Annotated in this window: 58 protein-coding genes (2 of these 58 running past the window's edge); 43 read left to right on the forward strand and 15 right to left on the reverse strand. The window is 66.8% G+C overall.

Translation table 11 applies throughout. From position 1 onward, the window contains the following. The 5 genes in view from PMI12_RS01325 to PMI12_RS01345 are tightly spaced (at most 55 nt apart) and all read left to right on the forward strand, a layout consistent with a single transcriptional unit that may run on beyond the window. Positions 1-2,795: the 3' portion of a 2-oxoglutarate dehydrogenase E1 component gene (locus PMI12_RS01325; RefSeq protein ID WP_007828239.1), read on the forward strand. Its footprint begins 82 nt before the window's first position; the window shows 2,795 of its 2,877 coding nt (coding positions 83-2,877); the start codon falls outside the window, past its left edge; the stop codon is at positions 2,793-2,795. Positions 2,796-2,850: 55 nt separating this feature from the next. Then, positions 2,851-4,110: a 2-oxoglutarate dehydrogenase complex dihydrolipoyllysine-residue succinyltransferase gene (odhB, locus tag PMI12_RS01330; protein WP_007828240.1), complete on the forward strand. Its 1,260-nt coding sequence runs from the start codon at positions 2,851-2,853 to the stop codon at positions 4,108-4,110. An 18-nt stretch (positions 4,111-4,128) separates the two neighbouring features. Next, the gene (gene lpdA, locus PMI12_RS01335; RefSeq protein ID WP_007828241.1) at positions 4,129-5,559 is read left to right on the forward strand and encodes a dihydrolipoyl dehydrogenase; all 1,431 of its coding nucleotides are present in this window, start codon (positions 4,129-4,131) and stop codon (positions 5,557-5,559) included. A gap of 13 nt (positions 5,560-5,572) precedes the next feature. After that, the gene (gene zapE, locus PMI12_RS01340) at positions 5,573-6,673 is read left to right on the forward strand and encodes a cell division protein ZapE (RefSeq protein ID WP_007828243.1); all 1,101 of its coding nucleotides are present in this window, start codon (positions 5,573-5,575) and stop codon (positions 6,671-6,673) included. Beyond that, the gene (locus tag PMI12_RS01345) at positions 6,670-7,323 is read left to right on the forward strand and encodes a hypothetical protein (RefSeq protein WP_007828245.1); all 654 of its coding nucleotides are present in this window, start codon (positions 6,670-6,672) and stop codon (positions 7,321-7,323) included. Before zapE ends, PMI12_RS01345 begins: the two co-directional genes overlap by 4 nt. A gap of 26 nt (positions 7,324-7,349) precedes the next feature. Here PMI12_RS01345 and PMI12_RS01350 read toward each other — a convergent pair whose 3' ends face one another. Continuing rightward, positions 7,350-8,123 (reverse strand): PP2C family protein-serine/threonine phosphatase, encoded by a 774-nt coding sequence (locus PMI12_RS01350; protein WP_007828247.1) that lies wholly within the window; start codon positions 8,121-8,123, stop codon positions 7,350-7,352. Positions 8,124-8,229: 106 nt separating this feature from the next. On the opposite strand from PMI12_RS01350, the gene PMI12_RS01355 reads away from it, so the two are divergent. After that, positions 8,230-8,433, forward strand: coding sequence for a YdcH family protein (locus tag PMI12_RS01355; RefSeq protein WP_007828249.1), 204 nt, complete (start codon positions 8,230-8,232; stop codon positions 8,431-8,433). Further along, the gene (locus PMI12_RS01360; protein WP_007828250.1) at positions 8,430-10,508 is read left to right on the forward strand and encodes an ATP-dependent DNA helicase; all 2,079 of its coding nucleotides are present in this window, start codon (positions 8,430-8,432) and stop codon (positions 10,506-10,508) included. Before PMI12_RS01355 ends, PMI12_RS01360 begins: the two co-directional genes overlap by 4 nt. 7 nt (positions 10,509-10,515) lie before the next feature. Here the strand turns inward: PMI12_RS01360 and PMI12_RS01365 are convergent, their stop codons facing one another. After that, positions 10,516-11,322: an outer membrane protein assembly factor BamD gene (locus PMI12_RS01365; protein ID WP_007828252.1), complete on the reverse strand. Its 807-nt coding sequence runs from the start codon at positions 11,320-11,322 to the stop codon at positions 10,516-10,518. A 50-nt stretch (positions 11,323-11,372) separates the two neighbouring features. Between PMI12_RS01365 and PMI12_RS01370 the strand changes: the two genes are divergently transcribed. The 20 genes from PMI12_RS01370 (at position 11,373) to PMI12_RS01465 (ending at position 31,877) form a co-directional block, all read left to right on the forward strand. Next, a complete protein-coding gene (locus tag PMI12_RS01370; protein ID WP_007828258.1) occupies positions 11,373-12,371 on the forward strand; it encodes an RluA family pseudouridine synthase in 999 nt (332 codons plus the stop codon). A 128-nt stretch (positions 12,372-12,499) separates the two neighbouring features. Continuing rightward, complete coding sequence (gene scpB, locus PMI12_RS01375) at positions 12,500-13,348, forward strand: SMC-Scp complex subunit ScpB (protein ID WP_007828273.1); 849 nt, start codon at positions 12,500-12,502, stop codon at positions 13,346-13,348. Beyond that, on the forward strand, positions 13,345-15,153 hold the full coding sequence (locus tag PMI12_RS01380; RefSeq protein ID WP_007828275.1) for a pseudouridine synthase: 1,809 nt from the start codon (positions 13,345-13,347) through the stop codon (positions 15,151-15,153). The genes scpB and PMI12_RS01380 overlap by 4 nt, the downstream gene beginning before the upstream one ends. Positions 15,154-15,306: 153 nt before the next feature. Next, positions 15,307-15,732 (forward strand): nucleoside-diphosphate kinase, encoded by a 426-nt coding sequence (ndk, locus tag PMI12_RS01385; protein WP_007828277.1) that lies wholly within the window; start codon positions 15,307-15,309, stop codon positions 15,730-15,732. A gap of 21 nt (positions 15,733-15,753) precedes the next feature. Further along, positions 15,754-16,902, forward strand: coding sequence for a 23S rRNA (adenine(2503)-C(2))-methyltransferase RlmN (gene rlmN, locus PMI12_RS01390; protein ID WP_007828279.1), 1,149 nt, complete (start codon positions 15,754-15,756; stop codon positions 16,900-16,902). A 4-nt stretch (positions 16,903-16,906) separates the two neighbouring features. Further along, complete coding sequence (gene pilW, locus PMI12_RS01395; protein ID WP_007828280.1) at positions 16,907-17,761, forward strand: type IV pilus biogenesis/stability protein PilW; 855 nt, start codon at positions 16,907-16,909, stop codon at positions 17,759-17,761. After that, on the forward strand, positions 17,754-18,719 hold the full coding sequence (locus tag PMI12_RS01400) for a RodZ domain-containing protein (RefSeq protein WP_007828281.1): 966 nt from the start codon (positions 17,754-17,756) through the stop codon (positions 18,717-18,719). The genes pilW and PMI12_RS01400 overlap by 8 nt, the downstream gene beginning before the upstream one ends. Then, positions 18,716-19,996 carry a flavodoxin-dependent (E)-4-hydroxy-3-methylbut-2-enyl-diphosphate synthase gene (ispG, locus tag PMI12_RS01405; RefSeq protein ID WP_007828283.1) on the forward strand — a complete coding sequence of 427 codons (1,281 nt, stop codon included), beginning with the start codon at positions 18,716-18,718 and terminating at the stop codon, positions 19,994-19,996. Before PMI12_RS01400 ends, ispG begins: the two co-directional genes overlap by 4 nt. A gap of 15 nt (positions 19,997-20,011) precedes the next feature. Continuing rightward, positions 20,012-21,322, forward strand: a complete 1,311-nt coding sequence (gene hisS / locus PMI12_RS01410) for a histidine--tRNA ligase (RefSeq protein ID WP_007828285.1) — start codon at positions 20,012-20,014, stop codon at positions 21,320-21,322. A gap of 6 nt (positions 21,323-21,328) precedes the next feature. Then, a complete protein-coding gene (locus tag PMI12_RS01415; protein WP_007828287.1) occupies positions 21,329-22,021 on the forward strand; it encodes a YfgM family protein in 693 nt (230 codons plus the stop codon). A gap of 6 nt (positions 22,022-22,027) precedes the next feature. Further along, complete coding sequence (gene bamB, locus PMI12_RS01420) at positions 22,028-23,170, forward strand: outer membrane protein assembly factor BamB (RefSeq protein ID WP_007828289.1); 1,143 nt, start codon at positions 22,028-22,030, stop codon at positions 23,168-23,170. Positions 23,171-23,236: 66 nt separating this feature from the next. Continuing rightward, on the forward strand, positions 23,237-24,580 hold the full coding sequence (gene der / locus PMI12_RS01425; protein WP_007828291.1) for a ribosome biogenesis GTPase Der: 1,344 nt from the start codon (positions 23,237-23,239) through the stop codon (positions 24,578-24,580). Positions 24,581-24,743: 163 nt separating this feature from the next. Continuing rightward, positions 24,744-24,989 (forward strand): RNA chaperone Hfq, encoded by a 246-nt coding sequence (gene hfq, locus PMI12_RS01430; protein WP_007828293.1) that lies wholly within the window; start codon positions 24,744-24,746, stop codon positions 24,987-24,989. Positions 24,990-25,045: 56 nt separating this feature from the next. After that, positions 25,046-26,215: a GTPase HflX gene (hflX, locus tag PMI12_RS01435; RefSeq protein WP_007828294.1), complete on the forward strand. Its 1,170-nt coding sequence runs from the start codon at positions 25,046-25,048 to the stop codon at positions 26,213-26,215. 74 nt (positions 26,216-26,289) lie between these two features. Further along, positions 26,290-27,648, forward strand: a complete 1,359-nt coding sequence (hflK, locus tag PMI12_RS01440) for an FtsH protease activity modulator HflK (protein ID WP_007828295.1) — start codon at positions 26,290-26,292, stop codon at positions 27,646-27,648. A 17-nt stretch (positions 27,649-27,665) separates the two neighbouring features. Beyond that, a complete protein-coding gene (gene hflC, locus PMI12_RS01445; protein WP_007828296.1) occupies positions 27,666-28,565 on the forward strand; it encodes a protease modulator HflC in 900 nt (299 codons plus the stop codon). Between the two features lie 22 nt (positions 28,566-28,587). Further along, a complete protein-coding gene (locus PMI12_RS01450) occupies positions 28,588-28,776 on the forward strand; it encodes a DUF2065 domain-containing protein (RefSeq protein ID WP_042672606.1) in 189 nt (62 codons plus the stop codon). Between the two features lie 44 nt (positions 28,777-28,820). Continuing rightward, a complete protein-coding gene (locus tag PMI12_RS01455; RefSeq protein ID WP_007828297.1) occupies positions 28,821-29,981 on the forward strand; it encodes an ATP phosphoribosyltransferase regulatory subunit in 1,161 nt (386 codons plus the stop codon). A gap of 23 nt (positions 29,982-30,004) precedes the next feature. Then, the gene (locus PMI12_RS01460; protein WP_007828298.1) at positions 30,005-31,336 is read left to right on the forward strand and encodes an adenylosuccinate synthase; all 1,332 of its coding nucleotides are present in this window, start codon (positions 30,005-30,007) and stop codon (positions 31,334-31,336) included. Positions 31,337-31,352: 16 nt separating this feature from the next. Continuing rightward, on the forward strand, positions 31,353-31,877 hold the full coding sequence (locus PMI12_RS01465; protein WP_007828299.1) for a phosphoribosyltransferase: 525 nt from the start codon (positions 31,353-31,355) through the stop codon (positions 31,875-31,877). 4 nt (positions 31,878-31,881) lie between these two features. On the opposite strand, the gene PMI12_RS01470 is transcribed toward PMI12_RS01465, so the two are convergent. Next, positions 31,882-32,331 (reverse strand): VOC family protein, encoded by a 450-nt coding sequence (locus PMI12_RS01470; RefSeq protein ID WP_007828305.1) that lies wholly within the window; start codon positions 32,329-32,331, stop codon positions 31,882-31,884. A gap of 97 nt (positions 32,332-32,428) precedes the next feature. Next, on the reverse strand, positions 32,429-32,815 hold the full coding sequence (locus tag PMI12_RS29295; RefSeq protein WP_007828306.1) for a helix-turn-helix domain-containing protein: 387 nt from the start codon (positions 32,813-32,815) through the stop codon (positions 32,429-32,431). A gap of 179 nt (positions 32,816-32,994) precedes the next feature. On the opposite strand from PMI12_RS29295, the gene PMI12_RS29300 reads away from it, so the two are divergent. The 3 genes from PMI12_RS29300 (at position 32,995) to PMI12_RS01485 (ending at position 34,891) form a co-directional block, all read left to right on the forward strand. Further along, on the forward strand, positions 32,995-33,300 hold the full coding sequence (locus PMI12_RS29300; RefSeq protein ID WP_237726031.1) for a hypothetical protein: 306 nt from the start codon (positions 32,995-32,997) through the stop codon (positions 33,298-33,300). Between the two features lie 79 nt (positions 33,301-33,379). Next, positions 33,380-34,573, forward strand: a complete 1,194-nt coding sequence (locus PMI12_RS01480) for a PLP-dependent transferase (protein WP_007828307.1) — start codon at positions 33,380-33,382, stop codon at positions 34,571-34,573. Positions 34,574-34,687: 114 nt separating this feature from the next. Beyond that, positions 34,688-34,891, forward strand: coding sequence for a hypothetical protein (locus PMI12_RS01485; protein WP_007828308.1), 204 nt, complete (start codon positions 34,688-34,690; stop codon positions 34,889-34,891). A 65-nt stretch (positions 34,892-34,956) separates the two neighbouring features. Here the strand turns inward: PMI12_RS01485 and PMI12_RS01490 are convergent, their stop codons facing one another. Further along, positions 34,957-35,589, reverse strand: a complete 633-nt coding sequence (locus PMI12_RS01490; protein ID WP_007828309.1) for an arylesterase — start codon at positions 35,587-35,589, stop codon at positions 34,957-34,959. 36 nt (positions 35,590-35,625) lie between these two features. Between PMI12_RS01490 and PMI12_RS01495 the strand changes: the two genes are divergently transcribed. The 4 genes from PMI12_RS01495 to rlmB are packed head-to-tail and all read left to right on the forward strand — an operon-like array spanning position 35,626 to position 38,660. Continuing rightward, positions 35,626-36,336 carry an ABC transporter ATP-binding protein gene (locus PMI12_RS01495; RefSeq protein WP_007828312.1) on the forward strand — a complete coding sequence of 237 codons (711 nt, stop codon included), beginning with the start codon at positions 35,626-35,628 and terminating at the stop codon, positions 36,334-36,336. Between the two features lie 51 nt (positions 36,337-36,387). After that, positions 36,388-36,882, forward strand: a complete 495-nt coding sequence (locus tag PMI12_RS01500) for a hypothetical protein (RefSeq protein ID WP_007828314.1) — start codon at positions 36,388-36,390, stop codon at positions 36,880-36,882. Between the two features lie 4 nt (positions 36,883-36,886). Beyond that, a complete protein-coding gene (locus tag PMI12_RS01505) occupies positions 36,887-37,870 on the forward strand; it encodes a phage holin family protein (protein ID WP_007828316.1) in 984 nt (327 codons plus the stop codon). Between the two features lie 43 nt (positions 37,871-37,913). Then, complete coding sequence (gene rlmB / locus PMI12_RS01510) at positions 37,914-38,660, forward strand: 23S rRNA (guanosine(2251)-2'-O)-methyltransferase RlmB (RefSeq protein ID WP_007828317.1); 747 nt, start codon at positions 37,914-37,916, stop codon at positions 38,658-38,660. Positions 38,661-38,672: 12 nt separating this feature from the next. Here rlmB and PMI12_RS01515 read toward each other — a convergent pair whose 3' ends face one another. The 3 genes from PMI12_RS01515 to PMI12_RS01525 all read right to left on the reverse strand — a co-directional run bounded on the left by PMI12_RS01515 (position 38,673) and on the right by PMI12_RS01525 (position 40,861). Continuing rightward, positions 38,673-39,884 (reverse strand): NAD(P)/FAD-dependent oxidoreductase, encoded by a 1,212-nt coding sequence (locus PMI12_RS01515; protein ID WP_042672634.1) that lies wholly within the window; start codon positions 39,882-39,884, stop codon positions 38,673-38,675. A 95-nt stretch (positions 39,885-39,979) separates the two neighbouring features. Continuing rightward, positions 39,980-40,150 carry a hypothetical protein gene (locus PMI12_RS29150; RefSeq protein ID WP_007828319.1) on the reverse strand — a complete coding sequence of 57 codons (171 nt, stop codon included), beginning with the start codon at positions 40,148-40,150 and terminating at the stop codon, positions 39,980-39,982. Between the two features lie 123 nt (positions 40,151-40,273). Next, entirely contained in the window at positions 40,274-40,861 is a 588-nt protein-coding gene (locus PMI12_RS01525) for a helix-turn-helix domain-containing protein (RefSeq protein ID WP_007828320.1), read from the reverse strand. Positions 40,862-40,910: 49 nt separating this feature from the next. Here PMI12_RS01525 and PMI12_RS01530 point away from each other — a divergent pair, with 49 nt between their 5' ends. Beyond that, positions 40,911-41,432, forward strand: coding sequence for a GNAT family N-acetyltransferase (locus PMI12_RS01530; protein WP_007828321.1), 522 nt, complete (start codon positions 40,911-40,913; stop codon positions 41,430-41,432). On the opposite strand, the gene PMI12_RS01535 is transcribed toward PMI12_RS01530, so the two are convergent. From PMI12_RS01535 to PMI12_RS01550, 4 genes are read right to left on the reverse strand one after another with little or no spacing between them, the layout of a single operon-like run. Beyond that, positions 41,429-41,905, reverse strand: a complete 477-nt coding sequence (locus PMI12_RS01535) for a DUF3237 domain-containing protein (RefSeq protein WP_007828322.1) — start codon at positions 41,903-41,905, stop codon at positions 41,429-41,431. The two genes, PMI12_RS01530 and PMI12_RS01535, sit on opposite strands and share 4 nt — an antisense overlap. A gap of 13 nt (positions 41,906-41,918) precedes the next feature. Next, positions 41,919-42,890, reverse strand: coding sequence for an aldo/keto reductase (locus PMI12_RS01540; protein ID WP_007828326.1), 972 nt, complete (start codon positions 42,888-42,890; stop codon positions 41,919-41,921). Between the two features lie 48 nt (positions 42,891-42,938). Beyond that, a complete protein-coding gene (locus PMI12_RS01545) occupies positions 42,939-43,538 on the reverse strand; it encodes a chromate transporter (RefSeq protein ID WP_042672610.1) in 600 nt (199 codons plus the stop codon). Beyond that, entirely contained in the window at positions 43,535-44,104 is a 570-nt protein-coding gene (locus PMI12_RS01550) for a chromate transporter (protein ID WP_007828328.1), read from the reverse strand. Before PMI12_RS01550 ends, PMI12_RS01545 begins: the two co-directional genes overlap by 4 nt. A gap of 85 nt (positions 44,105-44,189) precedes the next feature. On the opposite strand from PMI12_RS01550, the gene PMI12_RS01555 reads away from it, so the two are divergent. Then, positions 44,190-45,113: a YihY/virulence factor BrkB family protein gene (locus PMI12_RS01555; protein ID WP_007828329.1), complete on the forward strand. Its 924-nt coding sequence runs from the start codon at positions 44,190-44,192 to the stop codon at positions 45,111-45,113. A gap of 3 nt (positions 45,114-45,116) precedes the next feature. On the opposite strand, the gene PMI12_RS01560 is transcribed toward PMI12_RS01555, so the two are convergent. Further along, positions 45,117-45,668, reverse strand: coding sequence for a DUF924 family protein (locus PMI12_RS01560; protein WP_042672612.1), 552 nt, complete (start codon positions 45,666-45,668; stop codon positions 45,117-45,119). A gap of 117 nt (positions 45,669-45,785) precedes the next feature. On the opposite strand from PMI12_RS01560, the gene PMI12_RS01565 reads away from it, so the two are divergent. The 4 genes from PMI12_RS01565 (at position 45,786) to PMI12_RS01580 (ending at position 49,160) form a co-directional block, all read left to right on the forward strand. After that, positions 45,786-46,235 carry a CHRD domain-containing protein gene (locus PMI12_RS01565; RefSeq protein WP_007828331.1) on the forward strand — a complete coding sequence of 150 codons (450 nt, stop codon included), beginning with the start codon at positions 45,786-45,788 and terminating at the stop codon, positions 46,233-46,235. 138 nt (positions 46,236-46,373) lie between these two features. Further along, positions 46,374-47,504 (forward strand): patatin-like phospholipase family protein, encoded by a 1,131-nt coding sequence (locus PMI12_RS01570; RefSeq protein ID WP_007828332.1) that lies wholly within the window; start codon positions 46,374-46,376, stop codon positions 47,502-47,504. Positions 47,505-47,581: 77 nt separating this feature from the next. Beyond that, a complete protein-coding gene (locus tag PMI12_RS01575; RefSeq protein ID WP_007828333.1) occupies positions 47,582-48,331 on the forward strand; it encodes an acetoacetate decarboxylase in 750 nt (249 codons plus the stop codon). A gap of 46 nt (positions 48,332-48,377) precedes the next feature. After that, entirely contained in the window at positions 48,378-49,160 is a 783-nt protein-coding gene (locus tag PMI12_RS01580; RefSeq protein ID WP_007828334.1) for a 3-hydroxybutyrate dehydrogenase, read from the forward strand. A gap of 105 nt (positions 49,161-49,265) precedes the next feature. Here PMI12_RS01580 and PMI12_RS01585 read toward each other — a convergent pair whose 3' ends face one another. Continuing rightward, positions 49,266-50,216: a bifunctional helix-turn-helix transcriptional regulator/GNAT family N-acetyltransferase gene (locus PMI12_RS01585; RefSeq protein ID WP_157632095.1), complete on the reverse strand. Its 951-nt coding sequence runs from the start codon at positions 50,214-50,216 to the stop codon at positions 49,266-49,268. Positions 50,217-50,363: 147 nt separating this feature from the next. On the opposite strand from PMI12_RS01585, the gene PMI12_RS01590 reads away from it, so the two are divergent. Both PMI12_RS01590 and PMI12_RS01595 read left to right on the forward strand, forming a co-directional pair. After that, entirely contained in the window at positions 50,364-52,766 is a 2,403-nt protein-coding gene (locus PMI12_RS01590; RefSeq protein WP_007828337.1) for a YgiQ family radical SAM protein, read from the forward strand. A gap of 64 nt (positions 52,767-52,830) precedes the next feature. Beyond that, a complete protein-coding gene (locus tag PMI12_RS01595; protein ID WP_042672637.1) occupies positions 52,831-53,733 on the forward strand; it encodes a hypothetical protein in 903 nt (300 codons plus the stop codon). A gap of 1 nt (position 53,734) precedes the next feature. Here the strand turns inward: PMI12_RS01595 and PMI12_RS01600 are convergent, their stop codons facing one another. Further along, the gene (locus PMI12_RS01600; RefSeq protein ID WP_007828341.1) at positions 53,735-54,616 is read right to left on the reverse strand and encodes a CoA transferase; all 882 of its coding nucleotides are present in this window, start codon (positions 54,614-54,616) and stop codon (positions 53,735-53,737) included. Positions 54,617-54,765: 149 nt separating this feature from the next. Here PMI12_RS01600 and PMI12_RS01605 point away from each other — a divergent pair, with 149 nt between their 5' ends. Continuing rightward, positions 54,766-54,921 carry the 5' portion of an SDR family oxidoreductase gene (locus PMI12_RS01605; RefSeq protein ID WP_007828343.1) on the forward strand. Its footprint extends 747 nt past the window's final position, so 156 of the gene's 903 nt are visible here — the first part of the coding sequence; the start codon lies at positions 54,766-54,768; the stop codon falls past the right edge of the window.

A 54,921-nucleotide genomic window follows, 5' to 3' on the forward strand; every position in this document is an offset into this window, starting at 1 on the left:
AAGAGATGTACGAGAACTACCTCGCCAACCCCGGCAGCGTGCCCGACAACTGGCGTTCGTATTTCGACGCGTTGCAGAACGTTCCCGCCGCCGATGGCACCAACACCCGCGACGTTCCGCACCTGCCGGTCATCAATGCTTTCGCCGAACGTGCGAAGCAGGGCACGACCAAGGTCGTGCAGGCCAGCGGCGCTGATTCCGAGCTCGGCCGCAAGCGCACCTCGGTCCAGCAACTGATCGCCGCCTACCGCAACGTCGGCGCCCGCTGGGCCGACCTCGACCCGCTCAAGCGCGCCGAGCGTCCCTCGATCCCGGAACTCGAACCCTCGTTCTACGGCTTCACCGACGCAGACCTCGAGACGGTGTTCAACACCAGCAACACCTTCTTCGGCAAGGAGACCATGTCGCTGCGCGACCTGCTCAACGCCTTGCGCGAAACGTACTGCGGCACGATGGGCGCCGAGTACATGTACACCACCGACCAGAACCACAAGCGCTGGTGGCAGCAGCGGCTCGAGAGCGCCCGCACCAACCCCAAGCTGAGCGCCGAGCAGAAGAAGCACGTGCTGAACCGCCTCACGGCCGCCGAAGGCCTCGAGCGCTTCCTGCATACCAAGTACGTCGGCCAGAAGCGCTTCTCGCTCGAAGGCGGCGAGAGCTTCATCGTCGCGATGGACGAACTGATCAATCAGGCCGGCGCCAAGGGCGTGCAGGAAATCGTGATCGGCATGGCCCACCGCGGCCGCCTGAACGTGCTGGTCAACTCGCTCGGCAAGATGCCGGCCGACCTGTTCGCCGAGTTCGACCACACCGCCCCCGAAGACCTGCCCAGCGGCGACGTCAAGTACCACCAGGGCTTCAGCTCGGACGTGACCACCCCCGGCGGCCCGGTGCACCTGAGCCTCGCGTTCAATCCCTCGCACCTCGAGATCGTGAACCCCGTGGTCGAAGGCTCGGTGCGCGCCCGCATGGACCGCCGCGGCGACCCGCTGGGCAAGCAGGTGCTGCCCGTGATCGTGCACGGCGACGCCGCCTTCGCAGGCCAGGGCGTCGTGATGGAAACGCTGGCGCTGGCCGAGACCCGTGGCTACTCCACCGGCGGCACGGTGCACATCGTCATCAACAACCAGATCGGCTTCACCACCAGCGACCCGCGCGACAGCCGCTCGACGCTGTACTGCTCGGACATCGTCAAGATGATCGAGGCGCCGGTGCTGCACGTGAACGGCGACGACCCCGAAGCCGTGGTGCTCGCCACCCAGATCGCGCTGGACTTCCGCATGGAATTCCAGAAGGACGTGGTCGTGGACATCATCTGCTTCCGCAAGCTGGGCCACAACGAGCAGGACACCCCCTCGCTCACCCAGCCGCTCATGTACAAGAAGATCGCAGTCCACCCCGGCACGCGCAAGCTGTACGCCGACAAGCTGGCCGCGCAAGGCCTGGGCGACACGCTCGGCGACGACATGGTCAAGGCGCAGCGCGCCGCCTTCGACGAAGGCAAGAACACCGTCGACCCCGTGCTGACCAACTTCAAGAGCAAGTACGCCGTCGACTGGAGCCCGTACCTCAACAAGAAGTGGACCGACGCCGGCGACACCGCCATTCCCTCGAGCGAGTGGAAGCGCCTGGCCGAGAAGATCACCTTCGTGCCCGAGGGCTTCACTGTGCACCCGCTCGTGAAGAAGGTGCTGGATGACCGCGCCGCCATGGGCCGCGGCGACGTGAACGTCGACTGGGGCATGGGCGAGCACATGGCCTTCGCATCGCTGGTGGCCAGCGGCTACCCGATCCGCCTGTCGGGCGAAGACTCGGGCCGCGGCACGTTCACGCACCGCCACGCCGTGCTGCACGATCAGAACCGCGAGAAGTTCGACACCGGCACCTATACGCCGCTGCAGAACGTGGCCGACAACCAGGCGCCGTTCGTCGTGATCGACTCGATCCTGTCGGAGGAGGCCGTGCTCGCATTCGAATACGGCTACGCCTCGAACGACCCGAACACGCTCGTGATCTGGGAAGCCCAGTTCGGCGACTTCGTGAACGGCGCGCAGGTGGTGATCGACCAGTTCATCGCTTCCGGCGAAGTGAAGTGGGGCCGCGTCAATGGCCTCACGATGATGCTGCCGCACGGCTACGAAGGCCAGGGCCCCGAGCACAGCTCGGCTCGCCTGGAGCGCTTCATGCAGCTGAGCGCCGACACCAACATGCAGGTGGTGCAGCCGACCACGGCCAGCCAGATCTTCCACGTGCTGCGCCGCCAGATGGTGCGCAACCTGCGCAAGCCGCTGATCATCCTGACGCCCAAGTCGCTGCTGCGCAACAAGGACGCGACCTCGCCGCTGTCCGAGTTCACCAAGGGCAGCTTCCAGACCGTCATTCCCGACAGCAAGGGCCTGAAGGCCGAGAAGGTCAAGCGCCTGATCGCCTGCTCTGGCAAGGTCTACTACGACCTGGCCAAGAAGCGCGAAGAGCAGGGCACCGAGGACGTGGCGATCATCCGCGTCGAGCAGCTCTACCCCTTCCCGCACAAGGCTTTCGCTGCCGAGATCAAGAAGTACCCGAACCTCGTCGACGTGGTGTGGTGCCAGGACGAGCCGCAGAACCAGGGCGCCTGGTTCTTCGTGCAGCACTACATCCACGAAAACATGCAGGACGGCCAGAAGCTCGGCTACTCCGGCCGTGCTGCCTCGGCATCGCCGGCGGTGGGCTACTCGCACCTGCACCAGGAACAGCAGAAGGCGCTCGTCGATGGCGCGTTCGGCAAGCTCAAGGGCTTCGTGCTGACCAAGTAATCAAAAGCCTTTTTTCACACGAACACCCTGAAGAAAAAATCGGAGCTCACTCCAAATGTCTATCGTAGAAGTCAAAGTCCCCCAGCTTTCCGAATCCGTGGCCGAAGCCACCATGCTCACCTGGAAGAAGAAGGCCGGCGAAGCCGTCGCCGTCGATGAAATCCTGATCGAGATCGAGACCGACAAGGTCGTGCTGGAAGTGCCCGCGCCCTCGGCTGGCGTGCTGGCCGAAATCGTGCAGCCCGATGGCGCCACCGTGGTGGCCGATCAGCTGATCGCCAAGATCGACACCGATGGCAAGGCTTCGGCCGCCGCACCGGCGGCTGCGCCTGCCGCAGCTCCGGCTGCCGCCGCGCCTGCACCGGCAGCTGCTGCCGCCGCCACCGGCGGTTCGAAGGCCGACGTGGCCATGCCCGCCGCCGCCAAGCTGCTGGCCGACAACAACCTGAAGACCAGCGACGTGGCCGGCACCGGCAAGGACGGCCGTGTCACTAAGGGCGACGTGCTCGGCGCGGTCGCTTCGGGCGCCAAGCCCGCGGCCACCATTCCCGCACCGGCCGCCAAGCCCGCACTGCCGCAAGTCGCCGCGCCCACCAGCGCGCCCGACCTGGGCGAGCGCCCCGAGCAGCGCGTGCCGATGAGCCGCCTGCGCGCCCGTATCGCCGAGCGCCTGCTGCAGTCGCAATCGACCAACGCCATCCTGACGACCTTCAATGAAGTGAACATGGCGCCCGTCATGGAGCTGCGCAAGCGCTTCCAGGACAGCTTCACCAAGGAACACGGCGTGAAGCTCGGCTTCATGAGCTTCTTCGTGAAGGCCGCGGTGCACGCACTGAAGAAGTACCCGGTGATCAACGCCTCGGTCGACGGCAACGACATCCTGTACCACGGCTACTTCGACATCGGTATCGCCGTCGGTTCGCCGCGCGGCCTGGTGGTGCCGATCCTGCGCAATGCCGACCAGATGAGCTTTGCCGACATCGAGAAGAAGATCGCCGAGTTCGGCAAGAAGGCACAAGACGGCAAGCTGGGCATCGAAGACATGACCGGCGGCACGTTCTCCATCTCGAATGGCGGCACCTTCGGCTCGATGCTCTCGACCCCGATCATCAACCCGCCCCAGTCGGCCATCCTCGGCGTGCACGCCACCAAGGACCGCGCCGTGGTCGAGAACGGCCAGATCGTCGTTCGCCCGATGAACTACCTCGCCATGAGCTACGACCACCGCATCATCGACGGCCGTGAAGCCGTGCTGGGCCTGGTCGCCATGAAGGAAGCGCTGGAAGACCCGTCGCGCCTGCTGTTCGACATCTGATCCGGGAGAAAGAACCAGATGGCAAACAAGCAATTCGACGTCGTCGTCATCGGCGGCGGCCCCGGCGGCTACATCGCGGCGATCCGCGCCGCGCAGCTCGGCTTCAACGTGGCCTGCATCGACGAGTGGAAGAACGGCAAGGGCGGCCCCGCACCGGGCGGCACCTGCACCAACGTCGGCTGCATCCCCTCGAAGGCGCTGCTGCAATCGTCGGAACATTTCGAGCAGGCCGGCCACCACTTCGTGGACCACGGCATCAAGGTCGAAGGCCTGGGCCTCGACATCGACAAGATGCTGGCCCGCAAGGACCAGGTCGTGAAGCAGAACAACGACGGCATCCTGTATCTGTTCAAGAAGAACAAGATCAGCTTCTTCCATGGCCGCGGCTCGTTCGTGAAGACCGATGCAGCCGGCTACGAGATCAAGGTGGCGGGCGCCGCCGAAGAGTCGATCAGCGGCAAGCACATCATCGTGGCCACGGGCTCCAATGCCCGCGCGCTGCCGGGCACGCCGTTCGACGAGGAGAACATCCTCTCGAACGACGGCGCGCTGCGCATCGGCGCTGTGCCGAAGAAGCTGGGCCTGATCGGTTCGGGTGTCATCGGCCTCGAGATGGGTTCGGTGTGGCGCCGCCTCGGCGCGGAAGTCACGGTGCTCGAAGCACTGCCGACGTTCCTGGGCGCTGTGGACGAGCAGATCGCCAAGGAAGCCAAGAAGGCCTTCGACAAGCAGAAGCTCAAGATCGAGCTCGGCGTGAAGGTCGGCGAGATCAAGTCGTCGAAGAAGGGCGTGAGCGTTGCCTGGACCAACGCCAAGGGCGAAGCCCAGACGCTGGAAGTCGACAAGCTGATCGTGTCGATCGGCCGCGTGCCCAACACCATCGGCCTGAATGCCGAAGCCGTGGGCCTGAAGCTCGACGAGCGCGGCGCCATCAACGTCGATGACGACTGCAAGACCAACCTGCCCAACGTCTGGGCCATCGGCGACGTGGTGCGCGGCCCGATGTTGGCGCACAAGGCCGAGGAAGAGGGCGTTGCCGTGGCGGAGCGCATCGCGGGCCAGCATGGCCACGTGAACTTCAACACGGTCCCGTGGGTGATCTACACCAGCCCCGAGATCGCATGGGTCGGCCAGACCGAGCAGCAGCTCAAGGCCGCGGGCCGTGCATACAAGGCCGGCACATTCCCGTTCCTCGCGAACGGCCGCGCACGCGCGCTGGGCGACACGACCGGCATGGTCAAGTTCCTGGCCGACGCAGCGACCGACGAGATCCTGGGCGTGCACATCGTGGGTCCGCAAGCGAGCGAACTGATCTCCGAAGCCGTGGTGGCGATGGAGTTCAAGGCCAGCGCGGAAGACATCGCGCGTATCTGCCATGCGCACCCGTCGCTGTCGGAAGCCACGAAGGAAGCGGCACTCGCCGTGGACAAGCGCACGCTGAACTTCTGATCTCACCGATCTTTTGACCAGCGTCAAACAGGCCTACGAGGCGGAACTCGCTACGCGCGGGTTCAGGAGCGATCCCGCGCAGCTGCGCGCCGTGGAGGCGCTGGATCGCTGCGCCAACGAATGGGCCGCCTACAAGGCCCAGCGCTCGAATGCGCTGAAGAAGTTCATCAACCGGCCGGAGCTCCCGCGCGGCGTCTACATGTACGGTGGCGTCGGTCGGGGCAAGAGCTTCCTGATGGACCTGTTCTTCAATGCGGTGCCGCTGCGGCGCAAGACGCGCCTGCACTTTCACGAGTTCATGCGGGAAGTGCACCGCGAGCTGCGCGAGTTGCAGGGCACGGTGAACCCGCTCGACGAGCTGGGGCTGCGCATATCGAAGCGCTACAAGCTGATCTGCTTCGACGAGTTCCATGTGGCGGACATCACCGACGCGATGATTCTTCATCGGCTGCTGGTGTCGCTGTTCGAGAACGGCGTGGGCTTTGTCACCACCTCGAACTTCAAGCCCGACGATCTGTATCCCGGTGGCTTGCACCGTGACCGCATCCTGCCGGCCATTGCGCTCCTGAACGAGAAGCTAGAAGTGCTGAGCGTCGACAACGGCACCGACTACCGGCGCCGCACGCTCGAACAGCTGCGCATGTACCTCACGCCGAACGACGGTGCCGCCGAGAAGGAGATGCGCAAGGCCTTCGACAAGCTGGCCGAGACGGCTGACGAAAACCCGATCCTGCACATCGAGCAGCGCGAGATCCGCGCACTGCGCAAGGCCGGCGGCGTGGTCTGGTTCGATTTCAAGACGCTGTGCGGCGGTCCGCGCTCGCAGAATGACTACCTCGAGATCGCCAGCCAGTTTCACACTGTGCTGTTGTCCGACGTGCCGCACATGCCGGTGCGCATGGCCTCGGAAGCGCGCCGTTTCACCTGGCTGGTCGACGTCTTGTACGACCGGCGCTGCAAGCTCATCATGTCGGCTGAGGTTCCGCCCGAGGCGTTGTACACGGAAGGGCCGCTGTCGCACGAGTTTCCGCGCACGGTCTCCCGGCTCACCGAAATGCAATCGAGCGAGTTTCTCGCCCTCGAACGCCGCATCGTCGACACCCGACTCACATGAAAAAAATCGCTCTTGCCCTGCTGATGACGTTGGCCAGCCTTCCGCTGTGGGCACAGTCCAATGCCGCTACGGGCAGTGCCGACCTCGAGGCCGAGAAGCGCCGGCTCTCCAGCGAGCGCGAGGTCATCGAGAAGCGCTTTGTCGAAGAGCGGGCCGCCTGCTACAAGAAGTTCGCGGTGGAAGACTGCCTGCGCGAGAGCCGGGGCCGGCGTCGCAAGGAAACCGACAATATCAAGCGGCAGGAAACAGCGATCAACGACATCCAGCGCCAGCGCAGCGGCGCGGCCGAGCTGCAAAAGCTTGACCAGAAGGCCGGCACCCAGCGCCCGCAGGACACCCGCGAGAAGCAGGAGGAGTCGATCCAGGGCCAGAGGGACCGCGAGCAGCGCGCGGCCGACCATGCGGCCAGCCGCGCCGCCACGGCCGCCGATGCTGCCGAGCGCGAACGCCAGTTTCGGTCCAAGCAGCAGGCCCATTCCGACGAGCAGGCCAAGGCCGCCCAGCGGCAGGCCGAGGCGCCTGCCGCCGTCAAGCGTTTCGAAGACAAACTGAAGCGGGCCGAAGAGCACAGGGCCAGCCGCGAGCGGCAGAACGCCAATCGCAGCAAGCCGCGCGCGGCGCCGCTGCCGCCGCCGCCGGCCACACCCTGAGCGGGGCAAGAAGGCAGGGGCGCCGCTCAGGCGGTTGTCGCCGGCAGCGGATCGAACTTCAGGACGACAATCGAGATGTTGTCGCCCGTGCCCCGGGCTCGGCGGCGCGCTTCACCCACCAGGATTTCGACCGCATCGCGCGGCGGCTGCGCGTACAGCACGCTCGCCAGCTCTTCGGGGCTGAAGTAATGCCACAGCCCGTCGCTGCAGGCCATCAGCAGGTCGCCCGGTTCCATCTTCGGAATGTAGTAGGGGTCGATGGGCGGCGGCGTGGTCGTCATGCCCAGGCAGCCGAGCAGGATGTTGCCTTGCGGGTGGACGTTGGCCTGGGCCTCGGTGATCTGGCCGCGGTCGATCAGCACCTGCACGTACGAATGGTCGCGCGTGCGCTTGACGAGCTGCCCGTCATGGAAGTGATAGATGCGCGAGTCGCCGGCATGGATCCAGGCACAGTCGCCCTTGGGGGTCATGAGGAAGGCCGCGAGCGTGCTGTGCGGCTCCTGTTCGCTGGAAACGGCGGTGAGCTTGATGACCGTGTGCGAGTCTTCGAGGATCTGCTTCAGCACGGCTTCGGGGTCGTCGCGGCTGGGCTGGTAGCGGGCGAAGAGCTGGCGTGCCGTCATCAGCACCTGATCGGAGGCCTTGCGCCCGCCGCTGCGCCCGCCCATGCCGTCGGCCACGATGCCCAGCACGCAGCCAGGCACGCGTGGATGGCTCATCATCAGCACCTGGTCTTGTTGGTACGGGCGGTCTCCCTTGTGGAGTCCGGTGGCCGCGGCGAGTCGAAAGCCTTGGGTCATGAGGCATATGCGCCGAAGCGCGTGTTTCTGTCTTCTCGGAGATTCGTGTCAGGACGTATTATCGAATGAACATGCGCCGCGAAAACCTCGCAGCCGCTCCCCACCGTTGGACTCCAATCTTCACTCCCTTTCCCGCCAGCTGATCGAATTGCGCATCGAGCATGCCGATCTCGACGCCACCATCGACCGGCTGGCTGAGGGCTCGCCGCAAGACGAGCTGTTGCTGCGGCGCCTGAAAAAGCGCCGCCTCGCACTGCGCGACCAGATCGCGCGCCTCGAAAACGACCTCGACCCGAAAGAGCCGGCGTGACGGGGGCGCTCGAAGACCAGGTGCGCGACGCCTTCGCGCAGGACGGCGCGCTGTCGCGTGCCGCCGAGCAGTTCCGCGAGCGCGCGGGTCAGACCGAGATGGCGATAGCCGTGGCCCGCACCATCGACCAGGGCGGCGTGCTGGTGGTCGAAGCGGGCACCGGGGTGGGCAAGACTTTTTCGTATCTCGTGCCGGCCCTGCTGAGCGGCGAACGCGTACTGCTCTCGACCGCCACCAAGACGCTGCAGGACCAGTTGTTCGGCCGCGACCTGCCGCGTCTTGTCGAAGCCTTCGGGCTGCCAGTGCGCACCGCGCTGCTCAAGGGGCGCGGCAGCTATCTTTGCCTGCACCGGCTCGATCTGGCGCGCCACGATGCCTCATTGCCTGAACGCGGCAGCTTGCGCACGCTTGCCAAGATCGAGCAGTGGTCGAAGGCCACGCGCACCGGCGACCTGGCCGAGCTGCCGGGGCTGGACGAGCGCTCGCCGCTGATCCCGCTGATCACCTCCACGCGAGAGAACTGCCTGGGCGCGCAATGCCCGCAGTTCAAGCCCTGCCATGTCAACCTGGCACGGCGCGAGGCGCTGGCGGCCGACATCGTGGTCATCAACCACCATCTGTTCTTTGCCGACCTCGCGGTACGCGAGACCGGCATGGCGGAGCTTCTGCCGACCGTGAGCGTGGTGGTGTTCGACGAAGCGCACCAGCTCAACGAAACCGGCGTGCAGTTTCTCGGTGCGCAGCTCGGCAGCGGGCAGGCGCTCGACTTTGCGCGTGACATGCTGGGTGCCGGCCTGCAGCATGCGCGCGGCCTGGTCGACTGGCAGCAACTGGTCGCGGCAGTCGAGCGCGCCGCGCGCGAACTGCGGCTCGTGGTCGGCAAGCAATGGCCCGGCGCCAAGCTGCGCTGGCTGGGTGCCTCGCCCGAGGGTGTCGATCCCGATGCGTGGCAGCAAGCGCTGGACGACCTGCTGCAAGCGTTCGAGCTGTCGGCCGAGGGGCTCGCCACCGTCAGCGAAATCTCGCCCGACTTCGTGCGGCTGCACGAGCGGGCCCGCCAACTCGCGAAGCGCATCGCGCGCTTCGCCCTGCCATGCGAGAGCGATTCGGTGCGCTGGGTCGATGTGGGCTCGCAGCTGCGGCTCATCGAATCGCCGCTGGACATTGCCGACGCCATGCGCAAGCGGGTGCTCAAGATCGCCGAGGCAGACCCCGATGCGGCCGATGGCGACGACGAGGATCTCGACGGCTATGGCGAGCGGCCGGCGCGCGAGACGGCGGCGCAGCAAGATGGCGGCCGCGCCTGGGTCTTCACCTCCGCAACGTTGGGCGACGAGCCCACGCTGCGCTGGTTCACCGAGCCCTGCGGCCTGCAGGACGCGGAAGTGCTGCGCGTGCAAAGCCCGTTCGACTATGCCTCGCAGGCTGCGCTCTATGTGCCGCGTGCGTTTCCCAAGCCCAACGATCCGTCGCACAGCCAGCGCGTCGCGCAACTGGCCGCGCGCGGCGCGACCGAGCTGGGCGGCCGCACGCTGGTGCTGACGACCACGCTTCGCGCACTGCGCACCATCGGCGACGAGATGAGGCAGCAATTCGAACTGCTCGACGCGCAAGCGCGCCCCGAAGTGCTGGTGCAGGGCGAGCTGCCCAAGCGCGTGCTGATGGATCGCTTCCGCGAAGGCGCGAGCGCCGGGCGCGCAGGCTGCGTGCTGGTGGCGTCGGCCTCGTTCTGGGAAGGCTTCGACGCACCGGGCGATGTGTTGCAACTGGTGGTGATCGACAAGCTGCCGTTCCCGCCGCCGAACGATCCGCTGGTCGAGGCGCGCTCACAGCGCCTTGAAGCGCAGGGGCGCAGTTCGTTTGCCGACTATTCGCTGCCCGAGGCGGCCGTGGCGCTCAAGCAGGGGGCGGGCCGATTGATTCGGCGCGAAACCGACAGCGGCGTACTGGCGATCTGCGATACGCGGCTGGTGGCCATGGGCTACGGCCGCCGGTTGCTGGCGGCGCTGCCACCGATGCGGCGGCTCGAAAACGAATCGGATTTCGAGGCCGCGCTGGACGCACTCAAGACTTAGTTAGGGGCTACCAGAGCTTCCACCAGGGATCGTCCTTGCCCTTGAAGCCGTTCGCGAGGTAGGTGCTCTTCGGATAGTTGGTGGTCAGCACGCGTTGGGTGTCGTCGCGCAGGTCTTTCATGCCGAGGGCGTCGTACGACTTCACCATGATGTACAGGGCTTCTTCGAGCGCCGGTACTTCGCGGTAGTCGGACAGCGCGACCTGGGCGCGGTTGATGGCCGCCAGGTAGGCGCCGCGCGAATAGTAGTAGCGCGCCACGTGAACTTCGTACTGCGCGAGCGAGTTCACGATGTAGTTCATGCGCTGGCGCGCGTCAGGGGTGTAGCGCGACTCGGGGAAGCGCGTGACGAGGTCCTTGAACGACTCGAAAGATTCCTTGGCGGCCTTCTGGTCGCGCTCGGACAGGTCCTGGCGCGTCATGAACGCGAACATGCCAAGGTCGTCGTTGAAGTTGATCACGCCCTTGAGGTAGAGCGCATAGTCGATGGCGGGGCTCGCCGGATGCAGCTTCATGAAGCGGTCGACGGTGGCGATGGCGTTCGCCTTTTCGCCCGACTTGTACTGGGCGTAGGCCTTTTCGAGCTGCGCCTGCTGCGCGAGCGGCGTGCCGGCGGCGCGGCCTTCGAGCTTCTCGTACAGCGGCACGGCCTTGTCGTAGGCGCCCGATCCGGCCTCGTCCTTGGCTTCCGAATAGATGCGGTTGGGGCTCCAGTTGGCGGTCTTGTCGACGGAGGTCGACGAGCAGCCAGCAGCCAGCACAGCCGCGGCGCTGAGCGCGATCCAGGCGGGGACCGATAATTTGGCGCGAAACATCACATACGGCTTTCGTGAAACAGTTGCCCTCAATTATATCGACCGACCCTTTGGGCAATACCCCCGAGGCACTGGAGGTGCCCGAGTTCGAGGAGGGGGCCGATCCGATCGAACCCAGCGAGCAGCGGCCCTTCGTCATCGACCCGGCCCAGCACGGCCAGCGGCTCGATCGCGCGCTCGCCGCGCTGGTGCCCGAGTTTTCCCGCAGTTACCTGCAGCAGCTGATCGAGGCTGGCGCTGTCGAGCTGCAGGGCCGCACGCTGACCAAGGTCTCGGCCACCGTCAAGGCGGGACAGGCCGGCCGCATCGAGCTTCGTCCCACACCCCAGAGCCAGGCCTTCCGGCCCGAGCCGATGGACATCGTCACCGTGCACGAGGACGAACACCTGCGCATCGTCGACAAGCCCGCCGGCCTGGTCGTGCACCCGGCGCCGGGACACTGGAGCGGCACGCTGCTCAATGGCCTGCTGGCGCTGGACCCGAGGGCCGTGCTGCTGCCGCGCGCCGGCATCGTGCACCGGCTCGACCGCGACACCAGCGGCCTGATGGTGGTGGCGCGCACCCGGGCCGCCATGGATGCGATGGTGGCGCTGATCGCTGCGCGCGAGGTCAAGCGGCAGTACCTGGCCATCGGCCACAAGCCGTGGGAGGGGGCCGCGGGCCGGCAGGTCGACGCCCCCATCGGGCGCGATCCGCGCAACCGGCTGCGCATGGCTGTGGTCGATCTCGAGCGGCATGCGGGCAAGACGGCGCGCACGCTGATCGAGCGGCTCGACAGCAACGCCGAAGGCTGCGCCGTGCGCTGCACCCTCGAAACCGGGCGCACCCACCAGATCCGCGTGCACATGGCGTCGATCGGCCATCCGCTGGTGGGCGATGCGCTCTACGGCGGGGTGCCGGCTGCCGGGCTGTCGCGGCAGGCGCTGCATGCATTCAGGCTGGCCTTCGTGCATCCCGTCACACAAGCGGCGCTGGAGTTCCGCTCGCCGCCGCCCGCCGACCTCGTCCAGGCTTTGCGGGCCTGGGGGCTGGATTACAATCGCGCCTGACGGCCCGAGAGCCGCGCCGGTCACCCGAGGCCGGCCTTGCGTTGCATTTGCCGCGTGCCTGCAGCGCCTACTCCTTTCATCCTTCTGAACTAGCGCCCCGAGGCGCCTTTTCCCGGATAACGCGAACCATGAATACGGCGGATGCCAAGCGCATTCTCGAAACCGCCTTGATCTGTTCGAGCCAGCCGTTGCCGGTGCGCGATATGCGCGTGCTGTTCGACGACGAGCTGGGCGCGGACACCATCAAGGTGCTGTTGCTCGAATTGCAGGAAGACTGGGCGCAGCGCGGCCTGGAGCTGGTGAGCGTCGGCAGCGGCTGGCGTTTCCAGAGCCGGCCCGAGATGCGCGACCACCTCGATCGCCTGCACCCCGAGAAGCCGCCGCGCTACACCCGCGCCGCACTCGAGACGCTGGCCATCATTGCCTACCGGCAGCCGGCCACGCGCGGCGACATGGAAGACATTCGTGGCGTGACGATCAACTCGCTGATCCTCAAGCAGCTGGAAGACCGCGGCTGGGTCGAGGTCATCGGCCATCGCGAAACGGTCGGCCGTCCGGCGCTGTATGCAACCACGCGCCAGTTCCTCGACGACCTGGGCCTGGCCTCGTTAGACCAGTTGCCACTGATCGAAACGCCCGCGCAGCAGGCAGCGCTGGTCGATGCCCTCGAGCAGGCGTCCGGCGAGCAGCAGGGGTTGCCCATCGATGCCGCGCCCGAGATCGAAGCGCTGGCAGAGGGCGATGCGGATGCATCGGGGATGGCAGAGCTGGAGTCTTCCGCCGCCGAAGCCGCCGAGGCGCAGTTTGCCGAGAACGCCGCAGGCACCGAATCTCCCATCGAGCCCGAACCCGAGCTCGCGCCGGAACCCGAATCCATACCCGAGCCCGAGTCCGCTCAGGCACCGTCGCCAGAACCCGATGCCCCGTCCCAGGACGAGGTCGACCCCCACGCTCCCTCTCCCGGAAAAACCTCATGAGCACAACCGACACCGAAGACGCGGCGATGCTGCCGGCCGAGCCCGAAGTCAAAAAGAAGAAAAGGGCGGCCCCGTCCAGGAAGGCCGCAGGTGATGCTATTGAATCGGTAGCGCCGGAGGCAGCTGCGCAGGAAATCGCTGCACCGGTGGAGGCCGAGGCGCCCAAGAAACCGAGAGCGCCCCGCAAGAAGAAGCCGGTCGAGCCGTCCATGGCGGATGAAGCGGTGGCTTTGCCTGTTGCACAGCCCCCCGAGGCGATCGCGCCGGCGGTCGTTGCCGCCGAGGAAGCTCCGGTTGTCGCCGTCGCCGCTGAAGAGGCCCGCAATCCCGCACCGGTCGAAGCCGATCGCAACAGCAGCGATGACGGCGAAGAAGAGCGGGACGAAGACGAAGAAGAGCCCGACGAAGAAGAAGACGACCTCGACCGCGCCCGCCGCGCCGCAGAGCGCGAACAGCGCAACGCGCCGCCGCCCGAGCCGATCCGTTTCTCGGACGTCATCTCCGGCCAGTTCGACGCCGACGAAGAAAGCCCCGAAGTCCCGCCGCTCAAGCGCGTGCTTCTGCCCGAGGCGGATTCGCCCAAGCTGCACAAGGTGTTGGCGCAGGCCGGCCTGGGCTCGCGGCTCGAAATGGAGCAGCTGATTCTTCAGGGCCGCATTTCCGTCAACAACGAGCCGGCCCACATCGGCCAGCGCATCCAGTACGGCGATCAGGTCAAGATCAACGGCAAGCCGATCCGCTACCGCATCGCGCCTCCGCCGCCGCGCGTGATCGCGTACCACAAGCCCGTGGGCGAGGTGGTCACGCACGACGATCCGCAGAACCGCCCGACCGTGTTCCGCAAGCTGCCGCGCCTGCAGCAGGGCAAGTGGCAGTCGGTCGGGCGCCTCGACCTGAACACCGAAGGGCTGCTGCTGTTCAGCAGCTCCGGCGACCTGGCCAATCAATTGATGCACCCGCGCTTCGGCCTGGAGCGCGAGTACGCGGTCCGTGTGCTGGGCGCGCTCACCAGCGAAGAAAAGCAGAAGCTGCTCGACGGGGTGCGCCTCGACGATGGCATGGCGCAATTCGGCACCATCGAGGACGGCGGCGGCGAAGGCTCGAACTGCTGGTATCGCGTGACCATTTCCGAAGGCCGCAATCGCGAGGTGCGCCGCCTGTTCGAGTCGGTGGGCCACGCGGTCAGCCGGCTGATTCGCATCCGCTACGGCGCCATGGTGCTGCCGCGCGGCCTGAAGCGCGGCGCCTGGATGGAACTCGACGAGCGTGATATTCGCGCGCTGTTCCAGGCTTCCGGCGGCGCGGTTGCCCGGCCCGGCCCGCAGCAGCGTGGCCCGGGGCAAGAGGGTGGTGGCGGCAATGGCCGAAGCGGGCGCAACAAGAAGCGCCGCGGCAATCGCAATGGTGGTGGCGGCCAGCAGCCGCGCGACATGCGCGATGCTCGCGACGAAGGCAGCCGGGAAGCGCCGATCCCGAATCCGCTGGGCGATGGTCGTCCGCCGCGCGGTGACCGGGGTGGCCGTCCCAATCGTGGCGGTGGCAACGGCGGTCCGCCCCAGGGGCAGGGACGCCGCGGCAACAGCGGCAACCGCCAGGGTGGCGGCAATCGCCAGCAGGGCGACGACCGTCAACCCAGCGGCGCCAACCAGCCCGATCCAATGAAGACCTCGCTGGGCTACATCGGCGCCGACAGCTTCTCGCGCCAGCGCAAGGAGCAGCGCGCAGGCCCGCGTCGTGGTGGCGGCGGCGGTGGCGGCTTCGGCGGCCAGGGCGGCCAAGGTGGCGGCCGCCGCCGCGGGCGCTGAAAGCCAGCCGTCGGTACGCGGCCTTTCGCGGGGTTTTCACCAATCCGAAAGGCTGCGCCGGTTAAAATCAGAGGCTTTGTCGACATGTGATGCAACAAGCGCGTCGCAGTTGTGACAAAACACTTCAAAATCAAAGCTCCAGGAAGCATTTCAATGGCTATCGAACGTACCCTTTCCATCATCAAGCCCGATGCAGTTGCCAAGAACGTCATCGGCAAGATCGTTTCCCGTTTTGAAGCTGCCGGCCTCAAGGTCGTCGCCGCCAAGCTGGTGCACCTGTCGCGCAACGAAGCCGAACAGTTCTACGCCGTGCACAAGGAGCGTCCCTTCTTCAAGGACCTGGTCGAGTTCATGATCTCGGGCCCCGTGTTCGTGCAAGTGCTCGAAGGCGACAACGCCATCGCCAAGAACCGCGACCTGATGGGCGCCACCGACCCGAAGAAGGCCGCTGCCGGTACCATCCGCGCCGATTTCGCCGACAGCATCGATGCCAACGCCGTGCACGGTTCGGACGCTGCCGAAACCGCAGCGAACGAAGTCGCTTTCTTCTTCGCCGGCCTCAACGTCTACGCGCGCTGAAGCTGTCTGCCGATCGATTCCATGACCACGGCCAATCTGCTCGAATTCGATCTCGAGGGGTTGGCTGCGTTCTGCGAAAAACTCGGCGAGAAGAAATTCCGCGCCACGCAGCTGTTCCGCTGGATCCACCAGCGTGGCGCCAGCGACTTCGCCCAGATGACCGATCTGGCGAAGTCGCTGCGCGAGAAGCTCGCGACCACGGCGCGCGTGGAGGCCTTGCAGGTCATCACGCAGCACGAATCCAAGGACGGTACGATCAAGTGGCTGTTCGACGTCGGTGACGGCAATGCCGTCGAAGCCGTATTCATTCCAGAGGACGACCGCGGCACCCTGTGCGTGTCGTCCCAAGCCGGCTGTGCGGTCGGATGCCGCTTTTGCTCGACAGGGCATCAGGGCTTCAGCCGCAACCTGAGCACGGGCGAAATCGTCGCCCAGCTCTGGTTTGCCGAACACTTCCTGCGCAAGCACCTGAAGCGCGACGAACGCGTCATCTCCAACGTGGTGATGATGGGCATGGGCGAGCCGCTGCAGAACTACTCGGCGCTCGTGCCCGCGCTGCGCACCATGCTCGACGACAACGCCTACGGGCTGTCGCGCCGTCGCGTGACGGTGTCGACCTCCGGCGTGGTGCCCATGATCGACCGCCTCGGCGCCGATTGCCCGGTGGCCATGGCCGTCTCGCTGCATGCGCCCAACGATGCGCTGCGCGACGACCTCGTGCCGCTCAACCGCAAGTACCCGATCGCCGAACTGATCGAGGCCTGCAAGCGCTACCTGGCGCATGCACCGCGCGACTTCATCACCTTCGAGTACTGCATGCTCGACGGAGTGAATGATCAGCCCGAGCATGCGCGGCAGCTCATCGAGCTGGTGCGTACGCACGGCATCTCGTGCAAGTTCAACCTGATCCCGTTCAACCCCTTTCCGGCGTCGGGCCTGCTGCGCTCACCGCAGCCACGCGTACTGGCATTCGCCAGGACGCTGAGCGAAGCCGGCCTCGTGACCACCGTGCGCAAGACGCGCGGCGACGACATCGACGCCGCCTGCGGCCAGCTCGCTGGCGACGTCAAGGACCGCACCCGTGCGGCCGAGCGCATGGCGCAGCGCCGCGCGGCGGAGCGCCCCATTGTTTTGCATCCGGTCCGCAAGACCACCCCCCAGGAGCACTGAACCGATGAGCATGGCCATTCCGATGACGACCGCGAGCGTGCAGCGGATGCTGACTGTGGGTTTCGCGGGCGTTGCCATGGCGTTGCTGCTTGGGGGCTGCGTGAACACGCGCACCACCACCACCAGCCTGGCCGACACCAGCTCGGGCAAGGGCGCCGAGATCGTCACCGAGTCCGACGAAACCAGCCGGCAGCGCCGTGCGCGCCTGCGCATGGAACTGGCCTCCGGCTATTTCGAGCATGGCCAGACCACCGTCGCGCTCGACGAGATCAAGCAGGCGCTGGCCGCCGATCCCAACAACGCCGACGCCTACAACCTGCGCGGCCTGGTCTACATGCGGCTCGACGACGCCGCGCTGGCCGAAGACAGCTTCCGCCGCGCCATCGCCATCAATCCGCGCGACCCCAACGCGCGACACAACTACGGCTGGCTGCTGTGCCAGCAGAACCGCTACGGCGATGCGGCTGTGCAGTTCACCGAAGCCCTGGCCGTGCCGAGCTATGCGGACCGCGCCAAGACGCTCATGACGCAGGGCGTGTGCGAACTCAAGGCCGGCCAGCGGGTCCAGGCGGAGCGCAGCCTCATGCAGGCCTACGAGATCGACGCCGGCAATCCGGTGGTCGGCTTCAATCTGGCTTCATTGCTGGCGCAGCGCGAAGAATGGTCGCGCGCGCAGTTCTACATTCGCCGCGTCAACAACAGCCCCTCGGCCAGCGCCGAGACGCTCTGGCTCGGCATCAGGGTCGAACGAAAGCTGAACAACCGCGAGGCAGTCGCGCAGTTGGGAGGTCAACTGCAACGACGCTTCCCCCAGTCGCGGGAGGCAACAGCGTACGAGCGCGGGAATTTCAATGACTGATCGGGTTTCGGAGTTCGGCACTTTCGCAGCACAGCCGCTGGAAGAAGGCGACATCACGCACAAGACAGCCGGCGACCTGCTGCGCGAGGCGCGCGAGGCCCACGGCCTGCACATCGAGATGGTGGCTGCCGCGCTGAAGGTGCCGCCGCAGAAGCTCATGGCGCTTGAAGCGGACGATATCGCCTCGCTGCCCGATCCGGTCTTCGCTCGCGCCCTGGCGAGCAGCGTCTGCCGCGCGTTGCGCATCGATCCCGCGCCCGTGCTCGCGAAGCTGCCCAGCACGCAAAAGGTGTCGCTGGCCGAGGCAGATCGCACGCTGCGAGGGAACATCGCCTCCAACACGCCTCGCTGGAACAACAACGGCCGTTCCAGTGGGCTGCCTTCGCGTGCGCTGCTGATCGCGGTGGGGCTCCTGCTGGTGGCCGCGGGTGCGCTGTTCTGGTTGCCGCAGTCGGTGTTCGACCAGATCGGGGCTTCCGTGTCGCGGCTGACGGCCCGAGGCGAATCCAGTGAGGGTTCGGCGCCTGCCGGCGGACCGGTGTCGTCCAGCGGGACCGGCGCTGTCGCGGAAAACGTGCCCGTGCAGGCCGTGGCGCCGAGCGGTCCGGTGGGCGAGGCTCCCGCGGGCGCCAACCCTGGCGCGCCTGCTGCCGCCGCGGCACCGGCCGCTGCGGCGCCCGCCGCCCCTGCCGCGCCCGCCACGGCTGCCGCCAACGCCCAGCAGCTTGTCTTCGTGGCACGGGAAGAGTGCTGGGTCACCGTGACCGAAGCCGGGGGCAAGCAGCTGCTGCGCCGCAGCCTGAAGGCTGGCGAAACGGTGGGTTTGTCGGGCACGCTGCCGCTGTCCGTCGTGGTCGGGCGCGCGTCGAGCGTCGACGTGCAGGTGCGTGGCCAGCCATACGACCTGAAGCCCGTCACCAAGGGTGGTGGCGTGGCACGCTTCGAGGTGAAACCATGACCGGCGAATGCCTCCCGCTTCCCATCGAGTCGGCCGCGCCAAAAGCGCGCCGCTCGCGCCAGGCCAGCGTGGTCTGGGGGCCGCGCGTGGTCACGGTGGGCGGCGACGCTCCGGTGCGCGTGCAGTCCATGACCAACACCGACACCGTCGATGCCATTGGCACCGCGATCCAGGTGAAGGAACTGGCCATTGCCGGCTCCGAAATGGTCCGCATCACGGTCAATACGCCCGAGGCCGCCGCGCAGGTGCCCTACATCCGCGAGCAGCTCGACCGCATGGGCATCGACGTGCCGCTGATCGGCGACTTCCACTACAACGGCCACCGCCTGCTGACCGACTATCCGGCCTGCGCCGAGGCGCTGAGCAAGTACCGCATCAACCCCGGCAACGTGGGCAAGGGCGACAAGAAGGACAGGCAGTTCGGCCAGATGATCGACGCGGCCATGCGCTGGAACAAGCCTGTGCGCATCGGCGTCAACTGGGGCAGCCTCGACCAGGAACTGCTCGCCAGCCTGATGGACACCAACAGCCAGCGCGCCGAGCCCTGGGATGCCAGGCAGGTGATGTACGAGGCGCTGATCACTTCGGCCGTCGAGTCCGCCAGGCTGGCCGAGTCGATGGGCATGAGCGGCAACCAGGTCATCCTGTCGTGCAAGGTGAGCGGCGTGCAGGACCTGATCTCGGTCTACCGCGAACTGGCCAGGCGCTGCGACTATCCGCTGCACCTGGGCCTCACCGAGGCCGGCATGGGCACCAAGGGCACGGTGGCCTCGGCCACGGCGTTGTCGATCCTGCTGCAGGAGGGCATTGGCGACACGATTCGCGTGTCGCTCACGCCGCAGCCGGGCGAGTCGCGCACGCAAGAGGTGCTGATTGCCAACGAGATCCTGCAAGCCCTGGGCCTGCGCGTGTTCGTGCCGAGCGTCACAGCCTGCCCGGGCTGCGGCCGCACCACCAGCACCACGTTCCAGGAACTGGCCAAGCAGATCGACGACTACCTGCGCCTGCAGATGCCGGTCTGGCGCAAGAAATATCCGGGCGTCGAGACGCTGAAGGTGGCCGTCATGGGCTGCATCGTCAACGGCCCCGGCGAGAGCAAGCACGCCGACATCGGCATCAGCCTGCCTGGCACCGGCGAGGCGCCTGCCGCGCCAGTCTTCATCGACGGCGAAAAGGCCCTCACGCTGCGCGGCGACAATATCGCCAACGAGTTTCACCAACTCGTCGAAACCTACATCGAAAAGCGCTTCGGCGGCGAGCACGCTGCCCTGGCCTGACACCTCCGCAGACTCATGGCTGAAAAATTGAATGCCGTCAAAGGCATGAACGACATATTGCCGCCCGAATCGGCGCGCTGGGAATGGCTCGAGGCCACCGTGCGCGATCTGATGGGGCGCTATGCGTACCGCAACGTCCGCACGCCGATCCTCGAGCACACGGCGCTGTTCGTGCGCGGCATCGGCGAGGTGACGGACATCGTCGAGAAGGAGATGTACTCCTTTCACGACCGCTCGGACAAGTACGGCGACAACGACCACCTGACGCTGCGGCCCGAGAACACCGCCGGCATTGTGCGGGCCGCGATCGAGCACAACATGCTCTATGACGGCGGCAAGCGCCTGTGGGCCATCGGGCCGATGTTCCGGCGCGAGAAGCCGCAGCGCGGGCGCTTCCGGCAGTTCCACCAGATCGACGTCGAGGCACTGGGTTTTGCCGGTCCCGACATCGACGCTGAATTGATCCTGCTCGCGAGTGCGCTCTGGAAGGCGATCGGCCTGACCGACGTGCGGCTGGAGCTCAACAGCCTTGGCCAGCCGGCAGAGCGGGCGCAGCACCGTGCTCAGCTCATCGCGCATTTCGAGGCGCATGCCGACAAGCTCGACGAGGACGGCAAGCGCCGCCTGCACAGCAACCCGCTGCGCATCCTCGACACCAAGAATCCGGCGATGAAGGATGTGGTCGAGTCGGCGCCGAGACTGATGGACTTCCTCGGTGCCGAATCGCTGGCGCACTTCGAGGGGTTGAAGGCCATCCTCGACGCCAACGGCGTCGCCTACACCATCAACCCGCGCCTCGTGCGCGGCCTCGATTACTACAACCTCAGCGTGTTCGAGTTCGTGACTGACCGGCTCGGCTCGCAGGGCACGGTGTGTGCCGGCGGCCGCTATGACGGCCTGTTCGAGCAACTCGGCGGCAAGCCGGCGCCTGCAGTGGGATGGGCAATCGGCGTGGAGCGCGTGCTCGACCTCATGAAGGAGCAGGGCACTCAGATCCCGGTACGGGCCCCCGATGTCTATGCCGTCGTGCCCGATGCCTCTGCCATGCCGGTGGCGCTGCGTACGCTGCAGCAGTTGCGTGACGCCGGCGTGCGTGTGCAGATGCACGCCGCCACGGCGGATGGCCTCGGCAGCTTCAAGTCGCAGTTCAAGCGGGCCGACAACAGCGGCGCCACCTACGCCCTGATCTTCGGCGCCGATGAACTTGCACGCGGCGAAGTGACTCTCAAGGCGCTGCGCGACGGAAGCGGTGCGCAGACCTCCCGGCCGCTTGCCGAAGTGGCCGCCTGGGCCGCCACCCTACAATCGCCGGCTCCCAACACCTGACAGCGCATGGCAACCCATCTCGACCTCGAAGAACAGGAACAGCTCGACCAGCTCAAGCATTTCTGGAACACCTACGGCACCCTGATCACATGGGCCGTGCTGCTCGTCGCTGGCGCCTTCGTGGCCTGGAACGGCTGGCAATGGTATGGACGCAACAAGGCGGCGCAAGCCTCGTCGCTCTACGACGAAATCGAGAAGACCGCGCAGGCCGGCGATCCGGCGCGCATCGCGCTCGTGCTCGACGACATGAAGAAGCGCTTCTCGGGCACTACCTACGCGCAGCAGGCCGGCCTGCTGGTCGCCAAGACGCTGTACGAAAAGGGCAATGCCGCGGGCTCGCGCGCGGAACTCGAATGGGTTGCGCAGAACGCCGTCGATCCGGGCTACAAGGCTATTGCCAGGCTGCGGCTGGCGGCCGAACTGCTCGACAGCAAGTCCTACGACGATGCGATCAAGCAGCTCGACAGCAGCGTACCCAAGGAATTCGAACCGCTGGTGGCCGACCGCAAGGGCGATATCTACCTGGCCCAGGGCAAGCGCGCCGAGGCGCAGGCCGAATACCGCAAGGCCTGGACCGGCCTTGGTGCCACCTCCGACTACCGCCGCCTGGTCGAAATCAAGCTCAACGCGGTTGGTGTCGACCCGAAGAGCCTGGCGCCAGTCGCCACCGTCACACCCGCAGTCCCCAAAACTCCCTGACCGCATATGAATTTCAAGCGTTTCATGCCTGAATCGACCGCCCTGCGCGCGGGATCAGCTCTTGTTTTGGTGGCGCTCCTCGCCGCCTGTTCGGGCAGCAGCAAGCCGAAGCCGGCAGAACTTCCCGCCAATCCGGCCCTGATGGGCGTGCGCCAGGCCTGGACGGTGCGCATCCCCGAGGTCAAGTTCCCTCTTACCACCGACATCAGCGGCGACACCGTTACCGTGGCCGGCAGCGATGGCACGGTGGTTGCCATCGACGCTCGCGCCGGCCGTGAAACCTGGCGCGCGAGCGCCGGCGCACCGCTGGCAGCCGGTGTAGGCAGCGACGGGTCGATGGCCGCAGTCGTGACCACCGGCAACGAACTGGTCGCCATCGAGAACGGCAAGGTCCTGTGGAAGCAGAAGCTCTCGGCCCAGGCCTTCACAGCACCGCTCGTGGCGGGACGCCGCGTGTTCGTGCAGACCGCCGACCGCAGCATCAGCGCCTGGGACGGGCAGAGCGGCCGCCGCCTCTGGATCCAGCAGCGCACGGGTGAAAACCTCGTGCTGCGCAAGTCGGGCGTGCTGATCGCCGTGGGCGACACACTGGTGGCAGGCATCGGCGGCCGACTGGTGGGCATCAACCCCGCCAATGGCACTTCGCGCTGGGAATCGCCTATTGCGGCACCGCGCGGCACCAACGACGTGGAGCGCCTGGTCGATCTGACCGGCAGCGTGAGCCGCTTCGGCGACACCATCTGCGCCCGCGCGTACTACGCCAGCGTCGGCTGCGTCGAGACCGTGCGCGGCTCGCTGGTCTGGAGCAAGCCCGCCTCGGGCGCCGACGGCGTCAGCGGCGACAGCGGTTTTGTCTTCGGTACCGAGTCCGACGGCAGCGTCGTCGCGTGGCGCCGTGCCGACGGCGAGCGCGCCTGGCAGATGAGCCGCTTGAAGAACCGCAACCTCACCGCGCCGCTGGCCGTGGGCCGCTCGCTGATCATCGGCGAAGACACCGGCACGCTGCACTTCGTGTCGCGTGAAGATGGCGCGTTGCTCAATCGTGTCACGCCCGATGGCTCGGCCATCACCGTCACGCCGGTGCTGGCCGGCAACACGGTCGTGGTCGTGACTGCCAAGGGTGGCGTGTTTGGTTATCGCCCTGAATAACTCTTTCCTTTTCCTTTTCTCTTTCCAAGGCCCGACCATGAAAACCGCGCCATCGAAAGGCCGGCCATGAAGCCGGTCGTGGCCCTGGTCGGGCGGCCCAACGTTGGCAAGTCGACCCTCTTCAACCGCCTGACCCAGACGCGCGACGCCATCGTCGCCGACTTCGCCGGCCTCACGCGCGACCGCCACTACGGCAATGGCCGCCTGGGCAAGCACGAGTTCATCGTCATCGACACCGGTGGCTTCGAACCCGACGCGGGCAGCGGCATCTACAAGGAAATGGCCAAGCAGACGCGGCAGGCCGTGGCCGAGGCCGACGTGGTGATCTTCGTCGTCGACGCCCGCGAGGGCCTGTCGGCGCAAGACCACGACATCGCCAACGAACTGCGCCGCCTCGGCAAGCCTTGCGTGCTGGCGGCCAACAAGGCCGAGGGCATGCACGACGGCACCAAGCTGGTCGACTTCTACGAACTCGGCTTCGGCGACGTGCATGGCGTATCTGCTGCGCACGGGCAGGGCATGCGCGACCTCGTCGAACTCGCCCTGGAACCGCTGAACCTGCCCGATCCCGACGACGAGGCGGACGAGGACGAGGTCAACAAGCCGATCAAGCTGGCCGTGGCCGGACGGCCCAACGTGGGCAAGTCCACGCTGATCAACACCTGGCTCGGCGAAGAGCGCCTCGTGGCCTTCGACATGCCGGGCACCACGCGCGATGCGATCTCCGTGCCCTTCGAGCGCAACGGCCAACGCTTCGAACTGATCGACACGGCCGGCCTGCGCCGCAAGGGCAGGGTGTTCGAGGCGATCGAGAAGTTCTCGGTGGTCAAGACGCTGCAGGCCATCGAATCGGCCAACGTGGTGCTGCTGCTGCTCGACGCCACGCAGGGCGTGACCGACCAGGACGCGCACATCGCCGGCTACATCCTCGAAAGCGGCCGTGCGGTGGTGATCGCGATCAACAAGTGGGACGCCGTCGACAGCTACCAGCGCGAGCAGATCCAGCGGCAGATCGAGACCAGGCTGCCGTTCCTGAAGTTCGCGGCGCTGCATTTCATCTCGGCCATCAAGCGCCAGGGCCTGGGCCCGGTGTGGCAGGCGATCGCGCAGGCCCACAAGTCGGCCACGCGCAAGATGTCGACGCCGGTGCTGACCCGCCTGCTGCTGGAGGCGGTGCAGTTCCAGGCGCCCAAGCGCGGGGGCATGTACCGGCCCAAGCTGCGCTATGCGCACCAGGGGGGCATGAACCCGCCGGTGATCGTGATCCACGGCAATTCGCTGGAGCACGTGACCGACGCCTACAAGCGCTTCCTCGAAGGACGCTTCCGCAAGGAGTTCGACCTTGTGGGTACCCCCTTGCGCATCGAGTTCAAGAGCTCGCACAATCCATTTGCCGACAAGGACGACTGAGGGGCTTGGCCGCCGATGGCGGCCGATGAACCGCGAGCCGAGTGGAAGTTCCGTCTTTTGAGAGCCGTTATTTTCTCAAGGCTTTTGACCCCGATTGCTGCGGCGCAGAAACCCTGTGTTAAGGTCATCTCTCCAACAACTACTCTTGAACACGGAGAATATCGTGAGCAATAAAGGGCAACTTCTGCAAGACCCGTTTCTGAACACCCTGCGTCGTGAGCACGTGCCGGTTTCCATTTATTTGGTGAATGGCATCAAGCTGCAGGGCCAGATCGAGTCTTTTGACCAGTACGTCGTGTTGCTTCGCAATACGGTGACGCAAATGGTCTACAAGCACGCCATTTCCACCATCGTGCCGGGTCGTGCCGTCAACTTCTCGGCTACCGAGAACGAAGACGCCGCAGCCTGATCGCGCGGAGCGCGGCGGCCCCTGCTGCCGCGCTTTTTCCCAATTTCTGATCCCGCTTGTCTGAACTGATCCCCCGCCAGGAAGGCGCCGCCGTTCTCGTCGGCGTCGATTTCGGGCTGCCCCATTTCGACAGCGAACTCGAGGAACTCGGCCTGCTCGCGCAGACCGCGGGCCTGACGCCCGTCGCCCGCCTTGCGTGCAAGCGCAAGGCACCCGACGCGGCCCTGTTCGTTGGCAGCGGCAAGGCCGAAGAAATCAAGGAGCTGGCTGCCCTGTACAGGGCGAGCGAGGTCATCTTCGACCAGGCCCTGAGCCCCGCGCAGCAGCGCAACCTCGAGCGCCAGCTCGACATCGCGGTCTACGACCGAACCTTTCTCATCCTCGAGATCTTCGCCCAGCGCGCGCGTTCGCACGAGGGCAAGCTGCAGGTCGAGCTGGCTCGCCTGCAGTACCTCAGCACGCGGCTGGTCCGCCGATGGTCCCACCTGGAGCGCCAGACCGGCGGTGCAGGCGTGCGCGGCGGCCCGGGTGAAAAGCAGATCGAGCTCGATCGCCGGATGATCGGCGAGTCGATCAAGCGCACGCGCGAGCGTCTCGCCAAGGTGCAGAAGCAGCGCGGCACCCAGCGCCGGCAGCGCGAGCGCCGCGACACCTTCAACATCTCGCTGGTGGGCTACACCAACGCGGGCAAGTCGTCGCTGTTCAATGCGCTGGTCAAGGCCCGCGCCTATGCTGCCGACCAGTTGTTCGCCACGCTCGACACCACCACGCGCAATCTCTACCTGGGCGATGCCCGGCGGCAGGTGTCGATCTCCGACACCGTGGGTTTCATCCGCGACCTGCCGCACGGGCTGGTCGATGCCTTCAAAGCCACGCTGCAGGAGGCGGTCGATGCCGACCTGCTTCTGCATGTGGTCGATGCCTCCAACCCCCACTACCCCGAGCAGATGGCCGAGGTGCAGGCGGTGCTGCGCGAGATCGGTGCCGACACCGTGCCGCAGCTGTTGGTGTTCAACAAGCTCGACGCTCTTGAAAGCGCGCAGCATCCGCTGCATCTGCAGGACGAGATGGAAATCGACGGCGCGCAGGTCCCCCGCATCTTCCTCAGCGCCAAGAGCGGTGAGGGCGTGCCGTTGCTGCGCGCCGAACTCGCCCGGCAGTCGGGTTCCGTAGCCGATACGATGACCCCTGAGGCAGACGCTGAATTGCACGATGCAACCGATTGATTGGGCACAATCCCGCCACTGACAAGAGAACGAAGCGAATGAATTCAAAGCCAGCGCGGAGAGGGTTTCTGGGCATGTTCAACCTGAACGACGGCCGATGGGGTCGCGGCGACGAGCCGTCTTCCAACGGCAGCCGCCCCCCCGACGCCAATCCCCCGGGCGCACCGACCCCACCGCCTTCGAGCAATGGCGGCAACAACGGCAACAACGACAACCGCCCTCGGGGACAGGGTCCCAATCAAGGTCCTCCCGACCTCGATGAACTCTGGCGCGACCTCAATCGCAAGCTCGGTGGCTTCTTCGGTGGCAAGGGCGGCAGCAACCGCCCCAACGGCGGCAATGGTGGCGGCAACGGCTACAGGCCCGACATGAAGAATGCAGGATTCGGCCTCGGTCTCGTGGCGGCAGTGGTGGTCCTGATCTGGCTCGGCACCGGCTTCTTCATCGTGAACGAGGGCCAGCAGGCCGTCATCACACAGTTCGGCCGCTACAAGAGCACCGTGGGCGCCGGCTTCAACTGGCGCCTGCCGTACCCGATCCAGCGCCACGAGGTGGTGGTGACCACGCAGATCCGTTCCGCCGACGTCGGCCGCGACGCCATCGTGCGCTCCACCGGGCTGCGCGAGTCGGCCATGCTGACCGAAGACGAGAACATCGTCGAGATCAAGTTCGCCGTGCAGTACCGCCTGAGCGATCCGCGTGCCTGGCTCTACGAAAGCAAGTCGCCCGCCGACACCGTCGTGCAGGTGGCCGAGACCTCGGTGCGCGAGGTGGTCGGCAAGATGAAGATGGACGCCGCGCTGGCCGAAGAGCGCGATCAGATCGCACCGCGCGTGCGCGCGCTGATGCAGACCATTCTCGACCGCTACAAGATCGGCGTCGAAGTCGTCGGCATCAACCTGCAGCAGGGCGGTGTGCGTCCGCCCGAGCAGGTGCAGGCCGCGTTCGACGACGTGCTCAAGGCTGGCCAGGAGCGCGAGCGCACCAAGAACGATGCGCAGGCCTATGCCAACAACGTGGTGCCGCTCGCCACCGGCACGGCTTCGCGCCTGAAGGAAGAATCCGAGGCCTACAAGGCGCGGATCGTGGCGCAGGCCCAGGGTGATGCCGGCCGCTTCAGTGCGGTGCTGGCCGAATACCAGAAGGCCCCGCAGGTGACGCGCGACCGCATGTACACCGACGCCATGCAGCAGATCTACGCCAGCACGACGAAGGTGCTGGTCGACAGCAAGCAGGGCTCCAACCTGCTGTACCTGCCGCTCGACAAGCTCATGCAGCTGAGCGGCAACAATGCGGCGGCCACGCCGGTCGACGCGGCCAGCCCGAGCGTTGCCGGCACTGCACCGGCCCAGTCCTCGGTGATCCCGGTGGCCCCTGCGACGAACGACGTGCGTGCCCGCGATGGCCGCTCGCGTGACCGCGACGTGCGTTGAAAAAGGCCCGAAAGAATATGAACAGAATCGGATTCATCGCCACCTCGATCCTCGTGCTGCTGGTGTTGGCAAGCTCGACCCTTTTCGTGGTCGACCAGCGGCAGTTCGGCGTGGTCTATGCGCTTGGCCAGATCAAGCAGGTCATCACGGAGCCCGGCCTCAACTTCAAGCTGCCGCCGCCGTTCCAGAACGTGTCGTACATCGACAAGCGCCTGCTGACGCTGTCGAGCGTGGACACCGAGCCGATGCTCACCGCCGAGAAGCAGCGTGTGGTGATCGACTGGTATGTGCGTTGGCGCATCAGCGACCCGCAAGCCTACATCCGCAATGTCGGCCTCGACGAGAACGCCGGCGCCATGCAGCTCAACCGCGTGGTGCGAAATGCGTTCCAGGAAAACATCAACAAGCGCACCGTGCGCGACCTGATCTCGGTGCGCCGCGAGGCCCTGATGGCCGACGTGCAGCGCGAAGTGCTGTCGGTGGTGAAGGGTGCCAAGCCCTGGGGCGTGGACGTGGTCGACGTGCGCATCACGCGTGTCGACTATGTGGAAGCCATCACCGAATCGGTCTACCGCCGCATGGAAGCCGAGCGCAAGCGCGTGGCCAACGAGCTGCGTTCGACCGGCACGGCCGAAGGCGAGAAGATCCGCGCCGACGCTGACCGCCAGCGCGAAGTGATCGTGGCGAACGCCTACCGCGACGCGCAGAAGATCAAGGGCGAGGGTGATGCCCAGGCCGCTTCCACGTACAGCGAGGCCTTTGGCCGCGACCCGCAGTTCGCTCAGTTCTACCGAAGCCTCGAAGCCTACAAACAGAGCTTCAACAAGAAGAGCGACGTGATGGTGCTCGATCCATCCTCGGACTTCTTCCGCGCCATGCAAGGTTCGGGTTCGAACACCAACGCTTCCCGTCGTTGATTCGCAGCCGTCCCCAGGAGCCGTGAGCGCCGACACTTTCTGGAGCGCGCTGGCGCTCGTCCTGGTGATCGAAGGCATCCTGCCTTTCGTCTCACCGGGAGGGTGGCGGCGCGGCTTCGGCCAGCTCATGCAGCTGCGTGACGGCCAGCTTCGTTTCTTCGGACTTTGCAGCATCCTGCTGGGTTTGCTACTGCTCTGGATCTTGGGGTAGCGCGGTCCCGGTAGAATTCCGGTTTAACCACGCCCTCGATCCCCATGTCCGCCTGGGTCCTCCCGGATCACATTGCCGATGTGCTGCCCTCAGAGGCGCGCCACATCGAAGAACTTCGACGCCAGCTGCTCGATACCGCCCGTGGCTATGGCTACGAGCTGGTGATGCCGCCGCTGCTCGAACACCTCGAATCGCTGCTCTCGGGCACCGGCGAGGCGCTCGACCTCCAAACCTTCAAGCTCGTGGACCAGCTCTCCGGCCGCAGCATGGGCCTTCGCGCCGACACCACCCCTCAGGTGGCGCGCATCGATGCCCATCTGCTGAACCGCGACGGCGTGGCCCGCCTGTGCTACTGCGGCCCGGTGCTCCATACCCGGCCCGACCGCCCGCACGCCACCCGTGAGCCGCTGCAGTTCGGCGCCGAGATCTACGGCCATGCCGGGCTCGAGGCCGACACCGAAACCCTGCTGCTGGCGCTCGACTGCCTCGACGCCGCCGGCCTGCGCGAAGGCGTGATCGTCGACCTGGCCGATGCCCGCATCGTGCGCGCGCTGTTCGCCGGCGTACCGGTCGATGCCGCCACGCTGGCCCGGGTGCACGCTGCGCTGGCCGCCAAGGACGAGAGCGAGCTCGCTTCACTCACCAAGGACTTCCCTGCCGCCTCGCGCGAAGGGCTGCGCGCCCTGGTCCAGCTGTACGGCGACGCGTCGGTGCTCGACGAGGCCACCAAGGCCTTGAAGGGCACGCCTGCCGTCGGCGCCGCGCTGGCCGACCTGAAGCAGCTCGCTGCCGGCCTCCAGGGCGTGGCCGGCCGCCAGATCAGCTTCGACCTGGCCGACCTGCGCGGTTATGCGTACTACAGCGGCATGCGCTTCGGCATCTACGTGCCCGGCGCGGCCGATTCGTTGGTGCGCGGCGGCCGCTACGACGAAGTGGGGGCCGTGTTCGGCCGCAACCGTCCGGCCGTCGGCTTCAGCCTCGACGTGCGCGAGCTGGTCGGCGTGCTGCCGGCCCGCCCGCTGCGCGCCGCCATCCGCGCGCCCTGGAGCGATGCGGCCGGCCTGCGTCAGGCGATTGCCCAATTGCGCAAGTCCGGTGAAACGGTAGTCTGCGTGCTGCCGGGCCATGGCAGCGAAATCGATGAATTCCACTGCGACCGCGAGCTCGTCGAGCAAGCAGGCCAGTGGAGTGTCCGAGCGATCTGAATTTTTGAAGTAATGGAACGAGCATGAGCGTAACCACCGGAAGAAACGTGGTCGTCGTCGGTACCCAATGGGGCGACGAAGGCAAAGGCAAGCTGGTCGACTGGCTGACGGAAAGCGCCCAGGGCGTGGTCCGTTTCCAGGGCGGCCACAACGCGGGCCACACGCTGGTCATCAACGGTGTGAAAACCGCGTTGCACCTGATCCCGAGCGGCATCATGCGGCCCGGCGTCAAGTGCTACATCGGCAACGGCGTGGTGCTGTCGGCGGCCAAGCTGTTCGAGGAAATCGAAGGGCTGGAGAAGGCTGGCGTCGAGGTGCGTTCGCGCCTGCGCATCAGCGAGGCCTGCCCGCTGATCCTGCCGTTCCATGCCGCACTGGACATCGCGCGCGAGGCCTACCGCGAAAAGGGCGGCATCGAGAAGATCGGCACCACCGGCCGCGGCATCGGCCCGGCCTACGAAGACAAGATCGCACGCCGCGCACTGCGCGTGCAGGACCTGAAGCACCCCGAGCGCTTCGCCACCAAGCTGCGCGTGCTGCTCGACCTGCACAACCACGTGCTGACGCAGGTGCTGAGCGCGCCGGCCATCGATTTCGACGAAGTCTTCAACGAAGCGATGAGGCACGCCGAGCTGCTCAAGCCCATGATGGCCGACGTCTCGCGCGAACTGAACGACGCGAACAGGAACGGCGCCAACCTGCTGTTCGAAGGCGCCCAGGGCACGCTGCTCGACGTCGATCACGGCACCTATCCGTACGTCACCTCCAGCAACTGCGTGGCCGGCAATGCCGCCGCCGGTTCGGGCGTGGGCCCGGGCATGCTGCACTACATCCTCGGCATCACCAAGGCCTACTGCACGCGCGTGGGCGGCGGTCCGTTCCCCACCGAACTCGACTGGGCCACGCCCGGCACCCCCGGTTATCACATGAGCACCGTGGGCGCCGAAAAGGGCGTGACCACCGGCCGCAGCCGCCGTTGCGGCTGGTTCGACGCCGCGCTGCTCAAGCGCTCGGCGCAGGTCAACGGCCTGTCGGGCCTGTGCATCACCAAGCTCGACGTGCTCGACGGCCTCGAGAAGCTCGAGCTGTGCACCGGCTACGAACTCGACGGCGAGACCACCGACATCCTGCCGATGGGCGCGGACGAGATCGAGCGCTGCACGCCGATCTACGAAACCCTCGAAGGCTGGACCGAGAGCACCGTGGGAGTCACGCAGTACGACAAGCTGCCGGTCAATGCGCGCCTTTACCTGCAGCGCATCGAGCAGATCACCGGTGTGCCGATCCACATGGTGTCGACCAGCCCGGATCGCGACCACACGATCATGATGCGCCACCCCTACTTGGCCGACTGAAGAGGAAAAAAGACCCATGTTGACCGAAGACGGCAAGCATCTCTACGTCAGCTACGACGAGTACCACAACCTGATCGAGAAGCTCGCGATCAAGGTGTACCAGTCGGAATGGCAGTTCGACACCATCCTGTGCCTGGCGCGCGGCGGCATGCGCCCTGGCGATGTGCTCTCGCGCATCTTCAGCAAGCCGCTTGCCATCATGTCGACCAGCTCGTACCGCGCTGACGCGGGCACGGTGCAGGGCCATCTCGACATCGCGCGCTTCATCACGACACCCAAGGGCGAGATCGCTGGCAGGGTGCTGCTGGTCGACGACCTGGCCGACTCGGGCCACACGCTGCACGCCGTGATGGACATGCTGCGCAACAACTACAAGCCGATCACCGAACTGCGCAGCGCGGTGATCTGGACGAAGGCGCTGTCGACCTTCACGCCTGACTACTCGGTCGAATACCTGGCGACGAACCCCTGGATCCACCAGCCCTTCGAAGGCTACGACTCGCTCGGCGCCGAGAAGCTGATCGAGAAGTGGTCGGTCTGATCTCTCAGCCGGCGCCGCCGAGCATATCGGTGTAGCGCCGCTGCATTTCTTCCGGCGTCAGCTTCTCGATGCTGTGCCCCACGTTCCAGCGATGGCCGAAGGGGTCGCGAAAAACGCCGGAGCGTTCCCCGTAGAACTGATCCTGCGGTGCCATGTCGAGCGTGGCGCCTGCAGCGACTGCGCGCGCCACCAACGTGTCGGCATCGTCCACATGCAGGTGCAGCGTGACGGCCGTGCCGCCCAGCGTCTTCGCACTGTGGATGTTGAACTCGGCGAATTCGTCCGAGATCATCAGGATCGCGCCGTTGTGGAAGTCCAGCTCCGCGTGGCCGATGCGTCCGCTGGGTTCGGTCAGGCGAAAGATTTCCTTCACCTCGAAGACCTTGCAGTAGAACTCGATGGCTGCGCCGGCATCATGGACGCAGAGGTACGGAAACAGCTCGTGGATCGCCATGGTTTGTTGTCCCTTCGGGTTGAGATGGGCGCGATTCTGGCGCTCGCCGCAAATCGGGTCTTGAACAATTTTGACCTGCGGGGGCGTAGCAGGCCGCTCAGATCCGCACGTGCCGCGAGGACGCCGGCGCCGCCCGCCGGTACGCCTGCGGCGACATGCCGGCAATGGCCAGGAAGTCGCGATTGAAGTGCGCCTGGTCGCTGTAGCCGGCCTGCAGCGCCAGCTCGACCCAGCGTTGGGCCGGGGCGGTGGCGAACTGGCCGATCACGCGGTCGAAGCGCAGCATGCGCGCGTACTGCTTGGGTGCCAGGCCGGTCATGCCGCGAAAGAGCGCGATGAAGCGCCTGTGGCTGTAGCCGCTTTGCTTCACCAGTTCGCCGATGGCACCGGCTTGCCCGTCGTTGTCGTTGGCACTCGCGCTGGACATCCGGGCCAGTGCCTGCGCCACCGCGGGGGTGCAGGCCGCGCAGGGAGGACGAGGCAAGGCGCGCGCTCAGCAGGGCTGCGACGATGGCGAGCTGCCGCGCCTGCGAGTCGGTGCCGTGCAGCTGTTCGAGCGCGAAGCCCGCATCGGCACCCCAGAGCGCTTCGAGCGGGGTGTGGCGCCCGGCCAGCGCATCTTCCGGCGCCCCGAGCAGCGCCCTGGCCGCGCCCGGCTGCAGCATGACGCCGACCGAACGCGTCGCAACGGACACATCGCGCACGAAGAAGGCCGAGCGGGTGCCGCCTACCATGGCCGTAGCCCACCGTGAAGCCCTGCGCATCGGCATCGTCGCGAAACAGGCGCAATGGCGGCCCCGAGAGCCGGAAGACCAGGTGCATGCCGCCGGTGGGCAGCACATGCTCGCGCACACCCGGGCGCTCGGCAGGCTTGCCCCCGGGCGACGAGGCCCACATCAGCCGCACGAAGGGCCGCAGGTGAGAAGGGGCAAGGCGCGTCAGTTGCACGATCGCGAGCTTCTTCCATGAAGCGGGCTCTGGCCCATCCGCGCATTGTGCGATGGAACGCGTGCCGGAGGCACCGGGCCGGCCGCGATAGCATCCACCCATGAGCAAGCCTTCCACGACCCTGATCCACCACCCCTACGTTCCGCCCGCCACCTTCGCTGCGCCGCAGCCCGGCGTTTTCAAGGCATCGACGGTGTTCTTCGCCGACGTGGCCGCCATGCGCGCGCGCGACTGGCGCACCAAGGCCGGCTACACCTACGGCCTGCACGGCACGCCCACCACCTTCACGCTGGAAGAGCGCCTGGCCACGCTCGAAGGCGGCACCGAGTGCCTGCTCGTGCCCAGCGGGCTGGCGGCCATCTCGCTGGTCTCGTTCGCTTTCCTCAAGACCGGCGACGAGGTGCTGATCCCGGACAACGCCTACGGACCCAACAAGGCGCTTGCCACCGGCGAACTGGCGAACTTCGGCATCACCCATCGCCTGTACGACGCGATGAACCCGGCCGACCTCGCGGCCAAGCTGTCGGACCGCACGCGGCTGGTCTGGGTGGAAGCAGCGGGCTCGGTGACGATGGAGTTTCCCGATCTGCCCGCGCTCGTGAACGTCTGCCGCGCGCGCGGCGTGATGACGGCGCTCGACAACACCTGGGGCGCGGGCCTGGCCTTCGCGCCCTTCGATTTCAACGGCAGCGGGCAGGGCGTCGACATCTCGGTGCACGCGCTCACCAAGTACCCGAGCGGCGGCGGCGACGTGCTCATGGGCAGCGTGATCACGCGCGACGAGCGGCTGCACCGCGCGCTCAAGCTCACGCACATGCGCATGGGTTGGGGCATCGGCGTGGGCGACGTGGAAACGCTGCTGCGTTCGCTGCCCAGCATCGCGCTGCGCTATGCCGCGCACGACCGCTCGGCGCGCGAACTGGCCGGCTGGCTCAACGGCTGCGAAGAGATTGCGCAGGTGCTGCACCCCGCGCTCGAAGACTCGCCGGGCCACACCCACTGGCGTGCGCTGTGCGGCGCCACCGACCTCGCGGCGGGCCTGTTCTCGGTGGTATTCGACGAGCGCTACAGCACCGAGCAGGTCGATCGTTTCTGCGACAGCCTGCGGCTGTTCCGGCTCGGCTACTCGTGGGGCGGCCCGATCAGCCTCGTGGTGCCTTATGACATCGGCCTGATGCGCGACGCCGGCGTGGCGCGCTGGCCCTACAAGGGCACGCTCGTTCGTTTTTCCATCGGCCTCGAAGACGTGGAGGACCTGCGCGCCGACCTTCAGCAGGCATTGGCGCGGATGTAAAAAATCGCTTCGCGCTCCCTGCGAGCGTCATGGGGTACCGTCTCGAGACCGCACCGTTATCGCTTACAGTAGGCCACGTGCAGTCACCCTGACTGCCTCGCCCAAGGAGAAGCAGTGGCAACACCCAATTACGGCTACGAGAAGCGCCAGAAAGAGCTGGCCAAGAAGAAAAAGAAGGAAGAGAAGCTCCGGGAAAAGGCGAACCGCAAACTCAGCCCGAGCAGCGACGGCTTGGCCCCCGGAGACCCGGAAACCGACATGGCCTCGCTCGAACGCGATCCACCCACCGTGCCCGAGTTGCCCACCAAGAACGGTTGATCCGCTCCTGGCGTACCGATCGAGAAGAAGCCGCCGCAGGCCTGTGCCTGCGGCGGCTTTTTCCATTACCTGGGCAGCAGCTTGCGCAATTCGGGCCAGACGTTGTCGAGCAGTTGCGGCTGTGCCGCGGCCGTCGGATGGATGCGGTCGGACTGGAACAGCGAGAGCGCATCGGGCGCATCGGCCACGCCGTTGAGCAGGAAGGGAACGAGCGCGGACCTGGTGGCGCCAGCCACCTTGGAAAACACCGCCTCGAAGCGCCGCGTGTAGTCGCCGCCATAGTTCGGCGGCACCTGGATGCCGACGATCAGCACCTTCGCGCCCGCAGCCTGCGCGGCCCTGGCGATTTGCAGCAGGTTGCTTTCCGTGTCCGACAGCGGCAGGCCGCGCAAGGCGTCGTTGGCGCCGAGCTCGATCACCACGTGGCTGGGCTTGTGCTGCGCGAGCAGCGACGCAAAGCGGGCTCGCCCACCGGAACTGGTGTCGCCGCTGATGCTGGCGTTGACCACCGTGGCCGGGATCTTCTGCTGCGCAAGCCTTTTTTCCAGCAAGGGTACCCAGCCTTCGCCGCGCTTGAGGCCGTACTCTGCGCTCAGCGAATCGCCGAGCACCAGGATCACCGGCTTGCCGGTTGCCACAGCCTGGGCCTGCGCCGCGGCCGTCCATGTCCCCGCGCTGCCGAGCGCGGCGGTGGTCAAGATAAAGTCACGTCGATTCAAAACCAAAGCCTTTCCATGTCCCAACCCCCGTCTGATGCCATTGTCGCCGTCGAGCATGTCTTCAAGTCCGTCACGGACTCGACCGGCACGCTGGACATTCTGCAGGACATCGATTTCACCCTCGGCGCGCGGGAAACCGCTGCCATCGTCGGCGCCTCGGGCTCCGGCAAGAGCACCTTGCTGTCGATCATCGCGGGGCTGGACACGCCCACGCGCGGCACGGTGCGCATCGCCGGCGAGGACATCTTCGCCATCGACGAGGACGAGCGCGCAGCGGTCCGGGCGCAGCGCGTGGGCTTCGTGTTCCAGAGCTTCCAACTGCTCGGCAACCTCAGCGCGCTTGAAAATGTGATGCTCCCGCTGGAGTTGGCCAACCGCAAGGACGCCCGCAAGGCAGCCACCGAAATGCTCGGCCGCGTCGGGCTTGGGCAGCGGCTCGGCCACTATCCCAAGGTGCTCTCGGGCGGCGAACAGCAGCGCGTGGCGCTGGCACGTGCCTTCGTGGTCCAGCCCGCGCTGCTGTTGGCCGACGAGCCCACCGGCAGCCTCGACTTCGCAACGGGCGAGCAGGTGATGCGGCTGATGTTCGACCTCAACCGCGAATTGGGCACCACGCTCGTGCTCGTCACCCACGACCGCGGCATCGCGGCGCAGTGCGAACGCCGCATCACGATCGAGGCCGGGCACGTCTCGCTTAATGAAAAAGTGGCTCTGGCGCCCGCATGACAAGCGCACTAAGCTATCAAATGAATAGCGAGTCAACTCGAGGAGATAGCCATGGAGGAACTTCCGCAGGACGCCGTCCTGGCGCTGCAGCGCGGCAGGATGATCGAGGCCATCAAGATCGTGCGCAATCGCACGGGCATGGACCTCAAGGCGGCCAAGGAAGCCGTCGATCGCTATGCCGACCGGCAGGAAGCAGGGGATGGCGATGCCGCCTGCGGACGCTGCGCGCCCACTGCCGCAAGGCAGGACCGCGGCTTTGCGGCTATGCCCTCCACCGCGCTCGCGGCCCTGGCGAGGGGCAACAAGATCGAGGCCATCCGCCTTACCCGCGAAGCCACCGGCCTGAGCCTGGCCGCGGCGAAGCGGCTGGTCGACAACCACGAGGATCCGTCGGGCATCGGCTTCGGCCCGCTGACCCGGCACATGCCCCGGTGCTCGATGAACGAACCGGGCCGCGAGCACGGCGGTGGCTACAGATGGCTGCCGGCGTTGATCATCGCGATGGCCGCGCTCATGATCTGGCTGTATTTCGGCAGAGGGGCTTGAGCCGATGATCGTTCCCCAGTTCTGGGCGGAAGGCCGTATCCAGGAGCGTGTCGCGGGCAAGCAGTTCACCGTGCGCCGCTATGGCTGGTCCGACGAGAGCCCGATCGCCGCGCAGGCGCATGCCGACCAGCGCACGCGCGACGCCTTCGACCGCATCGTCCACCAGGGCGAGAAGCTCGACCGCCGCGAGCGCAAAGTGCCCTACAACGGCGCCGATGGCGTGCCGATCCGCGAGGAAATCGTCGAGCGCCATGGCGACACCGTCATCACGCGCAACACCTACGGCGCGCGCTGCCTCAATACGCCCGATGTGCTGTTCGTCGACATGGATTTCGAGGAGCCCCTGCGCGGCAGCGTGTTCGGCTTTGCGCTGGTGCCGGCGCTGATCGCAGGCGTGGTCGGCGGCTGGGCCGCCAAGACCTGGCTGGGTGGACTGATCGCGGCCATCGTGGTCTTCGCCGTGGCCTGGGTCATCGGGCAGCGCAAGAAGCGCGGCGAGCCCAGCGGCAACCCCGTGCCGGAGAAGCAGGCGGCCGAGCGCATCGCGCGCTTCATGCAGCAGCACCCCGACTGGAACCTGCGCATCTACCGCACGCCCGCGGGCTTCCGGGTGCTGGCGATGCACGATGTCTTCAGCCCGTCCGACACCGCGGTGGCCGACTGCTTCCAGGCGCTGGGCGTCGACAAGATCTACGCGCGCATGTGCCGCAACCAGAACTGCTTTCGCGCCCGGGTGAGCGCCAAGCCTTGGCGGATCGGCATCGGCGACCACATGCGGCCCCGGCCGGGCGTGTGGCCGGTGTCGCCCGACAAGCTGCCCGCGCGCGACGCCTGGATCGCGCGCTACGAAAAGGCCGCCGAAGGCCATGCCGCCTGCCAGTACCTGGAGAGCGTGGGCAATGGCGGGAAGGTGCATCCGAGTGCGCTGGCGGTGCAGGAACTGCACGACGAGCGCACTCGCGCGCTCAGCGGTTTGCCGCTCGCTTGACGGGCCTTTGGGGCAGGGGCGCGCGGCACTCGATAATCGGGGGATGTCTTCTCCCAAAGTGATCTTCGGCTTCCATGCCGTGGGCGTGCGCATCAAGACCGCGCCGAAATCGGTGCTCGAAGTGATGTTCGACGCCAGCCGGCGCGATGCGCGCATGAAACAGTTCATCGCGCGTGCGCAGGAAGCCGGCGTGCGGCTGGTCGAGGCCGATGGCCTGCGGCTGTCCAAGCTCAGCGGCAGCCACGGCCACCAGGGCGTGGTGGCGCGGGTCGAACCTGTGGCACAGGTCCGCTCGCTCGACGAACTGCTCGAAGGCCTCGAAGAGGCCGGCACCGTGCCCCTGCTGCTGGTGCTCGACGGCGTGACCGACCCGCACAACCTCGGTGCTTGCCTGCGCGTGGCCGACGGCGCCGGCGCGCACGCGGTCATCGCCCCCAAGGACCACGCGGCCGGCATCAATGCCACCGTGGCCAAGGTGGCGAGCGGCGCGGCCGAGACGGTGCCGTACTTCATGGTCACCAACCTTGCGCGCACGCTGAACGAACTCAAGGAACGCAACATCTGGTGCGTGGGCACCAGCGACGACGCGCCGGGCACGATCTATCAGAGCGACTTCAAGCGCCCCCTGGCACTGGTGCTGGGCGCCGAGGGCGAAGGCATGCGGCAGCTCACGCGCAAGACCTGCGACGAACTGGTGAGCATCCCGATGGCCGGCGCGGTCGAGAGCCTGAACGTCTCGGTGGCGAGCGGCGTGTGCCTCTACGAGGCGATGCGGCAACGCGGCGCCTGAGCGTCTTTCGGGCTAGTTTCCTGGCGACGATCCACCCTTGCGGTGGAAGTAGATGAGTTCGGCCACCCGCCGCATCTGCGGCGTCCCCAGCAGGTGGTTGAACATCCAGTCGCTCTGGAAGTGGTCGAAGGCCCAGCGCAGCGTGCGCTTGAGGCGAAAGCCGGGATAGCTGCGCACGAACCACGTGGCGGGATCGCCGGCCTCGCGGCGCACGAAGCGCGCAACAGCCTCGCCCGCGCGCTGGCCGTGCAGCAGCGCCGTGTGGATGCCGCCTGCCGTCACCGGCGACACCATGCCGGCCGCATCGCCCACCAGCAGCGCCCGTTCCCGCGCCACCACCGGCAGCACGCCGCCGCACGGGATCATGCCCGCGCGCACCGCGACCGGCGGCGCATTGCCGGGCGCGACCACCGGCGCGATCTTGCGCAGCAGGGGGTCGAGCTTCAGCGCCCCGGCATGGTGGTGCGCCACGCGGCGCGCCAGTCCGATCTGGCTGACGCCCACGCCCTGGAGCGCCCAGCCGATGTAGCCGGGCGCGAGCCTGCGGTCGATGAAGCAATGCAGCAGGCCCGGAGCCATCAGCGCGCCCTGGTATTCATGCTCGATGCCGTAGAGGAAGCGCGTGTTGCGTGACAGTCCTAGCGTCTTGGCAACGCGCGAATGGGGCCCGTCGGCGCCCACGAGGTAGGTGGCCGTGATGCAGGGTCCCTGCATCACCGGCACTTCCCAGTGTCCGTTGACCCACAGTGCCTGCTCGAACAGCGTGCCCAGCCGCACGTCGACGCCGCAGTCGCGCGCCGAACCCACCATCCAGTCGAGCAGCGCTGGCGCGTCGGTGGCCCAGAACCAGTAGCCTGGTGCGTGCAGGTCGACGTGGCGCATGTTGGGGGCATACAGGCGCACCCCTTCGATCCGGCGCACGAGCGCGGGCGGCACCTCTGACAGCCAGGGCACGCTGTCGACCGCGTCCTTGACGATGATGCCCGTGGTGTGAAGCTTGGCCCCGGCGCTGGCCTTCTTCTCCACCACCATCACGCTGAGGCCCGCGAGGGCGGCCGCCCGCGCGCAGGCGAGGCCGGCAAAGCTCGCGCCCACCACGAGCAGGTCGACCTTGAGGCCGCCCACATGGTCGGCCGGGGGAAGGGGCGAAGGCGCTGCCGAAGAGGCAGGCGAAAAGAGGGGAGAAAAGAAACTGGAAGAAGAACTGGGAGAAGAGGTGTGCATGGAGGCCGCCGACTTGAAGCAATGCGCACCGCGTTCCGCGATGCGCATGCGAAGTTAGCGACCCTCTGTGCGTGCGGCGTGAAGCCTTCGTGAACTCAGGAAGGATCCTTGCTGCGTGTGCGGCTCACCGCGCTGAAGATGCCGATGCCCAGCAGGATCACCACGCCGATGCCGATGTAGAGCGAGGGTACGCCGGCCACGGAGGCGCCCCAGGCGAGGCCGGCCAGGAAAATCAGGAAACCGATCAGGTAGAGCACGAAAGACATAGTCGTTCCTCTGGAAGCCACGATGGCTTGCAGTATCCCGGGCCGTGCCAACCGTCGCACCGGTGCGCGCCGACTGTGCATGTGGGAGCTTGCCTACCCTGCGGACGCTGCCCGAGGCCCGCGCTACTGCGGACTGGCCGCCAACAGGTAGCGGCAGCCGGTGCGGCCCAGCGCCTTGAAGGCCAGCGGCCGGTCGACGCCGAAGTCGAGGCAGTCGCCGGGCGAGAGCTCGAAGCGCTCGTCGCCGTAGTCGACCCGGAGGGCGCCCTCGAGCATCCACAGGCATTGCCGGTACGGCTTGCCGCTCCAGCGCGGGTAGTCGACCTGTGCCGAGCGCGGCAGTTCGACCTCGACCAGTTCGACGCCGCCCCCCCGGCGCTCGGCGACCTGCCGGCGCAGGTAGCCTGCCTTCGGGTCGCGCCAGATCTCCTGTTCGGCGCGAGTGCGCAGCCGCTGCGGCTGCTCCCTCTCCTCGGTGAGAAGCTGCGCCAGCGGTACGCCGAGCCCGGCGGCCAGCCGTCCCAGCAGAACGGCCGTGGGGCTGCTCTGGGCGCGCTCCACCTTGGAGATCATGGCCTTGCTCACCCCCGAGCGCTCGGCCAGGTCCGCAAGGCTCAGTGCCTGCACCTGCCGCAGCGCCAGCAGCCGGGCGGCGATGAGCGTGTCGATGTCCGGGCCGGACGCGCTGGTTGTCGTTGGATCGTTTCTCATATGAGATTATTATTCTCTTATATTGAACGAAACTTCAAAGAGGAAAACCATGCGTCTCATCTCCTGCAGCGAGGAAACCCACGCCGCCGCGATACTGGCGATCCTCAACGAGGCCATCGCCACCTCCACCGCGCTGTACGACTACAAGCCGCGCACGCCCGAGAACATGGTCGCGTGGTTCGCCGCCAAGCGCGCCCACGGCTTCCCGGTGATCGGCGCGGAGGACGACAGCGGCAAGCTGCTGGGCTTCGCGAGCTATGGCGCTTTCCGCGCCTTTCCCGCCTACAAGTACACGGTGGAGCACTCGGTGTACGTCGACAGCGCGCACCGCGGCGAAGGCCTGGGCCGCACGCTGATGGAGGCGATCATTGCCGAGGCGATGGCGCGCGACATGCACGTGATGGTCGGCGCCATCGACGCCGCCAACGCCGGCAGCATCGCGCTGCACGAGCGCCTGGGTTTCGAGCATTCGGGCACCGTGCGGCAGGCCGGCTTCAAGTTCGGCCGCTGGCTCGACGTGGCCTTCTATCAGCGCATTCTTGCGACGCCGCTGAACCCGGTAGACGGTTAGACCAGCGTGTAGAAGCGCATCACCACTTCGGCAGGGTGGCGCACGCCGGCCCCGGTGAACATGCGCTCGTTGATCCACCGCAGCGAAGGCGACGCGGTCTCGAAGCGCGGGCTGCAGCGGAAATACACCTGCGACGGATCGACCGGTTCGCCGCGCAGCAGCCTGCCCATCACCTCGGGCGAGGCCGAGCGCACAGCGTGGTTCTGGGCGTAGACGAGGTCACCCGCATCGGTCTCGAGGCCGTAGCGCGCGTCGAGCTCGGAGAGCGTATCGCTCACGATCAGCTGGAAGTCGCTGCCGCCCGGCAGCACGCGCGCCCGCCAGCCGTGGCCGATGGCCTCGCCGCCGGTGATCGGCACCACGCGGCGCAATCCGCGCTGGCTGCTACCCAGCACCTGCGGCACGCCCACCTCGACGCGCAGGTCAGCGAAGTGCTCGAGCGCAGGGGCTGCGATGGAGTCGAACACACTCATTGCCGTTGGCCGTTCAGGCTGCGGGTTGGGTTTCAGCGCTGGCGCGATCGAGCATTTCGATGGTGCCTGCGTCGAGCTTCAGCTGTGTCGCGACCACGAGCTCTTCGAGCTGGCCGATGGAGGTGGCGCTGGCGATGGGCGCCGTCATGCCCGGCCGCGCGATCTGCCACGCAATGGCGACCTGGCCCGGCTTGGCGTTGTACTGCTGGGCCACCTTGTCGAGTGCGTCGAGGATGCGCAGGCCGCGCTCGTTGAGGTATTTCCTGGTGGTGTTGGCGCCGCGCGGGCTCTTGGCCGCATCGGCCTCGGTGCGGTACTTGCCCGTGAGGAAGCCGGCCGCCAGCGCGTAGAAGTTGATCACGCCCACTTCGCGCTTCAGGCACAGCGGCTCCAGCGCGTCCTCGAACACCGCGCGGTCGTACAGGTTGTAGAGCGGCTGCAGGCTTTCATAGCGGGCAATGCCCAGGCGCTCCGACACGTCGAGCGCCTCGGCCAGCCGCGGCGCGCTGTAGTTCGAGGCGCCGATGGCGCGCACCTTGCCTTCCTTGATCAGCTTGTCGAAGGCGCCGAGCGACTCCTGGAGGGGCGTGCCGGCGTCATCGTCGTGCGACTGGTAGAGGTCGATGTAGTCCGTCTGCAGGCGCTTGAGCGAGGCCTCGACAGCTTCGCGGATGTATTGGGGCGACAGGCCCGACTTGCCTTCTCCCATCGGCTTGCCGACCTTGGTGGCCAGCACCACGCGGTTGCGCTTGCCGCTCTGCTTGAGCCATTTGCCGATGATGGTCTCGGACTCGCCGCCGACGTGGCCCGGAACCCAGGCCGAATAGACGTCGGCGGTGTCGATGAAGTTGAATCCCGCGTCCAGCCAGGCATCGAGCAGCTTGAACGACGCTGCCTCGTCGACGGTCCAGCCGAACACGTTACCGCCGAAGGCGAGCGGGGAAACCAGGAGGCCGGAGCGGCCGAGCGGACGAAGTTGCGACATGTCGAGGTGTTCCTGAGTAAGACGAAGGAATGCGAAAGATGAGAGCGGTCAGACGAAGCCCACAGCGCCCAGGATCGCCCCGGCGCCGAGCAGCCAAAGCAGGTGGATGCGCGTGCGCCAGACGATGAGTGCGGTCGCGCCGCTCAGCAGCCACAGGTGCCATGCAGGCGCATCGCCGGCATGGTTGCCGGCGGCCAGCACCCAGCCGGTAGCGATCAGCAGGCCCACGACCACGGGTGCCATGCCCTGCTTGAACGCGCGCACTTCGCGCCGCGTGCGGTTTCGGTGGCCCCAGCGCGTGGCGAAGTAGGTGAGGGTGGTGCTCGGCAGCATGATGCCGACCATGGTGACCGTCAGGCCGAAGCAACCGAGCGCCCAGGCCGGGAGCCCGGCGCCGATGCCGCCGCCCGCGTTGAGGCCGACGTTCCAGCCCATCAGCGCCACGAACAGCACGTTGGGCCCGGGTGCGGCCTGTGCGATGGCGACCGAGGAACTGAACTGCGCATCGGTGAGCCAACCGTTCTGGGCCACGAGGTAGCGGTGCATGTCGGGCACGGTGGTGATGGCGCCGCTGATCGACAGCAGCGACAGCAGCATGTATTGCCCGAACAGCGCCAGCCAGTCGTGCCATTGCATCGCGATGCTCATGCGGGGATTTTCTTCCAGGTCCACACGCAGGCCACGCCCCCCACCACCAGCAGCACCCAGCCGAGCGGCATCTTGAGCACCACGATGGCCACGAACACCAGCGCCATGAAGGCGAGGCAGGCTGCGAAGCCCAGCGGGTGCTTGCGCAGCTGCGGCACCAGCTTGATGCCGGTCGCGGCAATCAGTCCGCCCGACACCGCGCCCATGCCGCGCAGCGCCGCCGCCACTTGAGGGTTGCCCGCGTAGTGCGCGTACAGCACGGCCAGCGCGAGGATGACGACCATCGGAATGGCCAGCATGCCCGCCACGGCGGCGAGCGCTCCGCGCAGGCCGAAGTAGCGGTCGCCGATCATCAGGCCGAGGTTGATCACGTTGGGCCCCGGCATCACCTGCGCCACGGCCCAGTCTTCGAGGAACTGCTCGGGCGTGAGCCATTTCTTCTTCTCGACCATCTCGCGCTGGACGATGGCGAGCACGCCGCCAAAGCCCTGCAGCGCGAGCCAGGTGAATGAAAGGAACAGGTCGCGTGGCGACTGGGGCTGGGCGGCGGGGGGAGACGGGTGCATGTGGAGCGATTATCGTAGGCAGGCTTTCAACTTGCCGGGCAACGGACTGACACGGCACCGGGCGGCTTCACTGAGAAACTTCGGCATGCTCATGCAACTGCGCGCACTCTTCGATCTTTGCCAGCGGGCCTTCAATTCCTGGTCGAACGACTACGCGCCGAGCATGGGCGCGGCGCTGGCGTACTACACGGTGTTCTCGATCGCGCCGCTGCTGCTGATCGTGATCTCGGTGGCCGGCCTGGTGTTCGGGGAAGAGGCCGCGCGCGGCGAGATCTTCGCGCAGCTCGCCGGGCTCATGGGTGCACAGGGCGCGGCGGCGGTGCAGGGCATGCTGCAGGCCGTCAACAAGCCGGCCGAGGGCATCGTCGCGACGGCGATCGGGGTCGGGTTGCTGGTGGTGGGCGCCACCACCGTCTTCGGCGAGCTGCAGGATGCGCTCGACCGCATCTGGCGCGCGCCGGCCCGCGCCAAGAACAGGGGGCTGTTCAACCTGCTGCGCGTGCGGCTGCTGTCGTTCGGCATGATCATGGGCATCGGCTTCCTGCTCATGGTGTCGCTGGTGGCGAGCGCGGCACTCGCGGCGCTGGGCAAGTGGTGGTCGCCGGTGTTCGGCCCCTGGGAGGCGGCGGCGCAGGCCGTCAACTTCGTCTTCAGCTTCGCGATGGTGACGGTGATCTTCGCGATGATCTACAAGATCATGCCGCGCGCCAGGGTGCAGTGGCGCGACGTGTGGATCGGGGCAGGCGTCACTGCGCTGCTCTTCACCGTGGGCAAGCACCTCATCGGGCTGTACATCGGCAAGAGCAGCGTCGCCTCGGGCTACGGGGCCGCGGGCTCGCTGGTGGTGGTGCTGGTGTGGGTGTACTACTCGGCGCAGATCTTCCTGCTGGGAGCCGAGTTCACCTGGGTCTATGCGCGCACCTACGGCTCGATGAAGGATACCAAGGGCGCGGGCGACCTGAATCCGTCCCCGACGCGCGAAGCGCCGCTTCCACACAACGACGCCTGAGCGTCAGCCGGCAAAGCCGCCTTCGTCGAGAAAGCGCTGTTCTTCCGCCGTGCTGCTGCGACCGAGCATCCTGTTGCGGTGCGGAAAACGGCCGAAGCGCGCAATGATGTCGCGGTGCAGCACTGCATAGCGCTGCGTGTTGGCGTCGAGCGCCGCGTTGAGTTCGACCGAGCGCTCCTGCTCGGCCAGCACCTCGGAGTGCATGAAGGGCAGGTAGAAGAAGGGGCGCAGCGCCGGCTCGCACTGCCGGTCGAAGCCCGCAGCTACCGCCTGCTTCGCCACGGCCAGCGCCTTGCCATCGGTAGCCAGCATGTGCGGATTGCCGCGCCAGGTGTTGCGAGGGAACTGGTCGAGCAGCACCAGAAGGGCCAGCGCACCTTCGGCATCGGACGCCCAGTGGTCGAGCTCGCCGCGGGCTGCAGCCTGATGGGCTTGCGAGAAGCGGGCGGAGAAATCGGCGTCGAAGGAATCATTCTTGGCGAACCAGCGGCCGGGACCGGCTTCGCGCCAGAAATCGGCCACGTCGCGGGCGCTGGGAAGGGGGGTGGAAGTCATCGCCGCATTCTCTTCCAGCCGCCTGGGCGCCATCAAAGTCGGGGTGGTGGCCGACAAGACAAGAACCGCGGCGCTGCCTATGCTGTGGAGGTTTTCATAACTCAGGAGATCAAGCTCATGACCAACTATGGCACTCTTTTGCGCGCAGCTCTCGTCACCGCGGTGGCCAGTGCCGCGCTGGTCGGCTGCGGGATGATGTCGAAGTCGAACGTGGCGAGCTTCAGCGGCGCGATGAACGCGGCCAGCGAAGTCCCGCCCAACATGACGCGCGGCAGCGGCATGGCCGAGGCCTGGCTCAACCGCGACACCAACGTGCTCAAGTACAAGATCACCTACAGCGGCCTGAGCGGCCCGGCCACCATGGCGCACTTCCACGGCCCGGCCGCCGCCGGCGCCAATGCCGGCGTGGTGCTGCCCTTCGCCAACCCGGCGAGCCCGATCGAAGGCCAGGCCACGCTCACGCCGGCACAGGCCGCCGACCTGGCTGCGGGCAAGTGGTACGCCAACGTGCACACCGCCGCCAACCCGGGCGGCGAGATCCGCGGACAGATGCTGCCGAAGATGTGACATCGTTCCGGGGCGGCAAGCCCTGGTCAGGTTGGCGTCGCGGGGCTGGTGTCAAATGAACGAATGACGACACCACCCAAGAAGAAAATCCGTGCCGCCTCCAAACCCCTCGACCCATTCGCTTCGCGCCGCGAAGACATGCGCACCGCCCGCAAGGCGCTGGTGCTGCAGGGCGGGGGCGCGCTCGGCGCTTACCAGGCCGGCGTGTATGCAGCGCTCAGCGAAACCGAACTGCAGCCGCACTGGATCGCCGGCGTTTCCATTGGGGCCATCAACGCGGCGCTGATCGCGGGCAATGCGCCCGAACGCCGGGTCGACCGGCTGCGCGAGTTCTGGCACCTGGTGTCTTCGGGTCCTTCGCAGCGCCTGCCTTCATGGCTCGGCGACCGGGCCACGCAGAACCAGTACAGCGCGACGATGGCCTCGCTGCTCGGCATTCCGGGCTTCTTCGAACCGCGCTACTCGCCGGCCTTCCTGATGGGCGGCGCGGCGCCGCTGCTGAGCTACTACGACACCTCGCCGCTGAAGGCCACGCTCGAACGGCTTGTGGACTTCGACCGCATCAACGCCTGCGAAGCGCGCTTCAGCGTAGGCGCGGTCAATGTGCGCACCGGCAACTCGGTGTACTTCGACAACACGCGCCAGCGCATCGGGCCCGAGCACATCATGGCCAGCGGCGCGCTGCCGCCGGGTTTCGCACCGGTCAGCATCGACGGCGACGACTACTGGGACGGCGGCATCGTGTCGAACACGCCGCTGCAGTATGTGCTCGACATGCACCCGCGCTCCGAACCGCTGGTGGTGCTGCAGGTCGACCTGTTCAATGCGCGTGGCGAGATGCCGCGCACCATGGCGGGCGTGATGGAGCGGCAGAAGGACATCACCTACTCGAGCCGCACCCGCATGAACACCGACGCGCTGGCCGCCAACATGAACCTGCAGCAGGCGATTGCCGACCTGATCTCCAAGCTGCCGGCCAGCCTGCGCAACGACCCGAGCGTGCTCGCGGTGCAATCGCAGCTGACGCACCAGCCGATCGACATCTTCCATCTGATCTACCGTGACAAGCCCTACGAGCTGGAGTCGAAGGACTACGAGTTCTCGCGCGCCGCGGTGGAAGAGCATTGGGAATCAGGTGCGCGCGACATGCGCAACACGCTGGCCCACCCCGAGACCCTGCGCGCCGACGCCACGGTCAATGGCGTGACCACCTTCGACCTCGGTGAACATGGCGCGGGGCGCGTCAAGCGGCCGGGCCTGTCGACATGACGATGAAGGTGCCTCGATTCAGCCGCGGCTAAGAAACCGGCGCCAGACTGGCTGCCACTTCAACAGGAGGAATGTCCATGAACATTGAAGACGTGCGACGAACGGCATTCGCGATGCCGTTGACCAGTCCCGCTTTTCCGCCCGGCCCGTACCGGTTCGCGCGGCGCGAATTTCTCGTCGTCACCTACAGCACCGACATGGACGCTCTGCGCGCCGTGGTGCCCGAGCCGCTCGAAGTGGTCGAGCCGCTGGTCAAGTACGAATTCATCCGCATGCCCGACTCCACCGGCTTTGGCGACTACACCGAGTCGGGCCAGGTCATTCCTGTGCAGCTGCGCACCGCCAGGGGCGTGGAGAAGGGCTCGTACGTGCACGCGATGTACCTCGACGACCATCCGCCGATTGCCGGCGGGCGCGAACTGTGGGGTTTTCCGAAGAAGCTGGCCTCGCCGGTGCTCGACTATGAGACCGACGTGGTGGTCGGCACGCTCGACTATGGCAAGGTGCGCGTGGCCAAGGCCACGATGGGCTTCAAGCACCGCACGCTCGAGCCCGAGCCCATCCTCGCGGGCATCGCGCAGCCGAACTTCCTGCTGAAGATCATTCCGCACGTCGACGGCACGGCCCGCATCTGCGAGCTGGTGCGCTATCACATGGTCGACGTCACGCTGCACGGCGCGTGGGCCGGCCCGGCTTCGCTCGAACTGCATCCCCATGCACTGGCGCCGGTGGCCGACCTGCCGGTGCGCAAGGTTGAGTCCGCGGTGCACTACATCGCCGACATGACGCTGGCGCTGGGCACCGTCGAACACGACTATCTCGCCTGACTCCCGCAGCCTCTTTCCCTCCCAACCCTCATCCAAGGAACTCACCATGCAACTCAAGGACAAGGTCGCCTACATCACCGGCTCGGCCAGCGGCATCGGCAAGGAAATCGCCATCCTGTTCGCACAGGAAGGCGCGAAGATCATCATTGCCGACCTCAACAAGGAAGCGGCCGACGCTACCGCGGCCGAGCTCAAGGCCACGGGCGCGCTGGCCATTGGCGTAGGTGTCGACGTGACCAACGAAGACCAGGTCAATGCCTCGGTCGAAGAGGGCGCTGCGGCCTTCGGCGGGATCGACATCCTCATCAGCAACGCCGGCATCCAGATCGTTCACCCGGTGGAAGAGTTCAGCTTCGCCGACTGGAAGAAGATGCTCGCCATTCACCTTGACGGGGCCTTCCTCACCACCAAGGCCTGCCTGAAGCACATGTACGCGCAGGGCCGCGGCGGCAGCGTGATCTACATGGGCTCGGTGCACTCGAAGGAAGCCTCTCTGCTGAAGGCGCCCTACGTGACGGCCAAGCACGGCCTCATCGGGCTGGCCAAGACTGTCGCGAAAGAAGGCGCCAAGCACGGCGTGCGCGCGAACGTGATCTGCCCGGGCTTCGTGCGCACGCCGCTGGTGGAGAAGCAGATTCCCGAGCAGGCCAGGACGCTGGGCATCAGCGAGCAGGAAGTCATCAAGAACGTGATGCTGAAGGAAACGGTGGATGGCGAGTTCACGACCACGGAAGACGTGGCGCGCGTGGCGCTGCTGTTCGCGGGCTTCCCGACGAATGCGCTCACCGGCCAGTCGCTGGTGGTGAGTCACGGCTGGTTCATGCAGTAACTGTTGCTCGTCCCCAGGCTGCGCGCACTTCGTGTCGCTTCGCNAACCCCCTACCGGGGGCAACACCTGAGGCCCGGCAAAGCCGGTTCCTCGGTGTTCCTGGCACTACAACTTCAATTCCCAGGTCTCGCCCACGAGATGCTGGCCATAGCTCTCGTGCGGCTCCGACTTGGCGAGCTGGAAGCCGCGCTTCGCATAAATGCCGCGCGCGGCCGACAGGCAGCTGTTGGTCCACAGCACCATCTTCCGGTAGCCCTTGCGGCGCGCGAAGGTGATGCACTCGTCCACCAGCTTGCCGCCCAGGCCCAGCCCGCGCGCGGCGGGCGCCAGGATCAGCATGCGCAGCTGCGCCACCGTGGCCGACTTGCGCACCACGAAGATCGCGCCTACGCGCTCGCCGTTGAGTTCGGCGATCCAGCAGCGCTCCCACTCGGGCTGGAACTTGAGCAGGAACTCGCTCGCGATGCCGGCCACCAGAGCCTCGAACTCGCTGTTCCAGCCGTACTCGCGCGCATAGATTTCGCCGTGCTGCTGCACCACCCAGCCGATGTCGCCGGGCGCCGGGTCGCGCAGCACGGCCGCCTGGAGCTTCGCGGGCGGCGCCTCGGAGTCGAGCAGCGCTTGCATCGTGCCCATCGCCTGCACCAGCTGCTGGCGCTGGGCCGGCGCCAGCGGGGCAAGCAGGGCGGCGGCTTCTTCGCGCGATTTCTGTTGCAGCGGCGCGAATGCGGCGTGGCCGGCGTCGGTCAGGCGCAACACGCTCTGCCGCGCATCGCGCGGATGCGGCTCGCGCGAAAGCCAGCCCTCGTTCTCGAAGCGGCGCAGGATGCGGCTCATGTAGCCCGCATCGAGCCCGAGGTCGCGGCCGATCTCGCTGGCGACGGCCGTTTCACGGTGCGCCAGCTCGTACAGCACGCGCACGTCGGTCAAGGACATGGCGCTGCCGAGGTAAGGATCGAGGGCGCCGATACGGCGCGTGTAGAAGCGGTTGAACTGCCGGATTGCCTTGACGGCGGCGGGATCGACGGTTGGAGATGGGGTGGACATGATTGCCATTGTCATAAAATTATTTGACTCAAGCAATCAATTGAAGGCCTTGCGACGACCGGGTCACAGGATGTTTGTCGCGACAGACATGGTGGAAAACCCTAAAATCGAGGGTTGCCCACAACGGCGCCGCCATGGCGCTGTCAACTCCCACCGATGAACGCCCCCGTCGACGTCTCCCTTTTTGCACGTGCCGCCAAGCCGCTGACCAGCTACCGCAAGTACTGGGCCGCCCGTTTCGGCACGGCGAAGTTCCTGCCGACCTCGCGCAAGGAAATGGAAGCGCTCGGCTGGGACAGCTGCGACATCATCGTGGTCACCGGCGACGCCTACGTCGACCATCCCAGCTTCGGCATGTCGGTGATCGGCCGCATGCTGGAGGCGCAGGGTTTCCGTGTGGGCATCATCGCCCAGCCCGATTGGCAGAGCGCAGAGCCCTTCAAGGCGCTGGGCAAGCCGAACCTGTTCTTCGGCGTGACCGCCGGCAACATGGATTCGATGATCAACCGCTACACGGCCGACCGGAAGATCCGCAGCGACGACGCCTACACGCCTGGCGACGTCGGCGGCTCGCGCCCCGACCGCGCGGCCATCGTGTATTCGCAGCGCTGCAAGGAAGCCTGGAACGACGTGCCGATCATCCTCGGCGGCATCGAAGGTTCGCTGCGCCGCATCGCGCACTACGACTACTGGTCGGACAAGGTGCGCCGCTCGATCGTCGTCGATTCGAAGTGCGACCTGCTGCTGTACGGCAACGCCGAGCGCGCCATCGTCGAGATCGCGCACCGCCTGGCCGCCAAGGAGCCGGTGCAGCAGATCACCGACGTGCGCGGCACCGCGTTCGTGCGGCGCGAAACGCCCGAAGGCTGGTTCGAGATCAACTCCACCAGCGTCGACGAACCCGGCCGCGTCGAAGCGCATGTCAATCCGTACCTGATGGTGTCCGACCAGGCCAAGGCCAACGGCGCGACCTGCGCGAAGGAAGACGAGGCCGAAGCCGTCGCCAAGGCGGCAGAAGCTGCCGGCTCCGCTGCCGGTTCGGTCGTCAACCCCGCCATCAAGCCGCTGAACTTCGTGCCCAACCCGGCGCTGGCCATGCGGGCAAGAATCAAGGTTCCGCCGCGCGACCATTCGGTGATCCGCCTGCCGTCGTACGAGCAGGTGCGCAGCGACCCGGTGCTCTACGCCCACGCCAACCGCGTGCTGCACCTCGAGACCAACCCCGGCAACGCCCGCGCGCTGGTGCAGGCGCACGGCGAGGGCGCCACGGCGCGCGACGTGTGGATCAATCCGCCGCCCATTCCGCTCACCACGGCCGAGATGGACCACGTGTTCGACCTGCCGTACGCGCGCAGCCCGCATCCGCGCTACGCCGACGAGAACGGCAGCCACGATGGCGCGACCAAGATCCCGGCGTGGGAAATGATCCGCTTCAGCGTGAACATCATGCGCGGCTGCTTCGGCGGCTGCACCTTCTGCTCGATCACCGAGCACGAAGGCCGCATCATCCAGAGCCGTTCGGAAGACTCGATCATCAAGGAGGTCGAGGCCATCCGCGATTCGGTCAAGGGCTTCACCGGCACCATCTCCGACCTGGGCGGCCCCACGGCCAACATGTACCGCATCGGCTGCAAGTCGCCCGAGATCGAGTCGGCCTGCCGCAAGCCCAGCTGCGTGTATCCGGGCATCTGCCCGAACCTCAACACCAACCACGACCCGCTCATCAAGATCTACCGCCGGGCGCGTGCGCTCAAGGGCATCAAGAAGATCCTCATCGGCTCCGGCCTGCGCTACGACCTGGCCGTGCAGTCGCCCGAATACGTGAAGGAGCTGGTGCAGCACCACGTCGGCGGCTACCTGAAGATCGCGCCCGAGCACACCGAACAAGGCCCGCTCACCAAGATGATGAAGCCCGGCATCGGCAGCTACGACAAGTTCAAGCAGATGTTCGAGAAGTACTCGGCCGAGGCTGGCAAGAAGCAATACCTCATTCCGTACTTCATTGCCGCGCACCCGGGCACCAGCGACGAGGACATGATGAACCTCGCGATCTGGCTCAAGAAGAACGGCTTCCGCGCCGACCAGGTGCAAACGTTCTACCCGAGCCCGATGGCCACGGCGACGACGATGTACCACACCAACAAGAACCCGCTGCGCAAGATCACGCGCGAGAGCGAGACGGTGGACATCGTGCGCGGCGACAAGCGCCGCCGCCTGCACAAGGCCTTCCTGCGGTATCACGACGCCAACAACTGGCCGCTGCTGCGCGAGGCGCTCAAGAGCATGGGCCGCGCCGACCTGATCGGCAACGGCAAGCACCACCTCATCCCGACTTGGCAGCCGCTGACCGACGGCGGTTACACCAGCGCGCGGCGCAAGAACTCGACGGCCGCACCGGCCGTGGCCAAGGCCGTGCCGGTCAAGCTGACGCCGGTGAAGCCCTCGAAGGGCCGCATCCTCACGCAGCACACCGGCCTGCCGCCGCGCGACAACGGCTCGGGGCCGGCCTCGCGCAAAGCCGCTGGCCCGGTGCGTGGCGGCATCCGCAAGCCGCGCTAATTTCAGAACGCCGGCGCGGTCCGACCGACAGCGAAGATGGACAGTCCGCTGTATGGTGTGGGCCATGAGCAGTTCTCCCTCCCCGCGGGCTTCATGGACGCGCACCTTGGCCGGGGCGCTGCTGCTCGCGGCCTCGCTGCAGGCGCTTGCCGCCGCACCTGAAAACTCTTCTGCCCAGGCGCTGCGTGCCACGCACCAGCGGATGAGCGACAAGCTCGATCACGGCAGTTTCGGGCGCCCCGTGCAGCTCGATTCCATGGAGACGCCCGACGGCCTGCAGGGTGACGTCTACGCGGTGGTCGAACATCCGCTGTCGGCGATCAGCGCCACGCTCAAGGGATCGGCCCACTGGTGCGGCGTGCTGACCCTGCACATCAACAACCGGCGCTGCCGCACGGCCAGCGGCCCGCAAGGCAGCGAAATGCTCACGCTCTATGTGGTGCGTCGCTACGACAAGCCGATCGACCAGGCCTTCGAGCTGCCGTTCGTCTACCGGGTCACCAACGCCACGCCCGAGTACATGTCGGTCGAACTCATGGCCGAGAGCGGCCCGCTGGGCACCAGCAACTACCGTGTCACGCTGCAGGCCGTGGCGCTCGACGAGCGCAAGAGCTTCCTGCATTTCAGCTACAGCTACGACCACAACGCGATGGTGCGGCTGGGCACCATGGCCTACCTGGCGACGTTCGGCAGCGACAAAGTCGGCTTCACTGTGGTGGGCAAGACGCCGGAAGGGCAGCCCGAATACATCCGCGGCCTGCGCGGGCTGGTGGAGCGCAACGCGATGCGCTACTTCCTGACGCTCGACGCCTACCTCGCCGCGCCGGGCCCCGACCAGGCCGAGCGCCGCCAGCGCCGCTGGTTCGCAGCGGTGGAGCAGTACCCGCGCCAGCTGCACGAAGTGGACCTCGATACCTATCTCGCACTGAAGCGCGAAGACCGGCAGCGCGACGGCGTGGCGCGCTGAATCAGCTGGCCATCGTGAGCAGCGGCACGTCGCGCGTGCGGCTCATGGCTTCGAGTTCGGCGCGTGTGCGGGTCGCGAGCCACGCGGCCAGCGCCTCGTGCGTGGCCGGCGCAGTCATGTCGCGCGAAGCGATTGCAGCCGCCTCGCATAGCCGGGCCGCGAAATGCGGCTCCAGCGCGGCCACGGCCACGCGGCCGTCGGCGCAGGGGTAGACGCGGTAGCCGGCGTGCGCGCCGCCGACCATGCCCGAGGGCTGCGTGAGGCCCCAGGTGCGGGGCAGGGCGAGCCAGTCGGCCGAGGCGTTCAGCGCCACCTCGAAATACGCGCCACCGGCCTTGCGGGACCGCCGCAGCATGGCCTTCAGCACAGCCTCGCTCGCGAGCAGGGCGCCGCCCATGTCGGCATAAAGCGTCGGCGGCAGCTCGGTGCCGGTGACGAGCCCGCTTTCGGCGAGGTAGGTCAGGTCGTGGCCCGGTTCCTCGGCGCGCTCGCCCGGCGCGCCGACGATGGCCACCTGCGACAGGGCCGGATGACGCGCATGCAGCGTGGCCCAGTCGAGCCCGAGCTTGCCGAGCGCGAAAGGGCGGAACGAGGTGAGCAGCACGTCGGTCGCCGCGAGTTCGGCGTGCAGCAGCTGCTGCCCGGCCTCGGTCTTGAGATCGACGGTGCGGATCTCGATGCCCGCATGCAGCGCCGCATACGCGGGCCGGTTGTAGAGCCCCATCGGATCGCCGCCCGGCGGCTCCAGCTTGAGGCAGGTGGCGCCCATTTCACGGCAGCGCAGCAGCGCGGCGGGGCCGGGGAGGTTGAGCGCGAGGCTGACGATGCGCACGCCCTCGAGCGGCGCGGCATGGTCGTTGGCGGGGCTGGCGGAACTCGGCATCGGCGTCTTGTCTCCGGGAAACTCGTTCCGCGCATTCTCACCCCGGCACCCGAAGCCACTTCCCGCAAGCCGACGCCGCATCTCGCGCGTAGCATCCGCGAGTGGCAGCCACCTCCCTTGCCGCTGCCTCAATGACAAGGAGACGAACCATGTTTGAAGCTTCCCTCATGAGCGGCCGGCGCATCCTCGTGACCGGCGGCGGCACGGGCCTCGGCCGTGCGATGGCCGAGCGCTTCCTGGGCCTGGGCGCCGACGTGGCCATCTGCGGCCGGCGCCAGTCGGTCTGCGACGAGACCGCGGCCGAG

It is taken from the genome of Variovorax sp. CF313, assembly GCF_000282635.1.
In the GTDB taxonomy this organism is placed as follows: domain Bacteria; phylum Pseudomonadota; class Gammaproteobacteria; order Burkholderiales; family Burkholderiaceae_C; genus Variovorax.

What these genes read in the sequence shown, in the direction of transcription:
- PMI12_RS01515 (WP_042672634.1), bottom strand. Translation starts at nt 39,884, where the DNA reads ATGCACACCTCTTCTCCCAGTTCTTCTTCCAGTTTCTTTTCTCCCCTC.
- PMI12_RS01380 (WP_007828275.1), top strand. Translation starts at nt 13,345, where the DNA reads ATGAGCACAACCGACACCGAAGACGCGGCGATGCTGCCGGCCGAGCCC.
- ndk (WP_007828277.1), top strand. Translation starts at nt 15,307, where the DNA reads ATGGCTATCGAACGTACCCTTTCCATCATCAAGCCCGATGCAGTTGCC.
- PMI12_RS01350 (WP_007828247.1), bottom strand. Translation starts at nt 8,123, where the DNA reads ATGACCCAAGGCTTTCGACTCGCCGCGGCCACCGGACTCCACAAGGGA.
- PMI12_RS01530 (WP_007828321.1), top strand. Translation starts at nt 40,911, where the DNA reads ATGCGTCTCATCTCCTGCAGCGAGGAAACCCACGCCGCCGCGATACTG.
- PMI12_RS01555 (WP_007828329.1), top strand. Translation starts at nt 44,190, where the DNA reads ATGCTCATGCAACTGCGCGCACTCTTCGATCTTTGCCAGCGGGCCTTC.
- PMI12_RS01345 (WP_007828245.1), top strand. Translation starts at nt 6,670, where the DNA reads ATGAAAAAAATCGCTCTTGCCCTGCTGATGACGTTGGCCAGCCTTCCG.
- PMI12_RS01480 (WP_007828307.1), top strand. Translation starts at nt 33,380, where the DNA reads ATGAGCAAGCCTTCCACGACCCTGATCCACCACCCCTACGTTCCGCCC.
- PMI12_RS01365 (WP_007828252.1), bottom strand. Translation starts at nt 11,322, where the DNA reads ATGTTTCGCGCCAAATTATCGGTCCCCGCCTGGATCGCGCTCAGCGCC.
- PMI12_RS29300 (WP_237726031.1), top strand. Translation starts at nt 32,995, where the DNA reads ATGACGCCGACCGAACGCGTCGCAACGGACACATCGCGCACGAAGAAG.
- PMI12_RS01505 (WP_007828316.1), top strand. Translation starts at nt 36,887, where the DNA reads ATGATCGTTCCCCAGTTCTGGGCGGAAGGCCGTATCCAGGAGCGTGTC.
- pilW (WP_007828280.1), top strand. Translation starts at nt 16,907, where the DNA reads ATGAGCATGGCCATTCCGATGACGACCGCGAGCGTGCAGCGGATGCTG.
- PMI12_RS01540 (WP_007828326.1), bottom strand. Translation starts at nt 42,890, where the DNA reads ATGTCGCAACTTCGTCCGCTCGGCCGCTCCGGCCTCCTGGTTTCCCCG.
- PMI12_RS01565 (WP_007828331.1), top strand. Translation starts at nt 45,786, where the DNA reads ATGACCAACTATGGCACTCTTTTGCGCGCAGCTCTCGTCACCGCGGTG.
- der (WP_007828291.1), top strand. Translation starts at nt 23,237, where the DNA reads ATGAAGCCGGTCGTGGCCCTGGTCGGGCGGCCCAACGTTGGCAAGTCG.
- lpdA (WP_007828241.1), top strand. Translation starts at nt 4,129, where the DNA reads ATGGCAAACAAGCAATTCGACGTCGTCGTCATCGGCGGCGGCCCCGGC.
- PMI12_RS01525 (WP_007828320.1), bottom strand. Translation starts at nt 40,861, where the DNA reads ATGAGAAACGATCCAACGACAACCAGCGCGTCCGGCCCGGACATCGAC.
- hflC (WP_007828296.1), top strand. Translation starts at nt 27,666, where the DNA reads ATGAACAGAATCGGATTCATCGCCACCTCGATCCTCGTGCTGCTGGTG.
- PMI12_RS01580 (WP_007828334.1), top strand. Translation starts at nt 48,378, where the DNA reads ATGCAACTCAAGGACAAGGTCGCCTACATCACCGGCTCGGCCAGCGGC.
- PMI12_RS01585 (WP_157632095.1), bottom strand. Translation starts at nt 50,216, where the DNA reads ATGGCAATCATGTCCACCCCATCTCCAACCGTCGATCCCGCCGCCGTC.
- PMI12_RS01570 (WP_007828332.1), top strand. Translation starts at nt 46,374, where the DNA reads ATGCGCACCGCCCGCAAGGCGCTGGTGCTGCAGGGCGGGGGCGCGCTC.
- PMI12_RS01455 (WP_007828297.1), top strand. Translation starts at nt 28,821, where the DNA reads ATGTCCGCCTGGGTCCTCCCGGATCACATTGCCGATGTGCTGCCCTCA.
- odhB (WP_007828240.1), top strand. Translation starts at nt 2,851, where the DNA reads ATGTCTATCGTAGAAGTCAAAGTCCCCCAGCTTTCCGAATCCGTGGCC.
- PMI12_RS01545 (WP_042672610.1), bottom strand. Translation starts at nt 43,538, where the DNA reads ATGAGCATCGCGATGCAATGGCACGACTGGCTGGCGCTGTTCGGGCAA.
- PMI12_RS01470 (WP_007828305.1), bottom strand. Translation starts at nt 32,331, where the DNA reads ATGGCGATCCACGAGCTGTTTCCGTACCTCTGCGTCCATGATGCCGGC.
- PMI12_RS01400 (WP_007828281.1), top strand. Translation starts at nt 17,754, where the DNA reads ATGACTGATCGGGTTTCGGAGTTCGGCACTTTCGCAGCACAGCCGCTG.
- PMI12_RS01460 (WP_007828298.1), top strand. Translation starts at nt 30,005, where the DNA reads ATGAGCGTAACCACCGGAAGAAACGTGGTCGTCGTCGGTACCCAATGG.
- ispG (WP_007828283.1), top strand. Translation starts at nt 18,716, where the DNA reads ATGACCGGCGAATGCCTCCCGCTTCCCATCGAGTCGGCCGCGCCAAAA.
- PMI12_RS01600 (WP_007828341.1), bottom strand. Translation starts at nt 54,616, where the DNA reads ATGCCGAGTTCCGCCAGCCCCGCCAACGACCATGCCGCGCCGCTCGAG.
- PMI12_RS01535 (WP_007828322.1), bottom strand. Translation starts at nt 41,905, where the DNA reads ATGAGTGTGTTCGACTCCATCGCAGCCCCTGCGCTCGAGCACTTCGCT.
- PMI12_RS01560 (WP_042672612.1), bottom strand. Translation starts at nt 45,668, where the DNA reads ATGACTTCCACCCCCCTTCCCAGCGCCCGCGACGTGGCCGATTTCTGG.
- hisS (WP_007828285.1), top strand. Translation starts at nt 20,012, where the DNA reads ATGGCTGAAAAATTGAATGCCGTCAAAGGCATGAACGACATATTGCCG.
- PMI12_RS01550 (WP_007828328.1), bottom strand. Translation starts at nt 44,104, where the DNA reads ATGCACCCGTCTCCCCCCGCCGCCCAGCCCCAGTCGCCACGCGACCTG.
- PMI12_RS01495 (WP_007828312.1), top strand. Translation starts at nt 35,626, where the DNA reads ATGTCCCAACCCCCGTCTGATGCCATTGTCGCCGTCGAGCATGTCTTC.
- PMI12_RS01595 (WP_042672637.1), top strand. Translation starts at nt 52,831, where the DNA reads ATGAGCAGTTCTCCCTCCCCGCGGGCTTCATGGACGCGCACCTTGGCC.
- hflK (WP_007828295.1), top strand. Translation starts at nt 26,290, where the DNA reads ATGTTCAACCTGAACGACGGCCGATGGGGTCGCGGCGACGAGCCGTCT.
- PMI12_RS01500 (WP_007828314.1), top strand. Translation starts at nt 36,388, where the DNA reads ATGGAGGAACTTCCGCAGGACGCCGTCCTGGCGCTGCAGCGCGGCAGG.
- PMI12_RS01465 (WP_007828299.1), top strand. Translation starts at nt 31,353, where the DNA reads ATGTTGACCGAAGACGGCAAGCATCTCTACGTCAGCTACGACGAGTAC.
- rlmN (WP_007828279.1), top strand. Translation starts at nt 15,754, where the DNA reads ATGACCACGGCCAATCTGCTCGAATTCGATCTCGAGGGGTTGGCTGCG.
- PMI12_RS01590 (WP_007828337.1), top strand. Translation starts at nt 50,364, where the DNA reads ATGAACGCCCCCGTCGACGTCTCCCTTTTTGCACGTGCCGCCAAGCCG.
- bamB (WP_007828289.1), top strand. Translation starts at nt 22,028, where the DNA reads ATGAATTTCAAGCGTTTCATGCCTGAATCGACCGCCCTGCGCGCGGGA.
- PMI12_RS01575 (WP_007828333.1), top strand. Translation starts at nt 47,582, where the DNA reads ATGAACATTGAAGACGTGCGACGAACGGCATTCGCGATGCCGTTGACC.
- PMI12_RS01415 (WP_007828287.1), top strand. Translation starts at nt 21,329, where the DNA reads ATGGCAACCCATCTCGACCTCGAAGAACAGGAACAGCTCGACCAGCTC.
- rlmB (WP_007828317.1), top strand. Translation starts at nt 37,914, where the DNA reads ATGTCTTCTCCCAAAGTGATCTTCGGCTTCCATGCCGTGGGCGTGCGC.
- scpB (WP_007828273.1), top strand. Translation starts at nt 12,500, where the DNA reads ATGAATACGGCGGATGCCAAGCGCATTCTCGAAACCGCCTTGATCTGT.
- PMI12_RS29150 (WP_007828319.1), bottom strand. Translation starts at nt 40,150, where the DNA reads ATGTCTTTCGTGCTCTACCTGATCGGTTTCCTGATTTTCCTGGCCGGC.